40 protein-coding genes and 1 pseudogene (1 of these 41 running past the window's edge) are annotated in these 57,671 nt (G+C 41.9%); 18 read left to right on the forward strand and 23 right to left on the reverse strand.

The window, feature by feature from the left end:
• Nucleotides 1–92: 92 nt before the first annotated feature.
• The 3 genes from B5F91_RS00005 to B5F91_RS00015 form a co-directional block, all read right to left on the reverse strand.
• Nucleotides 93–275, reverse strand: a complete 183-nt coding sequence (locus tag B5F91_RS00005; protein WP_144025028.1) for a hypothetical protein — start codon at nucleotides 273–275, stop codon at nucleotides 93–95.
• Between the two features lie 161 nt (nucleotides 276–436).
• Complete coding sequence (locus B5F91_RS00010) at nucleotides 437–1,006, reverse strand: plasmid pRiA4b ORF-3 family protein (protein WP_087427084.1); 570 nt, start codon at nucleotides 1,004–1,006, stop codon at nucleotides 437–439.
• Between the two features lie 36 nt (nucleotides 1,007–1,042).
• Nucleotides 1,043–1,549, reverse strand: a complete 507-nt coding sequence (locus B5F91_RS00015; protein WP_087427085.1) for a very short patch repair endonuclease — start codon at nucleotides 1,547–1,549, stop codon at nucleotides 1,043–1,045.
• A gap of 192 nt (nucleotides 1,550–1,741) precedes the next feature.
• On the opposite strand from B5F91_RS00015, the gene B5F91_RS00020 reads away from it, so the two are divergent.
• From B5F91_RS00020 to lepA, 12 genes and pseudogenes are all read left to right on the forward strand, one after another.
• Nucleotides 1,742–2,341, forward strand: a complete 600-nt coding sequence (locus B5F91_RS00020; RefSeq protein ID WP_087427086.1) for a HaeIII family restriction endonuclease — start codon at nucleotides 1,742–1,744, stop codon at nucleotides 2,339–2,341.
• A 272-nt stretch (nucleotides 2,342–2,613) separates the two neighbouring features.
• Nucleotides 2,614–2,775: a hypothetical protein gene (locus tag B5F91_RS15075; protein ID WP_158099867.1), complete on the forward strand. Its 162-nt coding sequence runs from the start codon at nucleotides 2,614–2,616 to the stop codon at nucleotides 2,773–2,775.
• 19 nt (nucleotides 2,776–2,794) lie between these two features.
• Nucleotides 2,795–3,541, forward strand: coding sequence for an HNH endonuclease (locus tag B5F91_RS00025; protein ID WP_087427087.1), 747 nt, complete (start codon nucleotides 2,795–2,797; stop codon nucleotides 3,539–3,541).
• Nucleotides 3,542–3,551: 10 nt separating this feature from the next.
• Nucleotides 3,552–3,881 (forward strand): annotated as a pseudogene (locus B5F91_RS00030) (Fic family protein); the annotation flags it as partial.
• Nucleotides 3,882–4,118: 237 nt separating this feature from the next.
• Entirely contained in the window at nucleotides 4,119–4,727 is a 609-nt protein-coding gene (locus tag B5F91_RS00035) for an HU family DNA-binding protein (RefSeq protein WP_087427089.1), read from the forward strand.
• A 127-nt stretch (nucleotides 4,728–4,854) separates the two neighbouring features.
• Nucleotides 4,855–6,597: a glutamine--tRNA ligase/YqeY domain fusion protein gene (locus B5F91_RS00040; RefSeq protein WP_087427090.1), complete on the forward strand. Its 1,743-nt coding sequence runs from the start codon at nucleotides 4,855–4,857 to the stop codon at nucleotides 6,595–6,597.
• A 192-nt stretch (nucleotides 6,598–6,789) separates the two neighbouring features.
• Nucleotides 6,790–8,256 (forward strand): tetratricopeptide repeat protein, encoded by a 1,467-nt coding sequence (locus B5F91_RS00045; protein WP_087427091.1) that lies wholly within the window; start codon nucleotides 6,790–6,792, stop codon nucleotides 8,254–8,256.
• A gap of 247 nt (nucleotides 8,257–8,503) precedes the next feature.
• A complete protein-coding gene (hisG, locus tag B5F91_RS00050) occupies nucleotides 8,504–9,355 on the forward strand; it encodes an ATP phosphoribosyltransferase (protein WP_087427092.1) in 852 nt (283 codons plus the stop codon).
• Between the two features lie 12 nt (nucleotides 9,356–9,367).
• A complete protein-coding gene (gene hisD, locus B5F91_RS00055; protein ID WP_087427093.1) occupies nucleotides 9,368–10,642 on the forward strand; it encodes a histidinol dehydrogenase in 1,275 nt (424 codons plus the stop codon).
• 141 nt (nucleotides 10,643–10,783) lie between these two features.
• On the forward strand, nucleotides 10,784–11,824 hold the full coding sequence (gene hisC, locus B5F91_RS00060; protein WP_087427094.1) for a histidinol-phosphate transaminase: 1,041 nt from the start codon (nucleotides 10,784–10,786) through the stop codon (nucleotides 11,822–11,824).
• Between the two features lie 157 nt (nucleotides 11,825–11,981).
• Entirely contained in the window at nucleotides 11,982–13,106 is a 1,125-nt protein-coding gene (gene hisB / locus B5F91_RS00065) for a bifunctional histidinol-phosphatase/imidazoleglycerol-phosphate dehydratase HisB (protein WP_087427095.1), read from the forward strand.
• Nucleotides 13,107–13,234: 128 nt separating this feature from the next.
• A complete protein-coding gene (gene lepA, locus B5F91_RS00070; protein ID WP_087427096.1) occupies nucleotides 13,235–15,016 on the forward strand; it encodes a translation elongation factor 4 in 1,782 nt (593 codons plus the stop codon).
• A 115-nt stretch (nucleotides 15,017–15,131) separates the two neighbouring features.
• On the opposite strand, the gene B5F91_RS00075 is transcribed toward lepA, so the two are convergent.
• Nucleotides 15,132–17,789, reverse strand: coding sequence for an AAA family ATPase (locus tag B5F91_RS00075; RefSeq protein WP_087427097.1), 2,658 nt, complete (start codon nucleotides 17,787–17,789; stop codon nucleotides 15,132–15,134).
• A gap of 477 nt (nucleotides 17,790–18,266) precedes the next feature.
• Nucleotides 18,267–19,790, reverse strand: a complete 1,524-nt coding sequence (locus tag B5F91_RS00080) for a DUF4301 family protein (RefSeq protein ID WP_087427098.1) — start codon at nucleotides 19,788–19,790, stop codon at nucleotides 18,267–18,269.
• A 121-nt stretch (nucleotides 19,791–19,911) separates the two neighbouring features.
• Between B5F91_RS00080 and B5F91_RS00085 the strand changes: the two genes are divergently transcribed.
• Together B5F91_RS00085 and galE are read left to right on the forward strand one after the other, a co-directional pair.
• The gene (locus B5F91_RS00085) at nucleotides 19,912–22,128 is read left to right on the forward strand and encodes a RelA/SpoT family protein (protein ID WP_087427099.1); all 2,217 of its coding nucleotides are present in this window, start codon (nucleotides 19,912–19,914) and stop codon (nucleotides 22,126–22,128) included.
• Nucleotides 22,129–22,309: 181 nt separating this feature from the next.
• The gene (gene galE, locus B5F91_RS00090; RefSeq protein ID WP_087427100.1) at nucleotides 22,310–23,344 is read left to right on the forward strand and encodes a UDP-glucose 4-epimerase GalE; all 1,035 of its coding nucleotides are present in this window, start codon (nucleotides 22,310–22,312) and stop codon (nucleotides 23,342–23,344) included.
• Between the two features lie 85 nt (nucleotides 23,345–23,429).
• On the opposite strand, the gene B5F91_RS00095 is transcribed toward galE, so the two are convergent.
• The 5 genes from B5F91_RS00095 to B5F91_RS00115 form a co-directional block, all read right to left on the reverse strand.
• Nucleotides 23,430–25,907 carry a TIM-barrel domain-containing protein gene (locus tag B5F91_RS00095; RefSeq protein ID WP_239416090.1) on the reverse strand — a complete coding sequence of 826 codons (2,478 nt, stop codon included), beginning with the start codon at nucleotides 25,905–25,907 and terminating at the stop codon, nucleotides 23,430–23,432.
• Between the two features lie 25 nt (nucleotides 25,908–25,932).
• The gene (locus B5F91_RS00100) at nucleotides 25,933–28,389 is read right to left on the reverse strand and encodes a TIM-barrel domain-containing protein (RefSeq protein ID WP_087427265.1); all 2,457 of its coding nucleotides are present in this window, start codon (nucleotides 28,387–28,389) and stop codon (nucleotides 25,933–25,935) included.
• Between the two features lie 166 nt (nucleotides 28,390–28,555).
• Nucleotides 28,556–30,178: a RagB/SusD family nutrient uptake outer membrane protein gene (locus B5F91_RS00105; protein ID WP_087427102.1), complete on the reverse strand. Its 1,623-nt coding sequence runs from the start codon at nucleotides 30,176–30,178 to the stop codon at nucleotides 28,556–28,558.
• 20 nt (nucleotides 30,179–30,198) lie between these two features.
• On the reverse strand, nucleotides 30,199–33,126 hold the full coding sequence (locus B5F91_RS00110; protein WP_087427266.1) for a TonB-dependent receptor: 2,928 nt from the start codon (nucleotides 33,124–33,126) through the stop codon (nucleotides 30,199–30,201).
• 237 nt (nucleotides 33,127–33,363) lie between these two features.
• Nucleotides 33,364–36,177, reverse strand: a complete 2,814-nt coding sequence (locus tag B5F91_RS00115) for a helix-turn-helix domain-containing protein (protein WP_087427103.1) — start codon at nucleotides 36,175–36,177, stop codon at nucleotides 33,364–33,366.
• 215 nt (nucleotides 36,178–36,392) lie between these two features.
• Here B5F91_RS00115 and B5F91_RS00120 point away from each other — a divergent pair, with 215 nt between their 5' ends.
• The 4 genes from B5F91_RS00120 (at nucleotide 36,393) to B5F91_RS00135 (ending at nucleotide 40,716) form a co-directional block, all read left to right on the forward strand.
• Entirely contained in the window at nucleotides 36,393–37,763 is a 1,371-nt protein-coding gene (locus B5F91_RS00120; RefSeq protein WP_087427104.1) for an MATE family efflux transporter, read from the forward strand.
• Nucleotides 37,764–37,844: 81 nt separating this feature from the next.
• Nucleotides 37,845–38,303, forward strand: coding sequence for a hypothetical protein (locus tag B5F91_RS00125; protein WP_087427105.1), 459 nt, complete (start codon nucleotides 37,845–37,847; stop codon nucleotides 38,301–38,303).
• Between the two features lie 93 nt (nucleotides 38,304–38,396).
• Complete coding sequence (locus B5F91_RS00130) at nucleotides 38,397–39,899, forward strand: family 10 glycosylhydrolase (RefSeq protein ID WP_087427106.1); 1,503 nt, start codon at nucleotides 38,397–38,399, stop codon at nucleotides 39,897–39,899.
• A gap of 235 nt (nucleotides 39,900–40,134) precedes the next feature.
• Nucleotides 40,135–40,716 (forward strand): porin family protein, encoded by a 582-nt coding sequence (locus B5F91_RS00135; RefSeq protein ID WP_087427267.1) that lies wholly within the window; start codon nucleotides 40,135–40,137, stop codon nucleotides 40,714–40,716.
• 186 nt (nucleotides 40,717–40,902) lie between these two features.
• Here the strand turns inward: B5F91_RS00135 and B5F91_RS00140 are convergent, their stop codons facing one another.
• The 13 genes from B5F91_RS00140 to B5F91_RS00200 form a co-directional block, all read right to left on the reverse strand.
• Nucleotides 40,903–41,676, reverse strand: a complete 774-nt coding sequence (locus B5F91_RS00140; RefSeq protein WP_087427107.1) for a prephenate dehydrogenase/arogenate dehydrogenase family protein — start codon at nucleotides 41,674–41,676, stop codon at nucleotides 40,903–40,905.
• A 93-nt stretch (nucleotides 41,677–41,769) separates the two neighbouring features.
• Nucleotides 41,770–42,837 carry a bifunctional 3-deoxy-7-phosphoheptulonate synthase/chorismate mutase type II gene (locus tag B5F91_RS00145; RefSeq protein WP_087427108.1) on the reverse strand — a complete coding sequence of 356 codons (1,068 nt, stop codon included), beginning with the start codon at nucleotides 42,835–42,837 and terminating at the stop codon, nucleotides 41,770–41,772.
• Between the two features lie 162 nt (nucleotides 42,838–42,999).
• On the reverse strand, nucleotides 43,000–44,184 hold the full coding sequence (locus B5F91_RS00150; protein WP_087427109.1) for an aminotransferase class I/II-fold pyridoxal phosphate-dependent enzyme: 1,185 nt from the start codon (nucleotides 44,182–44,184) through the stop codon (nucleotides 43,000–43,002).
• Nucleotides 44,159–45,001, reverse strand: coding sequence for a prephenate dehydratase (locus B5F91_RS00155; protein ID WP_087427110.1), 843 nt, complete (start codon nucleotides 44,999–45,001; stop codon nucleotides 44,159–44,161). The genes B5F91_RS00150 and B5F91_RS00155 overlap by 26 nt, the downstream gene beginning before the upstream one ends.
• A gap of 288 nt (nucleotides 45,002–45,289) precedes the next feature.
• Nucleotides 45,290–46,252: a tetratricopeptide repeat protein gene (locus tag B5F91_RS00160; RefSeq protein ID WP_087427111.1), complete on the reverse strand. Its 963-nt coding sequence runs from the start codon at nucleotides 46,250–46,252 to the stop codon at nucleotides 45,290–45,292.
• Nucleotides 46,253–46,459: 207 nt separating this feature from the next.
• On the reverse strand, nucleotides 46,460–47,353 hold the full coding sequence (locus B5F91_RS00165; RefSeq protein WP_144025029.1) for a fasciclin domain-containing protein: 894 nt from the start codon (nucleotides 47,351–47,353) through the stop codon (nucleotides 46,460–46,462).
• Nucleotides 47,354–47,465: 112 nt separating this feature from the next.
• Nucleotides 47,466–48,233 carry a putative phage abortive infection protein gene (locus tag B5F91_RS00170; protein WP_158099868.1) on the reverse strand — a complete coding sequence of 256 codons (768 nt, stop codon included), beginning with the start codon at nucleotides 48,231–48,233 and terminating at the stop codon, nucleotides 47,466–47,468.
• A gap of 228 nt (nucleotides 48,234–48,461) precedes the next feature.
• On the reverse strand, nucleotides 48,462–49,124 hold the full coding sequence (locus B5F91_RS00175; protein ID WP_144025031.1) for an NRT1/PTR family MFS transporter: 663 nt from the start codon (nucleotides 49,122–49,124) through the stop codon (nucleotides 48,462–48,464).
• Between the two features lie 37 nt (nucleotides 49,125–49,161).
• A complete protein-coding gene (locus tag B5F91_RS00180) occupies nucleotides 49,162–49,908 on the reverse strand; it encodes a protein DA1 (protein WP_144025032.1) in 747 nt (248 codons plus the stop codon).
• The gene (locus B5F91_RS00185) at nucleotides 49,908–50,201 is read right to left on the reverse strand and encodes a hypothetical protein (RefSeq protein ID WP_087427116.1); all 294 of its coding nucleotides are present in this window, start codon (nucleotides 50,199–50,201) and stop codon (nucleotides 49,908–49,910) included. The genes B5F91_RS00180 and B5F91_RS00185 overlap by 1 nt, the downstream gene beginning before the upstream one ends.
• Nucleotides 50,202–50,221: 20 nt before the next feature.
• Nucleotides 50,222–52,810 carry a type IV secretory system conjugative DNA transfer family protein gene (locus B5F91_RS00190; protein ID WP_087427117.1) on the reverse strand — a complete coding sequence of 863 codons (2,589 nt, stop codon included), beginning with the start codon at nucleotides 52,808–52,810 and terminating at the stop codon, nucleotides 50,222–50,224.
• Between the two features lie 2 nt (nucleotides 52,811–52,812).
• On the reverse strand, nucleotides 52,813–57,582 hold the full coding sequence (locus B5F91_RS00195; RefSeq protein WP_087427118.1) for a hypothetical protein: 4,770 nt from the start codon (nucleotides 57,580–57,582) through the stop codon (nucleotides 52,813–52,815).
• A gap of 5 nt (nucleotides 57,583–57,587) precedes the next feature.
• Nucleotides 57,588–57,671 carry the 3' end of a hypothetical protein gene (locus tag B5F91_RS00200; protein ID WP_144025033.1) on the reverse strand. The gene runs 1,113 nt beyond the window's last position, so 84 of the gene's 1,197 nt are visible here — the last part of the coding sequence; the start codon falls outside the window, past its right edge; it ends in the stop codon at nucleotides 57,588–57,590.

Genomic DNA, 57,671 nt, shown 5'->3' on the forward strand with positions numbered 1-57,671 from the left:
ATTGTTTGGTACCTGTAAAGATATAACATTTTTCCAATTGACCGGCTGATTCTGAATTGTATGTAGCCCTATAACATTATTCTTAAATCAATTCAAAACAGTTTCTTATCTTCCAATATTTCTTCTAAATTTTTATCCGTCAATCTTTTCTGTAATTGGAATAGCATATTATCTGAAAAATCATCTAAAGCAGACACATATTGAATTGCATTATCAATATCTTGCAAACTAGAAATCATTTTTGGCAATTCAACAAGCTTATATTTCTCTTTCATACTTATTGATTTCATTTAAATCTATAATTACCACATGCTATCCATGCAAATATAAGAAAAGTTTTCGGATTCCATTCCTAAAACTTTTGTTTTTCCATTAGTTTTAGGAATGAAATCCGAAAACTTCAGCAAATACCTCAAAAAAGTATTCAAGCTTTTACCTACAATTGGGATAAATACCGGTTCGCTTCTTCAAGGTTGAAATAATTGGCATCCCAAGTCTCGTCCTCTTCCAGCCCCAGCCATTCGCGCATCTCTTGAGCCTCCTCCGACTCCGGATCTTCACGAAACAATGCCTTCAGATATTCATAGCCGCCCACGCCCCCGCAATCTTCCGGCGGACAAGTCCCTTTACCTGCCAAGCAACGAGGATGCAAAAGAACCTCATCGGATACAAGTTCCAATTTGATAATATGCATCCAATCATCCCCAAAATCATACCAATAAACCAAACTCTTTGAAGTATCTTTCCCAAAATAAGCACGCAATTTTACTTTACTGGCATCTTTTGTAGGGATAGAATAATCATCCATTTCATTCGGTTCGGATATGCGGAAAGAACCGCCATAAACTTCTTCGGAAAACGAATACAAATGCACGTTTTCCCACCCAAACACTTCTTGAATCAAGAAATGAAATTGTTGGAAAGTAAACGTATCCGGCACCAATACCCGCCGCCACACAGGCGGTTTGGTTATGCCCTTAATCTGAATTTTGAATTGGTAAGTCATGGTTCTGGTATTTATAATTAATATTCTGACATAGCTTTATTTCCTTCCATATTCTGGCTCCGGCTCCGCAGCTATAGCTGAAACTTCTTCAGGCAATTCATAACGGACAATGGAACGGTCTTTCAGATAAATATGATTCAAGGTGTACGCCAAGGACTCCAACGTCTTTTCACGCACAGCCGACTTCAGTTCACATTCCCATACCGTAATGCAATGCCACCCCATCTTCGCCAGTTCACGCTGCTCCCGCTTGTCCCGCTCCTTGTTCCGCTCTATCTTCGCTTGCCAATATGCAACATTCGTCCGAGGCAAATGCGAATACCTGCATCCTTCATGCCCGTGCCAAAAACAACCGTTGACAAAGACAACCGTCCGGTATTTCCGCAACACAATATCAGGATGTCCGGGCAACCGGGGATGATTCAGCCTGTATCTGAATCCGCGTGAAAACAGATACTTCCTGACTATCATCTCCGGCTTGGTATCCTTACCCCGGATAGCAGCCATACACCGATGCCGTTGTTCTTTGGTTAGCTTGTCCATCACATATCATTTCTGTGCCGAAAGTTACATCAAATCCGGCAAGATAACAAAACAATAAACCGAAAAGCGGCATTATTCGAATGTTTTTTATATTTTTGTTGTATCATTACCCTAAGAAACAATAGGTATGCAGGTTTTAAAACCTCAGATTCTCAAAATCTAAAAAAGATATAAATTTATCACAACAAACCCATGACAAAAGAAAATGCCACACAAAAAAAGAATAATAAACACGACTTTTTAGTCATGTGCAAGCCTATTCATTTAAAGATACAATCCGTATTTGATTATCTGAATAACAGCCCGAATAAACTTTTAGATTTTAATGAACTACCTGATAAAGAAAAAGATATTTATAGTCCATTATTAAAAGCGTTCATCAATGAAATTAAACGCCAATATGCAAGACAGAAAAATCTTCCTAAAAAGTTAGTCAAACACCTGTTAGGCAAATATGATTTTTATAAGATTATCTACATTGATAAAGAACAGAATACACAAATCCGATCTTACAATTTACACGCCACATTTGGAACCGTAAACCAAGCGCAAGAGACTGCTATAATCATCCCCACTGCGTCTTTACCAACTCGTTTTATCCATTTAGATTTCGTACCGAACAATCCAAACACTATCGAACTTTATATGAACAAAGGATGGCAATTCATCTTCCGCATTCATAACACAAAAAACAGTATTAAGCCATCACTGGTATTTGATATAGAACTAATAGGCATACCTATAACCCTTACTACTTCAACTTGTTTGGGAAATAAACACTTAGCGTTATAATCTCCTGCGTTTTTCATCCAACGGTTCAGCTCCTTTACACTGTTCCGTCATACATTTTAAAGACATATTCGACAGATATGATTTCACCGGGCTGCATCTTCGTGCGGTAAAGCATTTCTATCAAAAAATTATCATACATCACACTATCATCCCATACATTCCTTAATAAATAGTTTCGAAAAAAGCAATCTAAATTCGACAAATTGATTAATTTTGCAGTACTTCATATTGCCAATAATTACAACAAGTTTTTTACAAAACCATAAAACCAAATGAATACAGAATTAATTAAAAAAGCTTTAATCGAAGCATACCGTTTATTGCAAAATGAAATGGAAAGCCTCTGCTATAATAATTTAGAAAAAGAATACCAAAATGTATTATCCCAATTGGATCAAGCAATAAATGAAATAAACAAAGAAAGCATTCAATAATACTATTAATCAAAATATTATGGGAACAAATTATGAAAAATACTTTTGGAATATCCAATCAGATTTTTATCATTATATGATTACTTATGGTGGAATAACCCCAAAAACAAGTTCTGATTATGTCACAAGATTAAAATACCTTTCCTCTTTCTATCGAATAGACGAAACTCTTACTGAAGAAGATATTGAATATATTTTGCAACAAGAAAACACTCGTAGATTACAACGTACCAAGTATACCACACCAAAGGCTATAACAGATTTCAAATCTGGCTTACGTAAGTTCCTCAACTTTTTAAAATCTGATTATCGAAAACAATATGAAAACAGTATTTTATATGAAATCGAGAATATAAACATCAATAAAAAACTAACAACAACAGAAAAAGAAGCACTAATTCAATCAAGGATAGGACAAGGAATATTTCGCAAAAGCCTAATAAAATTTTGGCAAGGATGCGCTATTAGCCACTGCTCCATGACCGATATCTTAGTAGCTTCTCACATAAAACCTTGGAAAGATGCAACAAACCATGAGCGGTTAGACATCTTCAACGGTTTATTGCTTTTACCCAATTATGACAAACTATTCGATTTAGGATATATGACATTTACTCCCCAAAAAGGCAAGGCTGTCTATTCGAAACTCCTATCTTCCGAAGATCGTCATATATTAGGATTAACAGACTCTTTATCTCTTTCTCAAATAACCAAAGAACATAAGACTTATTTAACTTATCACAATGAATACTGTTTCATGGGATAACTTTTGTCCTCCGGAGCAAGTACACAGACAGATAAAAGAACTCTTGCGAGAATATAACGGAAAGAAACAGAAGACATTGGAGGATATCATCGACTTTCATGTCCGTTTCGAACGCATCCATCCGTTCCAAGACGGAAACGGACGTGTGGGAAGACTTATCCTGTTTAAAGAATGCCTTGCCAATAATGAAGTCCCGTTTATTATCACCGATGAACTAAAGATGTTCTATTACCGGAGATTAAGCCAGTGGGGACATATAAACGGCTATTTGACAGACACTTGCCTAACGGCACAAGACCAATACAAAGCGTTATTGGACTATTTCCGCATCCCATACTAAAGAAGTTGCCCCAATAGCACTCCGCATCCACTTTTCCATTTTCTCCCCCAAACACTTGCTTTCGCCTTGGGATTGTATTATCTTTACGGACGGATTGGTTTTATGTTCCATGGGCTGGAATGTATATTCCACGCCATGGAACGTATATTCCAGCCCATGGAATGTACGTTCCGCGCCGTGGAATATAAAACTAATCCTACCATAAACCGATTATAAACCTTTATTTATTACTTTATCATGGATGCTCTTTATGATTTCTTGCCTGTGCCCTCGGCAAATTCGGAGGAAAAACCTCCACGCCTTTACCCTAAAATTGTATCGAAAGGGACGGTTACGTTTGAAAAGCTGACCGAAAAAATCGCAAACCATTCGGGACTGAGCAAGGGGACTATCCTTGCCGTAATGGACGAGATAGAATACTGGACCGCACATCTTCTTTCGGACGGATACCGGGTGCAGATAGGGAATATCGGCACGGCTTCGGTCTCGCTCAAAGCTAATACCGAGGTGTATGACCCTTCGGACATACATGCCCAGTCCATCCAGTTCGGCAAAATACGGCTCACGGCTTCGAAGAAATTCGCAAAACAATGCTATGGGAACGTGCTCCGTGCACCTGCCGGGCAAAAAATCCAACGGAATCCGAAGGCGTATTCAGAAGAGGAAAGGCTGAACCTCCTCCTATCGTATTTGGAAGACCATGTATATATCACCCTGAAAACATACGGCGAGCTGACCGGACTTCCCAAAACCACCGCCTGGCGTGACCTGAATAAGTGGGTGAAGGCAGATGTAATTGACATCGAAGGGCGCGCGCCTCACCGGGTGTATGTGAAGCATCCGTGAAAAAACGCTTTTAGCCCTACCGTCCGCATGTCGTAGCCGTATCAATGCATTTTATTCTCAACATTTTCTATTTAGAAAAAGAATCACTATTTTTGCAACCTGATAAGTGTAAAAACAAGAAAGCGTTATGACTGAAATGAATACAACGGAAAGTTCAGAAAAGAAAAGCCTGAACTTCATTGAACAGATTGTAGAGAAAGACTTGAAAGAAGGCAAGAACGGGGGACGGATTCAAACCCGTTTCCCGCCCGAACCGAACGGATACTTACATATAGGCCATGCCAAAGCCATCTGCATGGACTTCGGCATCGCCAAGAAATACGGAGGCGTGTGCAACCTGCGCTTCGACGATACGAACCCTACGAAGGAAGACGTGGAATACGTAGAGTCTATCAAGGAGGACATCCAATGGCTGGGCTTCCAATGGGGCAATGAATATTACGCTTCGGATTATTTCCAGCAATTGTGGGACTTCGCTATCCGCCTCATCAAGGAAGGAAAGGCGTATGTGGACGAACAGACTTCGGAAGAGATAGCGGCACAAAAGGGTACGCCTACCCAGCCGGGTACGGAAAGCCCATACCGCAACCGTCCCGTGGAAGAAAGCCTCGAACTTTTCCAAAAGATGAACGCGGGCGAGATAGAGGAAGGCAAAATGGTGCTCCGTGCCAAGATTGACATGGCAAGCCCGAACATGCACTTCCGCGACCCGATTATCTACCGCGTGGTGAAAACTCCGCATCACCGTACGGGCGATACATGGAAAGCCTACCCGATGTATGACTTCGCCCACGGGCAAAGCGATTATTTCGAAGGAGTGACCCACTCGCTCTGCACGCTGGAGTTTGTGCCCCACCGCCCCTTGTACGACCTGTTCGTAGACTGGGTGAAAGAAGGCAAGGACCTGGACGATAACCGCCCGCACCAATACGAGTTTAACAAATTGAACTTGAGCTACATCTTGCTGAGCAAGCGCAACCTGCTGATATTGGTGAAAGAAGGATTGGTAAACGGATGGGACGACCCTCGTATGCCGACCTTGTGCGGATTCCGCCGGAGAGGCTATTCGCCCGAATCTATCCATAAATTCGTAGATAAAATCGGATATACCACCTACGATGCGCTGAACGATTTCGCCCTGCTGGAAAGCGCGGTACGCGAAGACCTCAACGCTCGCTCCACCCGTGTGTCGGCAGTGCTGAATCCGGTGAAGCTCATCCTGACCAACTATCCCGAAGGACAGGTGGAAGAAATGGAAGCCATCAACAATCCCGAAGACCCGAACTCGCCTACCCATACCATCGAGTTCAGCCGCGAACTCTGGATAGAGCGCGAAGACTTTATGGAGAACGCGCCGAAGAAATACTTCCGCATGACGCCGGGACAGGAAGTGCGCCTGAAGAACGCGTACATCGTGAAATGCACCGGATGCAAGAAAGACGAGAACGGAAATGTCACCGAAGTATATGCCGAATACGACCCGCACACCAAGAGCGGAATGCCCGAAGCCAACCGCAAGGTGAAAGGCACCCTGCACTGGGTGAGCTGCAACCATTGCCTGAAGGCGGAAGTGCGCCTGTACGACCGCTTATGGAAGGTGGAGAACCCGCGCGACGCGATGGCGGCTATCCGCGAAGAGAAAAACTGCTCGGCACTGGAAGCCATGAAAGAGATGATTAATCCCGACTCGCTGAAGGTGTTGGACGAATGCTACGTGGAGAAGTACCTTGCCGGTGCCAAACCGCTCGATTACCTCCAGTTCCAACGCATCGGATATTTTACGGTAGATAAAGACTCTACGGCTGGCCACCTTATCTTCAACCGTACCGTATCGTTGAAAGATACATGGAGTAAGATTAGCCAAAAATAAAAGAGGTCATCTCAAAATAAAAATTAGCTTTTATTTTGTCATCCTGAACGTAGTGAAGGATCTCGAATACACAAGCTGACGCATACGAGATCCTTCGCCTTGCTCAGGATGACATTACATTTGATAATCTGATTTTATCTCGAAATACCTCATACTTTTGATTCTATATCTAAAAACAAACCCAAACACAACATGCAAGAAGACCCCTCTTCTGTTTTCAACCAACCGGAATTCAAGGCATCGCTCGCCAAATACGAACAAATGATGCAAGACGGCATCCGTGTCTATTTCGAAGCCGAAGAACTGACATTGATAGCTGAATATTATGCCAGTATAGGCGACCCTACCAGTTCGGAAGAAGCCATCGACTATGCATTAAGCATACATCCGGAAAACCTGGATGTACAAATCTTCAAATGCCACTCCTTATTCAGCCGCAAGAAAATACAAGAAGCCCAGCAATTATTATACTCCTTACCCGACCAGAACGATTACGAAGTCAAGCTATTGTATATTGAGCTGGCACTCATACAAAACGATACCGGAAAAGCAAAACGCTTATTCGAACAATGCTACGAAGATTATCCGCACATCGAAACATCGCTCGATATCGCCCAACTATACATGGACTATCAAATGAAAAGCGAGGCTTATCCGTGGTTGCTGAAAGCATACAAGGAAGACCCTGAGAATCCGGAAACCATCGAACTGATGGCTTCTTTCCAATATGCGTCCGAAAACTTCGATGAAGCCGTCAAGCTCTTCAACCGCATACTGGACGAATTTCCTTATAACGTGGATGCGTGGCTGAACTTAGCCCGGTGCCACATCCGGATGAACCAAATAGAACAGGCTTTCGAAGCGCTCGACTTTGCGCTTGCCATTGACGACACCAATCTGATTGCATGGGAATTGAAAGCCCATTGCTATCTGGAACAAGGCGAAACGGAAGAAGCTTTCAAGTGTTTCGATTATATCGAGTCGCACACCAAAGACAAAGGATATATATGGAACGTGCTGATGTATGTACATTTCGATTTAGGCAATTTCGAGCAAGTGCTGGAATATAGCAAGAAGTTGCTTGAGCAATATCCTATGCCGGAAAATGAATTCGACTGGGCGGAGATATGCTATCGCCGTGCCTTGGCATGTATCTACCTCAACCTGGCCGATGAATGCGCCAAGGCGATTATAATGGGCTTGGCTTTCAACAATCACGACTATCGGCTCTATCTGGTTAAAGGGGAATTGCATCTGATGTATGAAGAAATGGAGAAAGCCCGTAAAAACTTCAAGTATGCCATGCAGTTCAGTCCTACCCCTAAAGAAGCACTTGTCGGCATCGCTTATGCGTTCTTCCGCACGTCTTATTTCGACAAAGCATTGGAAACATATCAAGAATTGGAGCAGGATTATCCCGCTGAAGCCCCTTTCTTCTATTACTTCATTGCTTTTTGCCATTTCCGTCTCAACCAACAGGAAAAGATGTTCAAGTATCTGGTACGCGGGGCAGTTTACATGCCCGAACTCTTAACAAACAACAAGAAAGAATTCCCGACCGGAGAAGACGAAGCATTTTTCAAACTGGCTTTTGAAATCATCAGGCAAATACAACAAGGGAAGTTAGACCCTTCCCCTTATTTAGATGAAAACAAATAAAATCGAAAGCAAACATAAACTTTTTCTGATAAATATTTGGAAAATCCGAATAAATGCTTTACATTTGCGAAGTAATAAAAACGAGAAGACATGAGAAATTGCACTACACATCGCCATCATCATTACCTGACGTAAACATACGGTGGGCTGAAGGGTCGTGTAAATTTCTTTATAAGATAATAAGGCTTGCCGTAAATGCGGTAAGCCTTTTTTATTTCAGGAATCATAAAAAAAACGATATACAATTATGTTAAGAATTGCCGTACAATCAAAGGGCCGCCTGTTCGAGGACACCATGGCCCTGTTAAGCGAAGCAGACATCAAAATCTCTACTTCCAAGCGCACCTTGCTTACCCAAGCAAGCAACTTCCCTGTAGAAGTACTCTTCCTCCGCGACGATGACATTCCGCAAACCATAGCCAGCGGAGTAGCCGACATCGGCATCGTAGGCGAAAACGAGTTTGTAGAACGAAACGAGAAAGCCGACATCATCTACCGCCTCGGATTCAGCAAATGCCGCCTCTCGTTAGCAATACACAAGGAAGAGCCTTACGAAGGACTTTCGTGGTTCGAGGGCAAGAAGATAGCCACGTCTTATCCGGGCATCCTCCGGAGCTTCTTGGATAAAAACAACATCAAGGCGGATATCCATGTCATCACGGGGTCGGTAGAGATTGCGCCGGGCATCGGACTTGCCGACGCTATCTTTGACATCGTAAGCTCCGGCTCTACCCTCATCAGCAACAACCTGAAAGAGGTGGAAGTAGTGATGAAGAGCGAAGCGGTGCTTATCGGCTATCCGGGACTTTCGGAAGAGAAAAAAGAGATTCTCGAACAACTCTTGTTCCGCATCGAAGCCGTAAAAGCCGCCGAAGACAAGAAATATGTATTGATGAACGCACCTACCGATAAGGTGCAGGAAATCATCGAAGTGCTTCCCGGCATCAAGAGCCCGACCATTATGCCCCTTGCCACCGAAGGCTGGAGCAGTGTACACACCGTGCTCGACCAAAAATGTTTCTGGGAAATCATCGGAAAGCTGAAAGCGCTCGGCGCGCAAGGCATCTTGGTATTACCCATCGAAAAAATGATTTTGTAAATACAAACCACCATGAACATCATCCGTTATCCTGAACGTGCCAAATGGAGCGACCTGCTGAAACGCTCGGCACTGCATACCGAAGACATACGCCTTGCCGTAAAGGAAATCATCGGCAAAGTACGCGCGGAAGGCGACCGTGCCATCTACGAATACGAAGAGAAGTTTGATAAGGTAAAGCTAAGCTCGCTGCTCGTGACCCCGGAAGAATTCGATGAAGCCGGAAAAGCCATCGGGAGCGAACTGAAGGAAGCCATCCTGCGTGCGTTGGAAAACATCCGTACGTTCCATGCCGCACAAAAATTCGAAGGCAAGAAAGTGGAAACCGTTCCGGGAGTGACCTGCTGGCAAAAAGCGGTTCCCATCGAAAAGGTAGGCCTTTACATTCCGGGCGGGACGGCTCCCCTGTTCTCTACCGTCCTGATGCTTGCCGTTCCGGCACAAATAGCCGGATGCAAGGAAATCGTGCTCTGCTCGCCCCCCAACCGCGAAGGCAAGATACACCCTGCCATCCTGTTTGCGGCACAGGCGTCGGGCGTAAAGAAAGTATTCAAGACCGGAGGTGTGCAAGCCATCGCCGCCATGGCATACGGAACGGAGAGCGTGCCCAAGGTATATAAGATATTCGGTCCGGGCAACCAATACGTCACCATAGCCAAGCAAGAAGTGTCCTTGCGAGATGTAGCCATCGACATGCCCGCCGGCCCTTCGGAAGTAGCGGTGCTTGCCGACGAAACCGCCAATCCGATATTCGTGGCATCCGACCTCCTTTCGCAAGCCGAACACGGAGTGGACAGCCAAGCCATCCTGATTACCACATCCGAGACCTTGCTACGCGAAACCCAAGCTGAAGTGGAACGCCAACTTGCCGTGCTCCCGCGTAAAACCATTACCGAGCAATCGTTGAAATCGAGCAAGCTAATAGTAGTAAAGAACATCGACGAAGCCCTCGACATGGTGAACGAATACGCTCCCGAACACCTGATTATCGAAACCCGTGACTATCGGGATATAGCCGAGCGGGTCGTCAATGCCGGTTCGGTATTCATGGGTCCGTATGCGCCCGAAAGTGCTGGCGATTATGCTTCGGGCACCAACCATACCCTCCCCACCAACGGATATGCCAAAGCGTATAGCGGAGTAAGCCTGGATAGCTTCATCCGAAAGATTACCTTCCAGGAAATCACCCGTGAAGGCATCCGCACCTTGGGACCGACCATCCAAACAATGGCGGAAAACGAACAACTCGACGCACATAAGAATGCCGTGACGGTACGGCTTTTATAGGAGTTAAAGGAAGTTATTTCAGGTAGTTAAAGGGAGTTAGAAGCCAATGCAACAAGACTATTGGCATTTAACTCCTGCCGAAGGCATAACTCCTTTTAACTTCCCAAAATAACTCCTATTAAATATAATAAAGATACACCCATGAAACCATTAAAAGAATTGACCCGACCGAACATTTGGGCACTGAAGCCCTATTCTTCGGCACGCGATGAATATAGCGGAAAGACGGCATCGGTGTTCCTCGATGCCAACGAGAACCCGTATAATACCCCCAACAACCGCTATCCCGACCCGCTCCAAAAAGAGCTGAAAGCCTTGATAGCACCCGTCAAGAAGGTAAACCCCGAACAAATCTTCTTGGGAAACGGAAGCGATGAAGCCATCGACCTTCTCTTCCGTGCCTTTTGCCGTCCGGAGGTGGACAATGTAGTGGCTATCCATCCCACCTACGGCATGTACGAAGTATGCGCCGACATCAACGACGTGGAATACCGCAAAGTGTTGCTCGACGGGAACTTCCAGTTTAAGGCGGAAGATTTGCTCAAGGCTTCGGACGAGAACACCAAGCTGATGTTCCTCTGCTCGCCCAACAACCCTACGGGAAACAACCTCGATGCCAAGGAAATCATCGCCTTGCTACAAGCGTTTCAAGGCATTGTCGTCATCGACGAAGCCTACATCGACTTCTCCAGCCAGCCTTCGTTTATAGGCATCCTTGACGAATATCCCAACCTCATCATCCTCCAAACATTCTCGAAAGCGTGGGGATGCGCCGCTATCCGCTTAGGCATGGCATTCGCTTCGCCCGACATCATCGGCATATTCACCAAAATCAAATATCCGTACAACATCAACCTCCTCACCCAGCAAGAAGCCCTGCGCATGATGCAACGCCATTACGAAGTGCAACGCTGGGTAAGCACCCTGTTAGAAGAACGCGCGCGCCTGATGGAAGCTTTCGCCCGACTCTCGTGTTGCAAGAAGGTATTCCCCACCGATGCCAATTTCTTCCTGACCCGCGTGACCCATGCGAAAGCCATCTACGATTACTTAGTAGACCAAGGCATCATCGTGCGAAACCGTTCCAACGTCACGCTTTGCGAAGATTGCCTCCGCATCACCGTTGGCACCCGTCCTGAAAACGACACCTTACTGGAAGCATTGAGAAACTATACCGAATAATGATTTATCACCACAGATTACACAGATTTCATTAATTGATAATGAACAATTAATAGTTAATAACGACCGAGAAAACACCTACAGTTATTCATTATTCACTCTTAATTATTAATTAATAAAATCTGTGTAATCTGTGGTGAAAAAACAAAGAAGCAGCATGAAAAAGAAAGTCCTGTTTATCGACCGCGACGGAACACTCGTGATTGAACCTCCCGTCGACTACCAGCTCGATTCGTTCGAGAAACTGGAATTCTATCCGAAAGTGTTCCGCAACCTGCATTTTATCCACACCCGCCTCGACTTCGAACTCGTGATGGTGACCAATCAAGACGGGCTGGGCACGGCTTCGTTCCCCGAAGACACCTTTTGGCCCGTGCACAACCTGATGCTGAAGAGCTTCGCCGGCGAAGGCATCACCTTCGACGACATCTGCATCGACCGCTCCTTCCCCGAAGACAATGCGCCCACACGCAAGCCGCGCACGGGAATGCTCACCCGCTATATCCATAACGAGGAATACGACCTTGCGGGGAGTTTTGTCATCGGAGACCGGGCTACCGACGTGGAACTTGCCAAGAACTTGGGATGCCGGGCTATCCTGTTGCAACCCGACACCTCGATACTAAAAGATACAGAACTGGAAAACGTGTGCGCCCTCGCCACGACCGACTGGGACCGCATTGCGGAATTCCTCTTTGCGGGAGAGCGTATCGCCGAAGTGCGACGCACCACGAAAGAAACCGACATCCATGTCCGCATCAACTTAGACGGAAACGGCACGTGCGACATATCTACGGGATTAGGCTTCTTCGACCACATGTTAGAACAAATAGGCAAACACGGAGGCATCGACCTGACCATCCGCGTGAAAGGGGATTTATACGTAGACGAACATCATACGATAGAAGATACCGCTATCGCCTTGGGCGAGTGCATCTATCAGGCGTTGGGAAGCAAGCGGGGCATCGAACGCTACGGATACTGCCTGCCCATGGACGATTGCCTGTGCCAAGTGGCGCTCGATTTCGGCGGACGCCCCTGGCTGGTATGGGACGCCTCGTTCCGCCGCGAGAAGATAGGCGAAATGCCCACCGAAATGTTCTTGCACTTCTTCAAGTCGCTGAGCGATTCCGCCCGCATGAACCTCAACATCCGTGCCGAAGGCGAAAACGAGCACCACAAGATAGAAGGCATCTTCAAAGCCCTCGCCCGAAGCCTCAAAATGGCTATCCGACGCGACATCTATCACTACGAAGTGCCCTCGAGCAAAGGAAGCCTGTAAGAATGAAAAATTTTTGAGAATGAAGAATCGCTCCACCCGCTTGAAATTCTTCATTGAAGCGTCAAATTTGGTCACTTTTACATTTTTCGCTATCTTTGCACACAAAACGCTGTAATCAAGTAAACTATATGAAGAATATCCGAAATTTCTGCATCATTGCCCATATCGACCATGGGAAATCCACACTTGCCGACCGCTTGTTGGAACATACCCAAACCATTAAAATTACGGAAGGACAGATGCTTGATGACATGGATTTGGAAAGGGAACGAGGTATAACCATCAAAAGCCATGCCATACAAATGGAGTATCTATACAACGGAGAAAAATACATTCTGAACTTAATCGATACTCCGGGTCACGTAGACTTTTCGTACGAAGTGTCCCGCTCCATTGCAGCCTGTGAAGGAGCTTTGTTGGTGGTAGACGCTTCGCAAGGGGTGCAGGCACAGACCATCTCTAATCTCTATATGGCATTGGAACACGATTTGGAAATCATTCCGGTTATGAACAAATGCGACATGGATAGTGCCATGCCCGATGAAGTGGAAGACGAAATCATCGACCTATTAGGATGCAAGCGGGAAGAGATTATCCGTGCATCCGGAAAGACCGGAATGGGGGTAGAAGAAATACTGAAAGCTGTAGTAGAGCGTATTCCTTGCCCTACGGGAGACGAGAATGCACCGCTTCAAGCCTTGATTTTCGACTCGGTATTCAATTCGTTCCGTGGTATCATCGCTTATTTCAAGGTAGAAAACGGTATTATCCGTACAGGAGACAAAGTGAAGTTCTTCAATACCGGAAAAGAATACGATGCCGATGAAGTAGGGGTGTTGAAAATGGATTTAGTACCCCGCAAAGAATTGCGTACCGGAGACGTAGGCTATATCATTTCAGGTATCAAGACCTCCCGTGAAGTGAAGGTCGGTGATACGATTACGCATATCGAACGTCCGTGTGAAAAAGCCATCGAAGGGTTTGAGGAAGTCAAGCCGATGGTCTTTGCCGGTGTATATCCCATCGAAGCGGAAGATTACGAGAATTTGCGTTCTTCATTAGAGAAACTTCAGTTGAATGACGCTTCTCTGACTTTCCAACCCGAATCGTCTTTGGCTTTGGGCTTCGGTTTCCGGTGCGGTTTCTTGGGGTTGCTCCACATGGAAATCATACAAGAACGGCTCGACCGTGAATTTAATATGAATGTTATTACTACTGTGCCCAACGTGTCTTATATGGTATATGATAAGCAGGGCGGGGTGCAGGAAGTTCATAATCCCGGCGGTATGCCCGAACCGACATTGATAGACCACATCGAAGAACCTTATATTGATGCGTCTATCATCACCACTACTGATTACATCGGTCCGATTATGACCCTTTGCTTGGGAAAACGCGGTGAATTGGTACGTCAAGACTATATTTCTGGGAATCGTGTGGAATTGCATTACAAGATGCCCTTGGGTGAAATTGTCATCGATTTCTACGACAAGTTGAAGAGTATTTCGAAAGGGTATGCTTCGTTTGATTATCATACATCGGGGTTCCGTCCTTCGAAATTAGTAAAGCTGGATATCCTATTGAACGGCGAACCGGTTGACGCTCTTTCTACCTTGACACATGTAGACAATGCATACGAATTAGGTCGTCGCATGTGTGAAAAATTGAAAGAACTCATTCCTCGGCAGCAATTCGAGATTGCGATTCAAGCTGCTATCGGTGCCAAGATTATTGCCCGCGAAACCATAAAAGCTGTGCGCAAGGACGTAACGGCAAAATGTTACGGAGGTGACGTAAGTCGTAAGCGTAAATTGCTTGAAAAACAAAAGCGGGGCAAGAAGCGCATGAAGCAAATCGGTACGGTAGAGGTGCCGCAGAAAGCCTTCCTTGCTGTATTGAAGTTAGACTAATTTTTAATAGAATCAATAAAACTTACCAATCAACAAGTAATGTCATTCTTCCTCCTCACGGTCGCTAGAATGACATTACTTTTCAATAACTGGCTTTCATCAAAAAACTCCCTTTTTATATCCGAAAACCAATTCGGGAAACCGGTGATTGGGATATCGATTTAAACCGGACGTATGCCGACTCTACATCTTCTTTTTTAATCAACCGGCAAGTTTCCCAATCAATCGGAAGTTCATGAGAAAGAACCCGATTTGCCATAGCAGGAAAAATCCCATGGCAAACATATTGCTCTATCCAACGGGCATTACTGAAATTTTTTCCTTTCACATTAACCGTTTCACAAATAGTAGAATACAAATATTCCGCAGCTTCCCCTTCCAAAACATAATTCCCTTTCGCCAAAAGCTGCCGGGCTATCTGCATCAGCTCATCCGCCGAATAATCAGCAAACCGGAACACATGTGGGAATCTTCCTTTCAACCCCGGATTGGTATCCAACATTTGCAACATCTCCTGCTCATATCCAGCAAGAATGACAATCATATCTTGTTTAGGCTGAGCCAATACGGTAAGCAAACACTCAATGGCACGATAACCGAAATCTTTCTTTCCGTCACGATCTGCAGTTAATGTATAAGCTTCGTCTATAAACAAGACATTTCCTTGTGCCTGACTCAAGATAGCCTGCATATTCTTTTCTGTTTCCCCAATATACTGTCCGACTATCCGACTACGTTCTGTAACAATTACCTCACCTTTTGAAAGCAGCCCCATAGCATGATAAATTTTCCCCATCATCTTTGCCACGGTTGTCTTTCCGGTTCCCGGACTACCGATAAAAACACAATGGTTTATCCCAGCCTCCTTATTCGGCAATCCTATCTGCTTGCGAAGCTGATTGAAGCGAACATGATTGAACGTTTCAGCCAAATGTCTTTTTATATCAACCAAACCGACCATAGCCTCCAGCTCTTTCATACATTGCCCGTAAGACAAGCCATCTTTTTCTGCCGTTTCATAACGGATATCTTCCGGTTCTATCGTGGCATAAACGGTTTGCCTTTCAGCTTCATCTACATTTGCTAAATTCAACACACGCTGTTGGAAATACGGAAAAACCGATTCTTGCAAAAAACGTTCTGCCTCTTCCTGTCCCCATTGGTTAAGTTCTCCCTTTCGATACAGAGTCATAATCAAGTCCGCCAAATACCGTTCAGCTTTGGGTGAAAAATAGAGCTGTTGATTTTCCAAACTTTTTTGTATGGTATGTGCCACATCAGAAGGAGTATAACAACCCAATTCAATTCGATTGCTTTTTGGAAAACTAGCCCTCAATGCCGGATAAATATCAAACAACTGAACAGCTTCCGCCTCTGTAGCCCGGATAAAAAACGTGCAATAACCCTCATCCAATTTCCGTTTCAAAAACCGGTAAATCGCTCTTCCATTTCCTCCCAACAAAGGGGCTATCCGAGTCAGGCAAACTATACCTTCCTTACATTTATCTAATGCATCTGGCATTTCCCCGCAAAGTTCAGCAGCATTTTTAGGCTCAGCCAAATATTCTATATCCAAATAATGGAAATCTTTCGGTTGGCAAAGCAAATACGCAAAGTGGTCTAAAACCTGTTGTGTCTCTGCCCTTTCCTCTCCAATAAATACATAATTCATATTTCGGGTTATTGGAAACAGTCCGTTATCTTCACGCAGACAATCAAATACTTGGGCTTGAAAACATTCCATAACTTTATGCTTTAGCGAAGCAAAGCCCATGACTCTCCGAAGCATACTCCAAGAAGAAAGATATTCTTTTCTCACTTCCAAGTAATTCATCAAGGCATAATCTGGAAGGTTTTTCTGGATATTTTCCCCATAACAAACAGCCTTCCCGTTACAATCCAATTCAAAAGATACTTTATAAAACGGTTCTCCGTTATGGGCTATCAGACAAAGATACCGGTCAGGCATCCACATAAACGGAGAATCGAAAACAAAGTCAATTTTCCGTTTTGCCGGGGAACCGTTTCTTTTCGTAACCGAAATCTTATCCATCAGGCAATAAGAATTGTCATAGCAATACGCCATAAACTCATCGTGCATATTCAAAGCTCTGGAAATACTCAGCGAAAGCATAAGTTTGCCTGACATGCCAACCGATTCTCCCGCTTCACGTTCCACTTCCATACTCCGGATGCGCGGATGAGAAACTTTTCCTCCGTCAGGCAAAAGCGAAAAACAAAACCGATAATTATTACCGATTTGTTCAAAACGAGTATCTGAAGGAACCGGAGCTAAATTATTCAACAAGATAAAATAATCTCCTGGGCACAAACCTCCTAGCAAATCAGACATATCTAGATAAATTCCGCTTTCATTGGGTTCATAACTTTCCTGAATCAAAGCCTTGCTTCTTCCTTTTTTATAGAGAAACACCTGAGCAAGTTCACCGTTACAAAAAGCCGCTTTTTCTATCTGGTCAAACATCAAATAGAAAAAAGCATCACTCCGGTACTTATGTAAGCTTGTCTTAAAATGAGTTGCCTCATCCAGCACATCCGTACCGTCTAAATTCAATTCGGCAGAACCGAATGTATATGCAGCAGGAAGAATCCCTTCCGGCATTTCATATTCTGTTTCCCCTTCCCGATAACAAATCATCGTTTCAGATGTTTTCACTACATCCGAATCAGAATGAGATGACAAAAATTCTTCTAAAGCTTTATCAAATTCGTGACCCGAAACCAACTCTTCTTTTTCTATATCATCAATCATAATTATAACTATTTTTTAAGTGAATAATAAACAAGAATAAAGCGCATATACAACTTAATTGCATACGCAAAAGAATACAAAAAATACATTTTGCTTAAAGACACAAATTACCCGAATATGTACAATAAATCAAAGAACACAACAAACGCTACTTTGCAACGCTCCTGCCTAAGCAAGAACCTCGTAAAGTGCTTCCACATTGTTTTTCTTTGATTATCGACATCATCTTTCTTGAATATTATGATTGATAGTAAAATCGAAAAGTCTTTAATTCTTTAAGATGTCACAAAGATACAACTCTTTTTAGAATTTTCAAAAAACAGACACAATTTATAGACAAAAAAATAAGAATGTTCGTAAACACTCTTACTAATCAAACAATTAAAGCTAAACCAAGTATAGAATTTACATAGTTGATAATTGATAGTTTAGCCGGCATATCAACTATAAACTATCAATTATCAACTGATAAAACGTTTACTGATGCTGCTCACGCAACAAGTCGTTTACGGTCTTTACCGGATTGAAGGTGCTGAGGGGCACTTCTACGAATACCGTGCTCCAGTCGCTCATCGAGCCGTTCCACAAGCCCGGAAGTTCGAGGGCTTTCAGGTCTTTTCCGTTCTTCGACTTGTAGGAGATGAAGCCTGTCGCCTTGTCTACATACGCCGTCAGGTTGAACTTATTGCCCTTGTAATCGCGTACGGCGCAAACCAAGTCTACCGGATTGAAGTGCGTGCCTTGTTCGAACATCGCTTTCTTTTCGGGGTCTTTCATGTCGATTTGCGAGCTTTCCAAGATTTGGAGCGATACGGTTCCGTCGGGGTTGTATGCCAAGAACGGTCCTCCGCCCGGTTCGCCCACGTTCTTCACCATGCCGCATACACGCATCGGACGGTTCAGCTTCTTGCGCAGGTAGATAACGAGGTCGGCGTCTTCCATATCCTTGATGTCTTCCTTGCGGCACCGCAATTGTTGCTGGACGAAACGGATGATGTTCTCCAGTTGTTCGTGGCTGTAATGCCCGCTATCCAACAATTCCAGGTAATCGAACGCTTGCTTCTGGAGAGTCACCAATACACCGGCGATGAGTTTCTTGTAAGTTACGGTGTCGGCTTTCAAACGGTCGGGGACCACGTTGTCGATGTTCTTGATAAACACGATGTCGGCGTCCAGGTCGTTCAGGTTTTCAATCAACGCTCCGTGTCCGCCCGGACGGAAGAGCAGCTTGCCCTTATCGTCACGGAAGGGCTTGTTTTCCATATCGGCGGCAATCGTGTCGGTGCTGGGTTTCTGCTCGGAGAACGAGATGTTGTATTCCACACCGTATTTTTGGGCATATTCGCTCACCTTGGCGTCAACTAACTTTTCGAAAAGCGCACGGTGTTCGGCAGATACGGTGAAATGCACATTTACCTTGCCTGTCTTTCCTGCGGCATAAAGCGCGCCTTCCACCAAATGTTCTTCTAACGGAGTGCGTACCCCGTCGGCATAGCGGTGAAACTTGAGCAAACCTTTCGGAAGCGAGCCGTAGTTCAGCCCTGCCGCTTCAAGCAAGTTCGAAACCACCGCCTTGTAGTTCTTTTCTTCCAACAAGGCATCAATGTTCTTGCCCGTATTGTCCATACAAGCCGCGTTCAAGTCGTTGTAGAAAGCGAAATTGTGAATATGGTCGAAGAATTTCTTTTCGAAATCAGTGGTAGGCACGTCATAATCCGCTCCTAAAAATTCGAACATATTCTTGAACATACGGCTCGCCGCTCCCGAAGCCGGAACGAACTTCACGATTTTCCGGTCGCCGTCCTTGTAAGCGTCCCATGCAGCCAAATACATTTTCTGCATCGCTTCGTCTGCCACCATAATGCCGTTGTTTTCTACGGATGCGGCTCCCGCCAAGCGCAAGAAAGGAAACCCTTTCTCAAAACAAGCCAACTGTTCTTCAATCTGTTTTTCGGAAATTCCTTTCTTTTCCAACAATTCTTTGTCTTCGCGTGTTAACATATATGATAAATTTAAGTAATGAATAATCCTTAACCGATTACACCCCAAAAATATAAAAAATCCGCAAATTATGCATGGATAATAAAGAAAAAAAGTAATTTTACGGTTAAATTTAAACATTATGGAAGAGCAAGCATTTTTCACACCGCAAGAACATAGCCAACTCCTCTCGCTCTACCGGCGTTTGTTGCGCCAATCGGGCGACACGTTGCAAAAAGAGGATTGCCATCACCTGAAGCAGCACCTCATCGGAGCCATGTCGGGAGGAACAATACCCCGCAACGCATTCGGGATGAACCCTATCATCAAGGACATGCAGACCGCCGTTATCGTGGCGGAAGAAATCGGCATGCGCCGGGCTTCCATCTTGGGCATCATGCTCCACGAATCGGTGAAATACCACTTATGTACATTAGAATCCGTCCAGCAGATGTATGGGGAAGACGTGGCGGGCATCATCCGCGGGCTGGTCAAGATAAACGAGCTTTACGAGAAAAACCCGACCATCGAATCGGAGAACTTCCGCAACCTGCTTCTTTCCTTTGCCGAAGACATGCGCGTCATCCTCATCATGATAGCCGACCGCGTGAACATCATGCGCCAAATCAAGGACAACCCCAACGAAGAGGCACGGCAGGAAGTGTCGAACGAAGCGGCTTACCTCTATGCCCCGTTGGCACACAAATTAGGGCTGTATAAGCTGAAATCGGAGTTGGAGGACTTATCCCTGAAATATACCCAACACGATGTGTATTACCACATCAAGGACAAGCTGAACGCCACCAAGGCGGCACGCGACCGCTACATCGAAGCCTTCATCGAGCCGGTGAAACGGAAGTTAGAGGAAAGCGGGCTGAAATTCCACATCAAGGGGCGTACCAAGTCTATCCATTCCATCTACCAAAAGATGAAAAAGCAGGGATGCCCTTTCGAAGGCGTGTATGACCTGTTTGCCATCCGCATCATCCTCGATTCACCTCTCGACAAGGAAAAGCAAGAATGCTGGCAGGTGTATTCCATCGTGACCGATATGTATCTGCCCAATCCCAAACGCCTCCGCGACTGGCTCTCTGTACCTAAAAGCAACGGATACGAGTCGCTCCATATCACCGTAATGGGTCCCGAAGGCAAATGGGTGGAAGTGCAGATACGCACCGAGCGCATGGACGAAATAGCCGAAAAAGGACTTGCCGCGCACTGGAGGTACAAAGGCATCAAGGGGGAAACCGGACTGGACGAATGGCTGAACTCCATCCGCGAGACCTTGGAGAACGCCGATGGAGACACCGAGACCATCGACCAGTTCAAGCTCGACCTCTACAAAGACGAGGTATTCGTGTTCAGCCCCAAAGGCGACCTCTACAAGTTGCCCCAAGGAGCTACCGTGCTCGATTTTGCCTTCGCCATCCATTCCAATTTGGGATGTCGGTGCGTGGGAGCCAAAGTGAACGGGCGCAACGTCCAACTCCGCCACACCTTGAATAGCGGAGACCAAGTGGAAATCATGACATCCGCCACCCAAACGCCCAAGCGTGACTGGCTGAACTTTGTCACCACTTCGAAGGCACGCACCAAGATACGCCAGGCACTGAAGGAATTAGTGGCACGGCAGACCGAATTTGCCCGCGAAACCTTAGAGCGCAAATTCAAGAACCGCAAGATAGACTATGACGAAGCCATCCTGATGCGCCTCATCAAGAAATCGGGTTTCAAGACCGTGACCGACTTCTACCAAAGCATTGCCAACGAAACCACCGACGTGAACACCCTGATAGACCGCTACGTGGAGATGCAAAAGCGGGAAACCGAACAGCACGAAGACGTGACGTACCGCAGTGCCGAAGGGTTCAACATGCAGCAAGCGCAAGAGGAAAAGAATCCCTACAAGGACGATGTATTGGTCATCGACCAGCACCTGAAAGGCATCGACTTCAAATTAGCACGGTGTTGCAACCCTATCTACGGCGATGAAGTGTTCGGCTTTGTCACCATATCGGGAGGCATCAAGATACACCGCTCGGACTGTCCCAACGCACCCGAACTGAAAGCCCGCTTCCCTTACCGCATCGTGCGTGCCCGCTGGGCAGGCAAGAGCCAGGGCAAACAATATCCGATTACGCTACGCATCGTGGGGCATGACGATATCGGCATCGTGACCAACATCACGTCCATCATCAATAAGGAAGACAACATCCTGCTCCGTTCCATCAGCATTGATTCGAACGACGGCCTTTTTTCGGGCATGCTTACGGTGATGATAGACGATACCGCCAAATTGGAAGCCCTTATCCGCAAGCTGAAGACCGTGAAAGGCGTAAAACAAGTGAGCCGCGGGTAATCAAAACGCAACGCACGACTCTGCTTCCACTAAATTGATTACATCATTGGCAAATTACAAACATTCATATTTTAAAGAGACGAAATGAAATTTACTTCTAAACATATTTATTTTTCAAGATTTCTTTATAACTTTGGCTCACGAAGATAATTAACCTACTAATAAACAACCTTTAAAAAACATGAAAGAAAGAATTTTAGTCACAGGCGGTACGGGCTACATTGGCTCACACACCGTAGTCGAACTCCAGAACAATGGGTATGATGTAATAATCGTAGATAATTTGTCTAATTCACGGGCAGACGTGGTAGACAACATTGAAAAAATAACAGGCATCCGTCCGGCTTTTGAAGAAGTGGACTGCTTGGATTATGCAAAACTAGAAGCTGTATTTGCCAAATATCCTGGAATCAAAGGCATTATCCATTTTGCGGCAAGCAAAGCAGTAGGCGAATCGGTTCAAAAGCCTTTGTTGTACTATCGCAATAACCTTGTTTCACTTATCAACTTGTTGGAACTGATGCCGAAATACAATGTAGAAGGCATTATCTTCTCTTCTTCATGCACCGTTTACGGCCAACCAGACAAACTTCCGGTAACAGAAGAAGCTCCTATCAAGAAAGCTGAATCGCCGTACGGTAATACCAAACAAATCAACGAGGAAATTATCCGCGACACCATTGCTTCGGGTTCTCCTATCCATGCTATCTTATTGCGTTACTTCAATCCGATTGGCGCGCATCCGACAGCCCTTATCGGTGAATTACCTAATGGCGTTCCGCAAAACCTTATCCCTTATCTAACTCAAACCGCTATCGGTATCCGTGAAAAACTGACCGTATTCGGCGATAATTACAATACCCCCGACGGTTCTTGTATCCGCGATTATATTTATGTAGTAGACTTGGCTAAAGCTCACGTAACAGCTATGCACCGCATTTTGGACAACAAGCAAAAAGATACGGTAGAAGTATTCAATATCGGTACAGGAAGAGGCGTTTCAGTATTGGAACTAATTCATGCATTCGAAGCTTCAACAGGTGTAAAATTAAACTATCAAATAGGTGAGCGCCGTGCCGGAGATATCGAGCAAGTATGGGCTGACCCGACTTATGCAAACAATGAATTGGGGTGGAAAGCTGAAACATCATTGGAAGATACCTTGCGTTCGGCATGGGATTGGCAATTGAAATTGCGTGAGAACGGAATCCAATGATAGTTAATAATGAATAGTGAACAGTTAATAGTGAACAGTGATATATGATATCGTTATTCACTATTAACTGTTAATTATTAATTGCTTACAGTTTCACCGAAATCTTTCTTCCTGAGTAGCTTACTTTCTTATCAGCATTCACGATAACGGTTTCTGCTGTTTGCTTGCCCGGTTGCATCAAAGTAATGCGGAAATTACGACGTTTCAGCATATCGGGATATTCTCCTTTACGGTCATCAATAGTTAAGGTACGAGTTGCATCGTCCCAAGAGAAACGGATTGTAGAGAACATTCCTTTTTCATAGTTGTAATTATCTCCTTCATCTTCATACAAGGTAAATTCCCCATTGGCTCCCGGATAAATGCAAAGGTCAAGGTTATCCCATTTCTTTTCATCCGAATATTGTACTTTTGGACCAAGCGGAAGGATACTTCCTGCTTTGATATAAAGCGGAAGAATATCAATAGGACATTCACGGTTAATCTCTTGTCCGCCTTCTACGGTTTCGTTCGTCCAAAAATCAATCCATTTCGTACCCTTAGGCAAATAAACCTTCACCGGAGCAGATGCCTTGGCTACATCGGGGACAATAGCTACGCCTTTATTGTCTTCCACTTTCTTCGTATAAAGCGGATCTGTTACAGGACGCACCAAAATATTTTTTCCGAACAAGTATTCATTATCCAATAAGATAGCCTTACGGTCTTGAGCAAAATCCATGACAAGCGGACGCATTATCATGCCGTCTTCTTGTACTACTGCACCATTCAAACTATATATATAAGGTAAGAGACGGTAACGCAATTCGATGAAACGCTTCTGCACATCATACGCCCACTCACCTTCTTTGCCGAAGAGCCAAATTTCGTTCATCATCGGTGAAGAACAGTGATTACGCATTAAAGGCATGAAACAGCCCCATTGGAACCAACGTGCATGAAGTTCCTGATAAGCAACATTGGTGCAATCATTATTGTATTCCCAACCAAAGAAACCGCCCAAGTCTGTATTCCAGAACGGGATTCCGCAAAGTGTAAAATTCAGTCCGGCTGGAATCTGCTGACGCAATACATTCCAACTGGATACCACATCACCACTCCAACTTAACGCACCATAATGTTGCTGACCTAAATAGCCTGAACGGGTCATTTGGAATACACGTTTTTCATCAGAAACATTACGTTGACGTTCATAAATACCCCGATTATGAACCAAAGGAAAAGCATTATGGTTCGAACGGAAGGAGCCATCTGCAGTCTGTAAATCGAAATCACTGTCCTTCGGATTCAAGTGGTCAGGTTCTGTCGAATCTGTCCACCACGCATCAATACCCATACCATGCAAATGGCTAAGATAACGCCAATACAAGTCACGTGCATCTTTGTTGAACGGGTCATACGGATGTGCGCCCGATTTAGGAGGCCATGTCTCGAATTTCAACAAGGCATTCATCTTATCCAATTCTTTAAATTGGTCGGTCCATGGTCCGAAGCTTGCCCATACCGAAATCATCAAATGCGCATTGTTCTTGTGTACGTATTCCACCATTTCTTCAGGACTCTTGATACGAGGTTTCGGATAATGTGCATTCGGGTCTTCTCCATTAGGCAGATAGCGCATGGCTTCTGCATCGCCCATCTTGTTAATGTAACGAGGATTCATGAACTTCATTGCGTTCCAATTCGAGTCACATCCCCAATATTGCCAATCTTGTACAATACCGTCAAGTGGAATCTCTAATTTACGATATTTATCGAGCACATCACACAATTCATCTGGACTCTTATAACGCTCACGGCATTGCCAATAGCCCATGGTCCACAACGGGAACATGGTAGCTTTGCCCGTCAGATCACGAATACAAGCAATGACGCCGTCCTGCGTACCATCACGGTATAAGAAATAATAGTCCGAGCAATGTCCTACTTGCGAAGAGAATGAAGTTTCGTATGGCGAATCGCTGAAATCCGAAATGCCCGGATTATCCCAATACACGCCATATCCCTTTTCTGAAGTAAAATAAGGAATACAGATATTCGTATTTCCATTCGACAAATGAATCTGCTGATTCCGATGATTCATTGCCCCACTCTGACGTTGTCCTAATCCGTAAATAGCTTCTTCCGGTTGGAGAACAAACGATTGGCTGACAGTATAAGCATCTTTGGTCACATCTTTACGAGCGACAAAGTTTGTTCCCATTTCCTTTTCCTGCAACAAAGTCTTTCCTTTTCCGTCCGCATAAACCACTTTTCCAGTAGTAATGTCAAGCGTAACAGTCATATTGGAAGTGGTCATCTGCACTTCGTTCCCATCCTGCGTATAAGTAATGTCTACTTTTTCGGGAGTCTTGATGATGGGATAACTCTTTTTTTCAGGCATCTCTGCCGACGGATACTTCACTACACGTACAATAGATGGCGCATAGAATACCACTTCTCCATTCAGGACAGGCGAAGCAGTCTGAAACTTCACTCCATTGTCGGTCTTCTCATAGGTCTGTGCCCAAGTTGCCATACACGATGCCAGTGCGGCAAACAGAATCAAATTTCGTCTTTTCATGGTTATGTCATTTAATTGGTTTATATCATAGCTTCACCGATACTTTCTTACCGGTATAGTTCACAATCTCTTCTTTGCCATCAGGCGTACGTACGATAAACTTACGGCTCTCTAACATACCCGGATACGAACCCTTACGGGAACCGATGGTCAGGCGACGGGAAGACTCGTCCCATGTCATTAGAATTTCGGTGTAAGCACCTTTCTCGTAATTGTAGTTGTCAAACTCATCTTCGTAGAGAATGAAACTTCCGTCAGCACCAGGATATACGCAAAGCGTCAAGGCATCCCACCGCTTTTCGGTAGCATACTGCACATCGGGACCCAACGGCACGATACTACCTGCCTTTATATATAAAGGTATAAGGTCGAGCGTGGTCTCACGGGTTATCTCCTGCCCGCCTTCCAGCTTTTCATTAGTCCAGTAATCGTACCAAGAAGCACCTTCAGGCAAATAAACCTTAGCGGATTTCTTCTGTGTGAAATCAACACCAGCCATACTTTCTTCCGCCTTTCCGGCATTGTCACGGTTCCATCCGCTTTGTTCATCGACTTTCACAACCTTTTCGGGCGTATATTGCGCTTCGAGTACCGGAGCTACCAAGAAAGCCTTACCGAACATATATTCGTCATTCATGTCCCATACTTTCTTGTCTTTCGGGAAATCCATCACTAAGGCACGCATGAATGTAGACTGACGATGAGTTACATCCCACGAAGTGGAATAAATATAAGGCAGGAGCAAATAACGCAAACGGATCATTTTCTCAATAGCATCATACACCGGTTCGCCTTTCTTCCCGAACTGATAAATCTCACGAGGTGTATCTGCACCATGCGAACGCATCATCGGTGTAAAGGTGCCAAATTGCAACCAGCGGACATAAAGCTCCTGATAAAGCGGGTTCTTCGGAGCAGTCCCGTCGTTCCAACTCTTGTTGTATTGTCCGGCAAAGAAACCGCCTATATCGTTGTTCCAATGCGGCATACCGCAAAGCGAGTAGTTCAAACCCGCAGGCACTTGATTGCGCAAACTTTCCCATGACGAACCGGTATCACCCGACCATACGTTAGCCCCGTAACGTTGCTGTCCCATAAACCCCGAACGGGTAAGGATAAACACCCGCTTATCGGACGTGACAGCACGCTGGTGATCGTACACACCTCCTACAGCCATCAGCGGATACGCATTGCGTACCTTACGGAACGAACCGAGATAAGTCTTTTGGTCAAGGTCACTGGGCTTAAAGTCAAGATGGTCGGGATCGGTAGAGTCCATCCACCAAGCATCCATTCCATACTTAAAAATTCCATCGTTCAAATATTTCCAATAAATGTCGCGGGCTTCGGGCGAATATGCGTCGTACACCTTCACACCCGACGGATATTCAGGATCAGGCGGCCAACTTTCTAAGCCCGATGCAGGCCATGTCTTGAAATCGTAAAGCAAGCCTTTGGGAGACAACTCACGATAAGGTTTCGTGGCGGGTCCGAAAGAAGACCAAATGGATATGCTCATGTGTGCATTCATGGCGTGTACATCGTCCAGCATCTCCTGCGGATTCGGGAAAAGCGGATTGGTAAAATCCATCGCATTCCACAGATAATTATGTCCCCAATATTGCCAGTCTTGAATGATGCCGTCCAAAGGCACCCCTAATTCACGATACTTGCGCACTACACCTACTACTTCGTCCTGACTTTTATAGCGTTCCTTGCTCTGCCAGTAGCCGTATGTCCATAAAGGGAACATTGGGACTTGTCCTGTCAGTTCGCGTACCTCAGCCACCACTCCATCAGCATTTCCACCATACATGAAATAATAGTTCACACACGTCCCCACCTCAAAATCGAACGAAGTGCCTTCGGCATTATCGGTAAACATAACAGGAGAATAGTTATCCCAATACAAACCGTAACCCTTCACCGACTGGAAGAACGGACTGGAATCTTCCAAATTACTTTGGATAAGATATTTCCTCAGATTCCGTTGATTCATCTTACCCGTCTGATGCTGACCTATACCATAAATAGCCTCATCTTTATCCAAGCGGAAAGCCTGACGGACACGATAGTATCCTTTATCCACTTCGTTTTCGCAAGGCTTGAACGAAGGCATGCCTTGTTCTGCTAACAAAAGCACTCCTTCTTTGTCGGCAAACTTCACCGTTCCGTCTTGTTTATCAAGCGTAACAATGATATCAGTACTTTCCAATGTCACAACATCGCCAGTCTCGTCTACTTTAAACTTGGTTTCTTCGGGAGCAAGCACCACAGCAAGGCTCTTCTCATCCGGCATTTCAGCCTGCGGATATTTCACGATACGCACGATGGAAGGAGTATAAAACTGCACTTCACACCGAAGATTTCCACCCGGCACATTTAGTTTCACGCCATACGCTGTCTGGCTCACTTCTTGAGCCATCAATAACCCTACACTACATAGCATCAGAGCTAACCCTACAAATCGGAATATTTTCATAAGCATCTTTATAATATATGAATAAATGATGCTACAAAGATAACACGTTTCAGTTCACACACAATACACACATGTTGCAAGGAGCAACATAATTGTTGAATCTTACAAATAAAAATCCATTCGCTGCAATATACCACAGCGAATGGATTACAAACATGACTTTATATTACTGAGGATTTTGAGTCAAGTTACTATTGGTTAACATAATCTTATTAGGTATCGGATATAGATTCCGGTTCGGGTTACTCTTGTCATGAGAGAACCATGATTTCGTTGTAAATACACCAAAACGAATCATGTCTTGACGACGGCGTCCCTCTTGACAAAACTCCCATCCTAATTCATCTAAGAAACGACCGTATTTTATATCCTCTCCACCTTCGTGGGTTTCCAGATTTTCATCACGGCGTCCATAATCATAGCAACTGCCTTCTTCCAATTGCTGGTCGGTCACAATAGCGTCATTTATGTCCTCAAATGCACGTTTGCGGACTTCGGTAACCAATTCCCCTGCGCCCGGTTGCCCCGAACGCATCAATGCTTCCGCTTTCATCATCAAGACATCAGCATAACGGAATAAAGGCCAGTCATTACTTAAACGGTTGGTTATTCCTTGAGCATATTCAAACTTACCCCAACGGTAGCCATCATCTACATCCGAAGCATCTATCGAGGGTACTGAATTCGTATAAATCAACGGTCCTTCACCATCACTTCGTTGCAATATCTCACCCGAAGCCGTATATTGCTGACCCTGAATATAATTTTGTGCCAAACGAAGGTCATTCGGATGGAAAGTATCAATAAATTGCGGGATAGCACATACTCCTCCCCAAGGCCGTTCTGTAAATTGATAAGTATCCTGGTTTTCCGGAGCCAATGTATACATGTGGAAATCGAAATCGTTCCAACCCGTTACATAGATTTCATCAAAAGGCAAGGCAAAAATAATTTCTTTTGAGTTTTCATTGTTTGTAACAAATACATTTTTTTGGTTGGCTTCCAAGGCATACTCATTAGATGAATTAGCAAAGTCAATCACTGCATCACATTCATCTATGCACTTTTGCCATTGTGGAGTACCCGACCATATTTCTGCATTCAGATACATTTTAGCGAGCAATGTATGGGCTGCCCATTTATTGAAACGTCCATAATAATACCCACGTGGAGTTTCCGATAATAAATCAATGTTCTCGGTCACTTCTTTTATGATAAAGTCGAATACCTCTTTCCGTGTAGACTGCTTAGGCAAAGAAGAATCTTTAAAATCTGTCACAATAGGCACATTCCCATAGAGGTCTACCAATATATAATAATAAGATGCGCGTAATACCTTCAACTCAGCGATTAAAGGTTCTCTTGTAGCCTCATCTACCGTAATTACCCCCTCTTCTATCTGAGAAAGAATCCGGTTACAAGTATTGATTCCGTTATAAGTGCGTTCCCAGCCTTGCAATACACCGTCATCCTCTGTAGTCCATGTATGCTCATGCCAACGCTTATAAATATATCCGTCTACCCAACCGATTCCCAAGCGGGCAGGAATAACATCTTGGTCAGCCGACAATTCTTGCGAACGAACTACGCCGTTCCATTGCAAAAGCGTTTCACGCCAAGGAATATAAGCAGCATTCACCAAATAACTTACTTCTTCCTCAGTTTTCGGAGCGTAATTTTCAGACACTACTTGTCCATAGCTATCATCCAATAAATTGGTACATGCGCTGCTGCCTGCCAAAAGCAAGCCCAACAAACCAATTGAATATATTTTATTTATATGTTTCATTGTAGTAAATAGTTAAAAGGTTAGAACTTGACATTGACTCCAAAAGTAAATGAACGTGATGTCGGATACCGGTCTCGCGTATCATACCCCGGTGTCAATCCATCGGTAGGAACTTCCGGGTCAATTCCTTTATAACCTGTAATGGTCAAAGTATTCAAAACTGAAGCATACAAACGTAAGGACTTTATATACTTCCCAATCTTACCAAAATTATATCCCAAGGTGATATTATCTATTTTCCAATAATCACCGTCCTCTACATAATAGCTATTAAATTCCGGCTCAACTTCTGGGCTTAATGTATGCTTGCCGAAAACCAAGTCATTGACAGATTTCAAACGGTTTTCTACACGGGAGTTTTTCACATTTTCATAGTTCATACGGGCACCGTTGATAATTTGGAAACCGAATGCACCACGCATGGTAATTGCCAAATCAAAATTCTTATAACGGAAGTTATTGTTCCAACCGGCATAATATTTCGGCAAACCGTTTCCGATAACATGCTTGTCTTCCGGAGCATGAGTAAAATCTTTGTAGTTAACCAAGTTTCCGTTCCGGTCTTCATAAATCCAACGTCCTTCGCTATCCACATCAACCACTTTAAATCCATAGAAATTACCGATACTTTCGCCTACTTGCACCCGGTGTGATGATGCCACTTGTCCGGCATATTCTACTGAACCTGTATCGAAATAATCATACTCGGTCTTAAAGATACTTCCTGAAAGACTCTCTAATTTGTTCGAGTTGAAAGAGAACGTTGCGGTTGTGCTCCATTCAAAATCTTTTGTTTGTACTGGAATCACATTCACTAACACTTCAACACCTTGGTTTCTCATCTTACCACCGTTAGCAGTAGTCGTATTATACAGATTCGGAGGAGTAGGCACTGCATAATCATAAATCAAGCCATCTACCAACCGGTTATAATAATCAATCGTACCAGACAAACGTCCCTTCCAAGAAACCCAGTCAATACCTACGTTTGTTTCTTTCTTTTCTTCCCAACGCAAATCCGGATTCGGATTAGAAGCAGGGACAATCGTTTGTATCCATGCATTATTCACGTATGCATACGAACCATATTTAAGCATAGCTACACCTAAGAATGATTTAGCAGGCTGGGAACCAGTCACACCATAACCTACACGAAGCTTCAAATCATCGAATAGATTCTGATGCTGCATGAATGATTCTTCAGTAATTCTCCAACCGAATGAAACAGACGGGAACAATCCCCATGCATTATCAGTCCCCCACAACTGGCTGGCACCTTCATAACGCAAGGCAGCCATAAACAAATAACGGTTTTTCCATGAATAAGTAGCACGACCAAAGAAACCAATCAGATTTGTACGCGTCTTGCTTGACCCTGCCGATGCTTTTCCTTCTTTCAATGCAGAGCCGATACCAATATTGTGCCATCCACCAAAATAATCGTCTTGGAATCCATAGTTATCAAAATAAAGGTCTTCATAATCAGTTTCGTCATACGTATAACCTCCCATTATAGAGAACGTATGGTCATTGATAGTCTTATTATATTGAGCCGTTAATTCCATCAATTTTTCCATTTCTGTAGAAGAGCCAACCGAAGACCAACCGTCTTTATGGTCACGTAATGCAGAAATATGGTTTTGAGTTTCATTATATCCTCGGTTCATGTTTTTACGAGTATAAGAGAACATGGCAGATAACGTCAAATCCTTAATCGGATTATATGTAATGCTTCCATTATAGCGCAATTCTGTCCGTTTCACGTTTCCACTTGCTTCATACAACAAAGCCAACGGATTTTCATATTCAAATTTATTCACATTCTCATACCACGAGCCGTCTTCATTGCGGATAGGTTCGGTCGGATTACGGCGTGTAGCCTGTGAATAAACACCTCCACGGAAACTTCCTCCATTAGTTGTAGATTCCATTTGGCTTTTTCTTCCGAATACACCGAATTTCAATCTAACCTTATCGTCAAACATGCGATGCGTAATTTCAACACGTCCGCGGAAATTTTCAAAATCAGATTTCTTCATCGTTCCCTGACGGTCTGCATAGTTGATATTGGCTATGTAACTGGTCTTTGAATTACCTCCCATCAAAGAAAGATTGTGCACATGACTGATTGGAGTACGGGTTATTTCATCTACCCAATCTGTATTATATCCATAATCATAATCTGGATACAATGCAGCAAACTCACGTCCGTCCAGCATATCCAATTTGCTTGCCAACATAGAGGTACTGATGTATCCACTATAATCTACCGCACAAATATCACCTCCTTTAGCTTGCTTGGTTGTAATCAAAATTACACCATTCGTACCTCGTGTACCATAGATAGCTGCAGCAGAACCATCTTTCAACACATCCACACTTTCTACGTCTTCCGGCGCTACAGTACTCAAGTCACCCGGGACTCCGTCAATCAATATTAAAGGATTGGTATTTGCTCCACCAATGGTATTCGTTCCTCTTAAACGAATCTGTGTACCTCCAGCCGGGTCACCGCTCGGATTAGTAATAGCCAAACCAGCGACTTTACCTTGAATCAACTGGCCGACATCTTTTACCGCACCTTTTACAAAATCATCAGCTTTTACACTAGCAACCGCACTGGTCACATCTCCTTTACGCTGTGTACCATAACCGATTACCACAACTTCATCCAGCAATTCCGTATCTTCGCGCATGATTATTTGCAAAGTTTTGCCTGACTGAACCAATACACGTTCAGGCTTGAAGCCAATAAAAGAGATTTCAAGCATAGCTTTCTTTGCCACTTCCAATGAAAAGTTTCCATCCAAGTCAGTAATTGTACCGTTTGCAGAACCTTCCTCTTTAATAGAGGCGCCAATAATTGGTTCTCCGTTCTTGTCCACCACTTTTCCTGACACTTTGATTTTTTCTTGCCGTTGTTGCGATAATTCAACAGCTTCTTTCATTTCCTTGCCGGTATCCAAAGGGACTGAATGCGAAAATGCCGGCACATTCAAACAAAATGCGGCTAAACCAGCCAACACCATTCTTTTTAAGTTTCTCATGATTAAGATTAGTTTTTATTAACATAAAGTTTTTGCAATTATGCATAATTATCAATACAAAAATAGCTTATTCAACACCATGTACTAATATATTCATGTTGAAAAGAATAATACAAATGTTGAAAACCGCATTAATTATCAGTGCTTTCCTTTTCTATTTACATATTGGGAAGGGCGTACCCCAAATTCCTCCTGAAAACATTTACTGAGATAGCTCGATGTACTAAAGCCTACCATATCTGCCACCTCGGCTACCGTATACCCCTCCTCCAATAAATGAGCAGCTTGCTTCAAACGAACGGAACGGATGAAATTAGTCGGCGTTTTTCCTACTATAGCGACTAATTTCCGGTATAATCCGGTACGGTCCATGCAAAGGTCACGGCTCCATGCCTCTACCGAATATGCCGGATTCGTGAGGTTCATCTCTACATAATGCAATGCCTTCCGGATAAAAGCCTCATCAGATTCCGACAATAAAGAATTTTCTTCATCAGGCGACACTTTCTCCTGCGATTGCTTTTTCCGTTCCTCCTGCTGTTCCAACAAACGGCGCATATCCATCAATAATGCGTCCAAGTCAAGTGTTTTCTCATCTGCAGGCAAAGGAAGTAATACGCCCTCAGCCAATTGCCCTATCAGATTTTTCAATCCTATGGTCTCCTGCTTTATCCCCTGCAGCCGACGCTTCGTACAACCTTCATTTACTAAAAGGAGTGCCTCATCCAGAGAGGGCAACATTTTTTCTACAGGAGCCTGCAACTCTTGATTGATATTTTGTAGAAATACCCCTTTCATCTCATCCAACTTTTCTTTCTGCTCACGCACCAAACAACGCTTCTTATAACGTAAATAACCCGTTAATGAAGCTACAACCGCCCCTAATGCCATTACTACATAAAGCAAGTAAGCCCACGAAGTCTGCCAAAAAGGAGGTTTTACCGTAATCTGCAATTCCGCATAACATTTTTGCCAATTCTCGCCATTGCGCGTCGCCCGTACCCGAAAGCAATATGTTCCGGGAGGCACATCGGTATAAGTGACATATCCACGTCCGTCTGAAGAACGCATCTGCAATTCTTTTTCATCCAATCCCTCCAAACAATACCGGTAATACGTCTGGGTAGGATTGATATAATTTAAAGCAGAAAACTCCAATGAGAAAAAGTTTTGGTCATAATCCAATATAATCTCTTGCGTTTGCGACAAAGGACGTTCTAAAATCACCCTACCATCGTATGCTATCCCCTGCTCTACCCGTTTGCCAAACAAATTAAAACCAACAAAAAGCGGGACAAAAGGAGGTTGCCCCAATACTAATTTGGAAGAAGAAAGACTATTGAATCCATTGATGCCGCCCCAATAAATCGTACCGTCAGAAGCTTGAAAGACCGAACGGGGACAAAATTCATTCTCGATAACTCCGTCTAATTGATTGAAATTAGCAAATGAATAACGGTCTGTTCCGTCTCTCCTTGAATGAACCGTCAAATAAGAAAGTCCGTTAGCTGTAGCAATCCAAAGCGTTGAATCAGAAGTCGCAATAATTGAACGGATTACATTATTAACCAAACCGTCTGTTGTATAAAATATACGTTTAACACCTGTTCTCGGATTCCAGTACACCAATCCGTCTTCTTGCCCTATCCAAATATTCTTTTTAGCATCAACCAATGCATCATTACACGAGTGCAAAGACGAAATGTGCAATGAATCGCTTATCGAAATATTTTTACGAGATACAGACAAGCCTGTTTTCTTCAATGGAGAAAGTGCATTATCAGGAGTATATTCAAATACGCCTTCCGTAGTCTCCACCAATATCTGATGTTCATCGGTTTCTCTAAAGCCTGTAACCTGTAAATCCTCATCACCTGTAACCGGAAATAAAGTCCGTCCGATGTTACGGAAACGAAAACGGTCAGGGTGATAATAAAGTATACCTCTATTCAGTGTACCGACCCACAATCCGCCTCGGACATCGTAATAAAGTGTACTCACTTCGGTTTCGATTTTACGTCCGTCTACCAATTTCAAGACAGGAATATATTCTTTCTGATTCAAATCTGAAGAAATAAACCACAAGCCGTTTGTACCGCTTAACCAAATATTGCCTTTATGGTCAAGCGAAATGTAATTAGCCCAACCAGAAGGACGTAACACTTCAGTCCATTCGCTTGATGTATAATCGAAATAAAGCAGTACGCCCCCTTGACTCCCGTTACAAAGTTGATAAAAACCGTCTTCAACCGTCACGATATACGATGTTCGTCCATACCGTTCTTTAGAAAGAATATTACCCAACCACTTTCTATATAATTCGGTTTTGGAAACTAAATCATAACAAAACAAGACACCCGACTTATAAAACAGATAGAGTTTGCCTTTGGATACAGCCAAATCATAAATCGAATCATCCTTTTGTCCGGACAAAGAAAACACCTGACGTAAAATACATTTTGCTTGTAAATCCTCATTATCAACGCAAACCAATTTATCACTTTCCGTCACTATCCAAAAGTTTTTCTCTTCATCCATGAAGAAATCGTTCAAAGGCTCGTCTATCCCCCATTGCATTAACAAGCTATCCGGATGAACCACAACCTGTTCTTGGGTTATATCCACCGCCATAAGCATTTCCCAGTTTTTCATCCAGACATGCCCGTGCCCGTCTATATATTCATGATGAAATCCTTCATACGTAGAAAGTTTGCAAATATGTTCTTGCCCATAATGCAGGTAAGTGAATCCCGTACCATCGTACAAGTTAAACTGCCCGACCGTGGTTATTAACATACGTCCATCGGGAAGCTGGGTTATGTTCCGCACCCGATTGCCCGACAATCCTTGCGTAGCATCTATGGGCGTAAAAACCACAAAAGGTGCTTCTGCAAAGCTATAACCTGTTGCCCATACTGCACACATATATATAATAAGGAGCAAACGTCTCATATTCCCGTTTCAGTTATTTGATTTGAAGGTTTCAACAAAGATACATCATTCTTTCTCCAAATCCAAATGTATACTTTAAAAATCATATTTCAAATAATGAGTTTCAATTCTTGATATAGCGCAAGATTTTCAATCAAAATCCGATTATTCTCATCTTAAAGATACACAATCGTCCGCTTTCACCTAATTTTGCACCGATTTTTAGTTGGAGTAGTATGGCACAATCAAAAGAGATGACAGCGGGGCCTTCCTTGCCGTTGATATTCAATTTCACTTTACCCCTTTTATTGGGAAATTTATTACAACAGACCTATTCACTGGTAGATGCTGCAATTGTCGGTAAATTCCTAGGCATCAACGCATTGGCTTCTGTAGGCGCAAGCACCTCTGTGGTATTTTTGATATTAGGCTTTTGTAACGGATGTTGCGGTGGTTTTGCTATTCCCGTAGCACAAAAATTCGGAGCAAGAGATTATGTCACGATGCGCCGTTATGTTTCGGTCAGCCTGAAGATTTCTGGAGTCATGTCGGTTATCATTACGGTTATTACAAGTTTGCTTTGCGCATTCATTTTAAAGAGTATGCAAACGCCCGAAAATATCTTCGAAGGAGCATATTACTACTTGCTTATCACCTTTATCGGAATCCCTTGTACGTTCTTCTACAATCTTTTATCGAGTATTATCCGGGCATTGGGAGATAGCAAAACACCATTTTGGTTCTTGCTTCTTTCTACGGTGCTGAATATTTTCCTCGACTTATTTTGCATTTTAATATTAAATTGGGGAGTAGCCGGAGCTTCCATTGCTACGGTTCTCTCACAAGGAGTATCTGCCGTACTTTGCTATTTCTATATGAACCGCAAATTCGAGATATTGCGCACTACAGCCTCCGACCGGCGTTATCGTCCCGAATTGGCAAAACAACTTTTATCAATCGGAGTGCCGATGGGACTTCAATTTTCGATTACCGCTATCGGCAGCATCATGCTGCAAAGTGCCAATAATGCATTAGGTACAGCATGTGTGGCTGCATTTACGGCAGCTATGCGCATCAAAATGGTTTTCTTATGCGCCCTTGATAGTTTGGGTATGGCAATGGCTACCTATAGCGGTCAGAATTACGGTGCAGGAAAGCCCGACCGGATTTGGCAAGGCATCAAGTCGGCTATCGTTATGATGATGATTTACATCGTAGCGGTAAATATTATCATTTGGGGATGGGCGGACAAAATTGCCCTTTTATTTATTGCCCCAAGCGAAACGGAAATCATTAAAGATACCGCCCTTTTTGTCCACATCAATGTCTCCTTTTTCCCTTTATTGGGATTACTCAGTGTACTCCGTTATAGCATTCAAGGAGCGGGGTATACCAAGCTGGCAATGTTTTCGGGTGTGTCGGAAATGGTTGCCCGAGTCTTGGTTAGTCTTATCATAGTCCCGATATTCGGCTTTATGGGGGTCTGCTTCGGAGACCCTACCGCCTGGCTTTTCGCTTGCCTGTTTCTCATTCCCGCGTTCTCGTACGTCTACCGGCGATTACAGCACATCGTAGTGAAAGAACAAATTTCTACTGTACATAATTAATATAAGTTCAATATATAGAACCTATTTCGGAGAATTAAATTATATTTGTAAAGATGAAGAAATAAAGAAACGATTCGAACTATGAAAAAAGCCGTTGTTTGGTACATATTGATTGCTATTATAGTATTGCTAGTCGCTTTTAATAGAAAAGAAATAACTGCTTATGTAGCGAAAACATGGATGGAATCCGTGAAAGAAGACATACCGGATATGCTTCATTTCCGATATACATCGGTCGATTCATTATACGAAATAAAACCGTACATGTATTTTCTTTTTATCGGGAAAAATGCGGATGAAAATAAAGATTCCTTGTATCTATCGTCTCAAAGAATGGACTCCTTATTAGTACTAACATGTCATTCAATACCTGATGAGTTAAAACAGACTGATACAGACATCTTGTATTTACCCCAATCGGCTTTTGATTTTTTGGTAGATGAAAATAATTCCATACAGCTATATAAAGTAGTAAACGTGAGGAAAAATACGGCTGGAAATCTGTATCAATTGCACAAAATGTTAAATGCGCAAAGATAGCCATTTTGCATATCATAAAGTCCGGACGAAAATGATAGGGCATATCATGAAATTCACTATCTTTGCCCCCGACTGAAAATAATGTAAATGACAATGAAAGCAAAAATGATTTTGGCGGTTTGGTTGCTTTGCTTATTTGTATGGCAAACGATAGGAGCACAAACCGTATATCCGAAACGGGAATTTCGCGGAGCATGGATACAATGTGTAAACGGACAATTTCAAGGAATGCCTCCCCAGCAGATGCAGGCTATGCTTATTAGCCAACTGGATAAGTTGAAAGAAGCAGGTATTAATGCGATTATCTTTCAAGTACGTGCAGAATGTGACGCACTTTATAAATCTTCATACGAGCCATGGAGCCGGTTCTTGACCGGCGCACAAGGACAAGCACCGAATCCTATGTGGGATCCTTTGCAATTCATGATAGACGAATGCCACAAGCGGGGCATGGAACTTCATGCATGGATTAATCCGTACCGGGCACAAACAAAAGGCACAACGGCACTTTCTCCGCTTCATCCTTACAGCAAATACCCGAACCTCTTCGTGCGCTATGGAGGTCAGTTGTATTTCGACCCCGGACAACCTGAATCACGGAAGTACATTTGCCGAATCGTACGTGACATTGTTTCACGTTATGATATAGATGCCATTCACATGGATGATTATTTCTATCCTTATCCGGTAAACGGTATGGATTTTCCCGATGATATCAGCTTTGCGGCATACGGACGGGGCTTTACCAATAAAGCGGACTGGAGACGCGATAATGTAAATGTATTGATAAAGGAAATTCATGAAACGGTGCGTGATTGCAAACCGTGGGTGAAATTTGGAGTTTCACCTTTTGGTATTTACCGGAATAAGAAATCAGACCCGAATGGAAGCGATACCAATGGGCTTCAAAATTACGATGACCTCTATGCCGATGTGCTTTTGTGGGTAAACAACGGTTGGGTGGATTATAACATTCCGCAAGTATATTGGGAAATCGGACATCCAGCGGCTGATTATGATACCTTGATACGTTGGTGGGCAAAACATTCATCGGCTCGTCCTTTGTTTATCGGTCAAGACGTAATGCGCACGGTTTCTAAAGCCGATTTGAAGAATCCTGCCCAGCATCAGATGCCGGCGAAATACCAATTACAACGTTCTTTTCCTACGGTACAAGGAAGTTGCCAATGGTATGCAGGAGCCGTAGTGAATAATCCGGGGAATTATTGTGATATGTTGGAAAAAGTTTATCATCGGTATCCGGCTCTTCAACCTCATTATCCCTTTATGGATGATAAGGCTCCCAAGAAAGTGCGTAAGGTGAAACCTGTATGGACCGAAGATGGATACATCTTGTTTTGGACCGCTCCAAAAGCCAAGGATATAATGGACGAAGCGGTGCAATACGTGGTTTATCGGTTTGGGAATAGGGAAAAAGTAAATCTGAAAGACCCTTCTCGCATTGTTGCCATTACACATAATTGTTTTTATAAACTTCCATACGAGAATGGAAAAACGAAGTATCGCTATGTAGTGACTGCCCTCGACCGTTTGCAAAATGAATCGAAAGCGGTAAAAAAGAAGATAAGATTATAGTTCCGAAAGCGATAAATACTTATGTTTTTTGGACTATAAGATTATTAAAAAGAACTTTTATACTACTTTTTCTTAGGATATAAATTTGCAGATGAAGATTGATTTTCTAACTTTGTATTAACAGAACATGTTGGAAATGGCTCTTTTAAAAAGGCGTCCCTTCATTTCCGGCAAATGTGAGTGTAAATTTGATTGGGTCAGAAAGGGGCTGGCTGTAATTTTAAATAAACGGACTATGAAAAAGTTAGTATTAACAATGTTGTTTGGGCTGATAGCCCTTGCAGGGTACTCACAAGTACGTTGGGATGTTCAGCTTGGTATGAACTTTAGTAACATGACAAAAGCTGATGATGCGAAAATGTTGCCAGGCTTTAAGGTAGGGTTAGGCATGGATTATGCCTTTACTGATGTTTGGTCTCTGAAATCGGGATTGATGTTCGAGTCAAAAGGTTATAAACTTGACGAAGAAAAGGCTCGTCCAATTTATATGCAAATTCCGGTAATGGCTGCTTGGAAAGCAAATATTACAGACGATATTAAGTTTGTTGTGAATGCAGGTCCTTATTTTGCAGTAGGACTTGGTGGTAAATATAAGGAGGGCAATTCGGATATTAAGTTATTCAGTTCTGATGGAATGAATATGAAACGTTTCGATTTAGGTATCCAATGGGGAATTGGCGTAGAATTATCAGAACGTTATATTGTTAATTTCACGGGAGAAAATGGCTTTATTTCTCCGTTTGATTTCCCGAGTGGATATAATGGCGATAAGCCCAAGAATATGACCTTCACTATCGGTGTTGGCTATATTTTCTAATAAATACTAACTCGGGAAAGAGGCTGTTTCAAAATAGAAATTAGCTTTCATTTTGTCATCCTGAACGTAGTGAAGGATCTCGAAAACACAAGCTGATGCACACGAGATTCTTCACTTCGCTCAGAATGACATTACTTTTTGATACTCAATTACCATTTTGAGACAACCTCTTGTTCATTAGCACATTCACTTTATATGTCCTCGAATCTTCTCCAGATAGGCACGCATCCGAGTAGCGTCTTTTTGGTTGATGATATCCAATAGCTCGTTCAGTTCGGTGCGGATGCCTTCCACATGGGCAGGTGTGCGCGGGTTGAACAGAATTTCCTGTAAAAGATAATCGTCTTCGCTCAATACACCTTTGGCTATTGCCATGTGGCGCTTGAAGGTCGTGCCCGGTGCGTCCTGATGCTTCATCACTGCCGCAAAGGCGAAAGTAGATACAAACGGAATGGAAAGCGAGTAAGCCATGGTCTCATCGTGTTCATCGAAAGTATATTCGAAGATGTTCAAGCCCAAACGTTGGTACAGGTCTTTGAAGAATATCTTTCCCAAATGGTCGCCTTCCTTGATGATGATGGCATTCTCCGAACTCAGTTGGTCTAAGTTGGCGAAAGTCGGTCCGAACATGGGGTGAGTGGATACATAGCGGAATCCGCATTGTTCGTAAAACGCCAATAAGTCGGTCTTTACCGAAGCGATATCGCTGATGATGCAATCCTTAGGCAAGAACGGCATGACTTGGTTGAACGCCTGAAGCGTGTATTTCACCGTCACGGCATTGATGACCAATTCGGGACGGAACGCTTCGATTTCCTCTTCTTTTGTAAACCGGTAGCAATTATACATGAAACGCAACCGCTTAGGGTCTGTTTCAAATACAGCCACTTCGTGTTCAAAACTCAATACATCAGTAAAGAAGGAGCCCATTTTGCCGGCTCCTAATATCAGAATCTTCATCTTTTTTCAGTTAATAATTAAAAGTGAATAATTAATAGTGGCTAACGACATCTTTGTTGTTCATTATTCGCTATTCATTATTCACTAAATACATCATTTATTAATGATTTCCAATTGTTGGCGCACGCTTTCTTCGTGTATGGCTTCGAATACGGTTTTTACAAATTCGGGATCCATGCCACAGAGACTTCCTTGTGCTCCGCGCTTGTCGAGGATTTCGTTGTAACGTCCAGTTTGGAGGACAGTCATGTTGTGCTCTTTCTTGAACGTACCGATTTCGCGGCATACGCGCATACGTTTGGCGAGGATTTCCATCAGGTTATTGTCGCATTCGTCTATTTGCTGACGCAATTCGTGCAGGCTTTCGGTAGTCTGGTGCTCTTTGCGGATGACTAATAGATTCAGGATGTAGTCGAGTACATCCGGGGTTACTTGTTGCGAAGCGTCACTCCAAGCACTATCCGGATTGCAATGCGATTCTACGATTAATCCGTCGAAACCTAAGTCCATCGCCTGTTGGCAAAGCGGGGCAATGAGTTCGCGTTTGCCTCCGATATGGCTTGGATCGCAAAGGATAGGCAGGTTCGGGATACGGCGGCGCAATTCGATAGGGATGTGCCATTGGGGCAGGTTGCGGTAGATTTTCTTGTCGTAAGAAGAAAATCCACGATGAATAGCAGCCAATCGTTTCAATCCGGCTGCATTGATGCGTTCCAAGGCGCCTATCCACAATTCCAAGTCAGGATTAACCGGATTCTTGACCAACACGGGGACATCCACACCTTTCAGTGCATCAGCAATTTCCTGTACGGCAAAGGGATTGGCAGAAGTGCGTGCGCCTATCCAAAGGATATCGATTCCGGCTTTCAGGCATTCGTACACGTGTTTAGCCGTAGCCACTTCGGTCGCTACATACATGCCGGTTTCTTTCTTCACGTTTTTCATCCATGCTAATCCTTCTACACCGATACCTTCGAAGCCTCCGGGTTTGGTGCGCGGTTTCCAAATGCCTGCGCGGAAGATTTTGATTCCTTTGTTGGCAAGTTGGGTAGCGGTTGACATCACTTGTTCTTCGGTCTCTGCACTGCAAGGTCCTGCAATGACAACTGGGCGTTCCTTTGATACGCCTTCCAGTTCGATGGGTTGTAATTCGAGTTCCATATCTTTAAGTTTTTAAGTTCATAAGTTTTTAAGTGTTTTTGAAACGCAGATTTTCGCAGATTAACGCTGATATTTTTATTCACCACAGAGGACACAGGGTATCACGGAGGATTTTAGATTGTTATCCGCGAAAATCTGCGTTAATCTGCGTTTTTAAAAGAATCACATAATCGCTTTGATTCGTTTCAAGGCTTCCGCTAATTTCTCGTCTTTGGCGCAGAGCGAGATACGGATGTACCGCTTTCCGTTGCTTCCAAAGATAAAACCGGGTGTGATGAAGACACGGGCTTCATGCAATACCTTTTCGGTCAGGTCTTCTACATCGGCATACGTGTCGGGTATCTTGCCCCACAAGAACATGCCCACTTGTTCAGGGTCGAACGTACATCCTAAGGTGCGCATGATTTCCTCAGCTAATTTCCGGCGTCGGCTATATACATTAAAGTTGGCTTCTTCATGCCATTCCGCGCTATTCTGATAGGCTTGTGCGGCGGCAAGTTGCAGAGGACGGAATGTGCCAGAGTCGATGTTGCTCTTTATCTTCAATATCCATTGGATAAAGGTGGCATTCGTGGCAATCATGCCCACACGCCAGCCCGGCATGTTGTGGCTCTTGCTCATCGAATTGAATTCGATGCAGCACTCTTTCGCTCCTTCGATATTTAGGATGCTGATGGGCTTGCGGTTCAGGATGAAGCTGTACGGGTTATCGTTTACTATCACGATGTTGTGACGGCGGGCAAAGTCCACCAGCTTTTGATACAATTCCAGCGTGGCATTGGCTCCGGTAGGCATATTCGGATAGTTGGTCCACATGATTTTCACGCGGCTCAGGTCCATTTGTTCCAGTTCATCGAAGTCGGGTTGCCAATGATTGTCCTCGCGCAAAGTGTAGTTGACGATTTCGCTTCCCAATATCTTATTGAGCGATGTATATGTGGGATAGCCCGGATTGGGTACCAATACCTGGTCGCCCGGATTCACTAAAGCCAATGTAACGTGCAGGATGCCTTCTTTCGAGCCGATAAGTGGTTGGATTTCCGTATCGGGATTCAGGTCTACGTTATACCAGCGTTTGTACCAGTCTGCCATGGCGCGGCGTAATTCAGGAATACCCACAGTGGGCTGGTAACCATGCGCATCGGGTTTCTTAGCATTCTCGCACAATACATTAATGGTTTCTTCCGAGGGTGGCATATCAGGGCTTCCGATACCTAAACTGATAACGTCTTTTCCTTCGGCATTCATGCGTGCCACTTCTTTCAGCTTTCGGCTGAAGTAATATTCGCTTACATTCGCCAACCGGTCGGCGGGCTGGATGTTATAAAGTTGATTCTCCTTCTGCATATTCTCCTAATATTTTAAGTGCTTTGGTAAGCGGGGTTACGGCATCTATGGATTGTTTGTATCTCAGGTAATCGGTGAACATCACGTCGACGTAGAACATGTATTCCCATTCACGTCCGATGATGGGCAACGATTGTATCTTGGTCAGATTAATTTTATAGAACGAAAAGATAGACAATACTTGCGAAAGACTTCCCTCGTTATGAGGAAGGGAGAAGACGATGCTCGACTTATTCAGCTTCGAACGCTCGCGTAGGTCATCGGCTATCCATGGGTCGCATACCACGAGAAAGCGGGTGAAATTGTGTTTATTTGTCTCGATTCCCTCTTGCAGGATTTTCATGCCATAGAGTTCGGCTGCATATTTCGAGCAGATGGCGGCATGCCCTTTCAATCCTTTCTCTTTGATGTCGCGCGCGCTTCCGGCAGTATCTTCGGTTTCCACCACTTTCAGGTGCGGATGGTGTTGCAGGAAGTCTCGGCATTGTGCCAAAGCTACAGGATGCGAATTGATTTCGGTCAAGGTACTCCAATCTTCGCCGGGCAAGCACATGATGCTATGGCTGATGCGCAATTTGTGTTCGCCGATAATAGTGGCTCCGCTATCGCGCAATAATTCGTAATTATGGAGCAAGCTGCCTGCAATCGTATTTTCAATGGCTATCACTCCCAAAACATTATCATCGCGTTTCATTTCGCCGAACACGTCTTCGAACGTATTGCAACAAATCAATTCGATGTCTTCGTCCTTAAAGTATTTGTGGGCTGCGATGTCGTGATACGAGCCCGGTACTCCTTGTATGGCTATTCTTTTCATTTTCCAAATGCTTTTAAAATAAAAAATCCCGTCTTCGTTTGGAAGCGGGATTTCGTATCATATTAGTTTCGTTTTTTCTTGTTTGTTTTGGTTTAACGTACACATACAAACTCCCGCTTCACTTCATTGCTAAAGTAAAAGTAATAAAAGAAAAAGAAGAAGTATGTAGCAAATGTTTTCATACGTTTATTTGTTATTTTGTTAGTTTCTTGGGTGCAAATGTAATACTTTTCTTTAAAAAACAAACATTTTACGAACTTTTTCTTCTAAATTTTGCAGAAATTCTTTTTAGTAAATACTTGCCGGATTGTCCGCACCGCCAATATTCCCTTGATTATCAAATTTCCCGTTGATTTGTTGTTCACTTTCGGGATTTAGTTCAATAACTTTTTTCATATCTTCTATCGAGCCTTCTTTATCCCCGTTCAGGAGCCGGATGCGTCCACGTTCTTGGTAAAGAGCGGCATTCTCAGGCATCAGTTCCAAAGCTTCTGTATATAGTTCTATGGCTTTATCAAACTCTTTTTGTCCGGCAAGCAATTCACCTTTCAATATGTAGGCTTTCTCGTTGAACGGATTATTTTCCATTACCTTGTCAAAGCACAGACAAGCATCTTCCGTTTTTCCCTGTGCGGCAAAAATCGTACCTTTCAGCAAAAGTGCATCTTCGTCCTCAGGATTAATCGATAATACTTGTTCTATATCTTCTAGTGCTTCTTTGGCTTGTTTCATGCCCCATAATGTCTCGGCACGGAATCGGTAGGCTGCAACAAAACTTTCATCTAAGGCAATGGCTTTGGTCACCATAACAATGGCTTGCAAGTCGTTACCTTGTCCGTGAGCGGCTTTAGAGGCTAGATAATAGGCAGAAGCATTTTTTTCATCAATTTTGATAGCTTGTTGGCAAGCGCGGTCCATGCTTTCATAGTCTTCTTGCATATAGCAGGTATGTGCCAAAGTAATCAAGGCAGAAACGTCATCGGGAGCCGCTTCTGTCAGTTTGTTTAGCGTATTGCGTGCCTCATCCAAACGCTGTGTCTTAATATATGCGTCTGCCAGATAATGTAAAGTTTCGGGGTCATTGCGTAACGTAACGGCTTGTTCAAAACACCGTATGGCATAATCAAGACGGTTTATGTTGCGTGCACGTATGCCGTCGTATTTCAGAATCTCAAAGTTTTTTTGTTCTTGTTTTTCCTGTTGGTTATCTTCCGGCTTGTTCCCGCCGAAAAGTGCTGATAATAAACCCATGTTTTCTTATGTTTTTAATGTTATTGCAAATATATTGTATTCCTTTTAAATGACAATGGATTCAAGGCAAGCATTCGAACGTTATTCTTCGTTTTACTCAAGATTATCAATAAAAAAGGTGTGCCCCAATGAAACACTCATCCAGACACACCCAATACAACTATTACTAAAAATCTGTTTCACCAACAGACAGGGAATCCAAAACTTTTATTCTACCGGAACCATATAGCAAGGGCTGGGCGCACTTTCCACTTCCGTATCTCCGTGATACCAAGAATATTTTTCAGTGATAACATCATTATTATCCAATACACCGTCTCCATTGTAATCAACATACATATACTCACCGTTTTCATCCACTCCGGAAACTCTCCATCCATTTACTGTATCCGAATACCCTTCCTTACTTACAGTATAATAAATAGTAGGCTGTACATGCTCTATCACAGCAGCTCCGTCTGCATCGGTCTGCCAAGTACCTATCACGACATAATTTTCATCATTCTCATCATACACCGTAATAGTAACCCCTTCCAATGGAGCCGGTTCAGGGTTTCCTTTTGTAAGCAAATTTACCTGCATCTTCGTCACATAATAAGCGGCAGCCCGTTCTTCCAACGGCTCAGTCACGGTAAACACACGCCCTTGACCGGCAGAAATTCCATCGCCTTCGATAACAATGCCATTCACTCGCACATTATCCCCGTCGCGTGTCACATACACATTTTCTCCGTTCACGCTTTTCAGCACCAATCCTTCAATCAGTTGGTCTTTGGTATAATTCCCTACAACCACGTGCCGTCCGATAGTTTCTTCCGTCAACGTTTCCGCCCGGCTGAATTCCGTACCGTTGCCTGTTCCGTTCTTCGGTGCAAAAGCCGTAAATTGCGCTCCGTCTACCCCGCTCATATCCACTACCGAAAGCCAATTCTTAAAATCGCTCAAGTCCGGCTGAGTTTCCAAAGCCTCCACCATATCATCAATAGCCTGTTGCTCCTCCGAAACCGGAGTTTCACTCGTTTGTTCTGAATCGTCATCACTACATGCCGGAAATGCTGTCAGAAGCATAAAACCAGCCACATACATAAAAAACTTTTTCATACGAATACATTCATTTTTAACATTCAACGCCTATATTTCATTTGGATTGCAAAAATAAAGACTTTCTCCAGATTTGTCTATCACCCAAAACAGTGATTTTTCAGATAAATCCTTATAACGGAGCCTTATCACCCAAATCAGCGGCTTTTAAGAGAATTTCTACCTCTCTGACAAAACTCCGGCTATCATTCAGGTCTTTAAAGAAATCATTCCGTTTCAGGTATTTGTAATATTTCTCCTGATGTTCCTGATCAACTTTTCCTTTTTTACCAAAGTAATAATACTCTAACTGATTCAGTAAGTAACACAACAACTCGTAATTATTCATTTGAGCCTGAATGAGTTGTACATATTTCTTTGCCATTCCCCTTGTCAATATCCCCTCTTTCTCATATTCCCGAATGATATCTACTTCATGATAAATAAACTTGAAATAGTTTTTCAGATTCTCGTACTTGACTTTATTTCCTTTAGAGTATTCATCCACATACGACCTCCACAACGCATTCAATCCGTTTTTATCGATGATCGATTCTTTTATCTCGCGGCAATAATACAAAAAGATATTTTCTTCTTCACTTACATGCGCATCTTGAATCTTCTCATACAATTTAATGTGATGAGCAAAAAGTTGCGAAAAAAGTGTGTCAAATGAATTCCGCTTCAAAGCAAGCACCTGCCCCTTAAATGCTTCAAACGCCAATAAAACTGAAATAAAAGCAAAGACCCCAGTCATACAAGTGGCAAAATCACCCCAATCCCCCATATCGGTAGAGAACGTGCCAAAAGGAAACTCCACCTCACGGAACCAAGTCGTTCCGAATGTCAATCCGAACAAACAGGCAGATACGGCTATCATCACGAAAAAAAACAGATACAATCGCCTTCCCAACCGTTTCAGATCACGCCTTTTTCGAATGGATATAATATACAGATATAAAATAGCGAACAGTACGATGAGTAAAAACAGTAATACAAAGCGATAGCTGTCGTGTTTTAAGGGATGTAAAGTCAAAAGAGTTAAAATAAAAGTATCCATAAAAATTAACAACCTAATTTATTTGCGTACCAACTTAAATATATCTATATGATTCCATTTATCTTATTATCACTTTAAAACATCATTCAAAACTGATTGAATCTTATTTATCAACTTATTAATTTTAGTAAGAAGTTCCTGTTTTACATCAGAAGCAGGAGTATTTTGAACCTTTGCATATTCACTATTAATATATTCCTGAAGTTCCAAAACACACGATTGAACATTTTTTATTTTTTCTCCAAACTTCTGCTTTCTATCCAAAACTTGTATTTCTAAAATTCTTTTCAATATTTCAGAAGCAGATTGTCTTATACTCCAAAGTTGATTTTTACATGATTGAGAGAATTTATTATTTGCTTTAATCTGCATATCAAAAACTAAATTCTGAATTTCAAAAAGCTTTTGTCGAATTTCATCCATTTGCTGATTTTCAAATTTTGTGATAGTAACTGTACACTCTGAATTACAAAAAGAAGAGTATCCATTCTTAATCTTACGTTTTTGTAACTGACCGTCTTCTTTTTGATATTCAATAGTTTTATTATAATAATAACCTGTACCCATTATACACACTACAATAGATAATAACACCACATAAGAAATAACCGTTATCCACCAATCCCAGCTATATTCAGCTCCTACAGATAGTATAATCACAAAAATTCCCATCGCAAAAATAACAAAGAGAACCATATCAAATTTACGGCTGAGTTTCGATGTTCTTCCCATATATTCAGATTTTAATCATTAAGAGATACAGCTTTATTTACAAATTCCCTTTAATTGCCAAGTTGAGAATTCCTTCTGTACCCAATTCTTGATAACGGTTATAAACATATCTAAAACCATCCCCGTATATTGGGTCAGGATTCTCCATCAATGATTTAAGCAAATAAGGAGTATTAGCCGAGGTTATTTTATTGTATATAAGCCATGACCCTAAATTACACAGCCCTTCACATTTTTTAGGTTCTAACTTCACGCCATTTTCATTTTGCCAAATATGCATAAATTCATGTGCCAAAGTCGCAGCAAATTCAATCTTTATCAAATGATCCAAGATATAAACAGAATGCGTCATCTTTGACTTTTGCCCCAATGCCATACCAATTAAAGATGACATAGATTTCGTTATCGTAACCCCTTTATTAGCCAAAGATATAGATGAATTACGCATTCGTGCGATTTCTGTGACTCCTACGATATTAATACTAACATCATCTAACGTCCTATTATGAAAAAAGATATCTTCATTTGCAAAAAAATAAAGAATTTGTTTTTTTATTCTCTGTATTTGCTCCACAGAGTTTACTCCCTGAGCCATACATACCGGACACAAATGACGTCCATCTAACAATGTAAATTCAGGTGAATTATATGTAAACGCTCCACAAGAGAAGCATTGTACCGCTTCTTTTTGCTCATAATGTGAAGCACAAATACAATTACCATGTCCATCACGATAATAACGCCCGGAAATTATTGCATTACATAAATAACACTTCATAATCATCAATACTCATTTTCTTCTTCCTGCTCCGCAGACTGCATTTCATTCTCATAATACGAATAAACCTGTTCACGATCAGCTTTATAATCATCAAAATTACGATCTTGTTGAGCATTATATTCCTTATACTGATCTACTTCTGCTGAAACATCTTCCCCTTTAGCCTGCTTTTCTGCTGCTTGAGCTTTAACTTTTTCTTTCTCATTCTCTACTTCATACTGACGTTGTTGATAACTATGATCCATTTCACTAAGACGTGCATCTCTTTCTTTTGCTAAATCTTCTCTTCTTCCCATAATTTTTATAATTTAAAAGTTTAACATAAACGAGTCAAATTCTCAGACGCTTCTCCATAAAATTCCAAATCTTCATAATATTTAATTTTTCCACTCAATATAGGGAACGGGCATCTATTTTTATAAAATACAAACTGAACCCCAAATGAACTGCCTGTTGTTACCTCATACGGAGTAATTAACGGTACAACCTCTTTCGCAAGAGAAGTTCCTTCACTATGCGAAGTGCTTATTTGAATCGAACGAGAAAAAGAATAACTATCACTGTATCCCATTGACTCGCTTTTTGACATTGAATCACCCGATGTACTTGAAAAATTAAAACCTTGATACGTATAACTATTACTTGTTCCTTTAGAATAACTAGAACCGACATTTCTTGAATTACCGAATGTTTTAGCTATTGTTTCTCCACGAGATTCTCCTTGAGTTGTTGTATAAGTCTCCTTAAATACAGTTGTATTACCTGCTGCTTTACTTACAACTTCTGCCGTAGATTGGTCATTTACTCCAAAATATTGCTGTACGTCACAATTACCAATCATACTTTCCCAATCCTTCTCATAATTAGAACGAATTTGTTCCAAATTTTGCCATATAGTCCATACAACTACTCCTTTCGAGCGATATATGCTCATTAAATTAGGCAAATACTGAAGATTGCCCAATTGAGCGATTTCATCCAACATAAATAATAATTTATGTTTTGCATTTGTTTTAACCGATGCCCCAAGCATACAAGTAGTAATAATAAGACGTACAAGAGGTTTATAATTTTCACCTACAAACAATATCTTATCCATGTCAAGAACCAAATAAAGTGACATTGGGGAAATTTTTAACTCACAAATATTTATATTCGATCTAGCTAAAGATTCACCAACTCGAGGACTCGATAAGAACTCTGTTGCCTGCAAAGCAAAAGAATAAATATCATTGAAAGAACGTGCTTTACTCGCAATATTAGTGTGAAGCCAATCAATAAGATCACAAAACATCGGATGTGGGGTTTGTCTTTTCGTCTTCAAATCATTATAACTTGGCATAAGAATTTTCTCCAACAAATATTTGGGAGGTAGATTAAGCAAATCCCGAAGATATAACATATTACGGTCTTCATCGCCAACCGGTATCACCGTACATATATATATGATTAATCTGGCTATAAGATTTTCTGCACCATTATAAAAGAATGCACCATTCTGATCTGTCCGTAAAATCAACGAAGAAGCCAACATTCTTGCATGATCTTCTAAATCTGGACTATTAGGTAACAAGAAATCAAGAGGGTTAATTTGAGCCTTTATCGCTTCAGGAACAACTCTGCGTGAAAACTTCTTATCATAAAAACCTATCACATCCCACGGGTCATAATAAAAGACTTGATTTCCCATTTGTGAACGTTTACGAGCTGTTGTTATAAGATTTTCACCTTTAGGATCAAGCACTACTGTAGAACCTTGATGACGCAACAAATTAGGAATAACAACTCCTACCCCTTTACCACTTCCTACAGAAGCCACAGTAAGTATATGACTGTCATAATTAGGCTTTGTATAAACAAAAGCACCGTACCCCATCTTACCAATCAAAAAACCACCTGGCTCAAGCATTCCAGCTCGTCTAAGATCTTCAAGTTGTGCCCAACGTTGCTTACCACCATGCATTTTCTGATCATCAGGTAAATATTCAACAGGAGGAGGTGCTGTTTGTACAAACGACTTTAATTCAGGAAACACATTTTCTTCCAACTCTTCCACTTCACGCAACGATAAACTCGTTTTATGTGCATAAAAATTAAATTCACGTTTATGCATGATACGCTGCATATAATCAAATATTTCTGACACATCATAATGATCTATTTCAGAAATATCACGCATTATCTTATACTCCAACTTCCTTTGATTATTAAAATAAACCAATGTATTGGGTTCTACATATTGCCATGGATGTTTCGGATTATCAATAAAAGTAACCGATTCGTGAGGTGATGCCGTTATTGATACTTTTTGATGCCGTTCATCATATTCCAATAAATAATTCGCATTAGGAGTAGAATAAGTCCAACTATCTTTTGTCTTTTTCTTAACATCTGCAACTTTAGCATACTTTATAAGAGTTTCTATAAACCGATTCTTTGACATGTTATTCCTTGAAATCTCACGTAAACGGTTTTCATCCATAGGATAATGAATAGATGCAATACGCTTACTTATAGCCTTACTTTTATTTACAATCAACAAAAAATTCTCCGGTGAAACAGACTTCAAATCATTAGAAAGCACTTCATAATCATTTTTTAAATTATCATCAAGTTCATTGCAATAATTTATCAACTGACTCAATTCAAGGTATTCGTGTGAACTAACTTCAACAATATTCATCAATTTAAAAGCTTCATCTTTCAATTGAGTATTTTTCTTTTGGCACAATACAATATCATCCAATAACTGCTGTAACTTTTTCATTTTATTTCGGTTCGACACATTATTCATATTACCGAACAACCATGAAAAGACTGTACCGAAAATCTTAAACAATCCAGACACAAGTGCCATTAGCAAATTCAACATAACGCCTAAAATAGCTGCTATCAAATTTCCCATATTTATTTTACATTTAAATTATGAAGCACTCTTTCTGTTAGGGCATCCATACGTATCTTAAACTCAGAATTCACGCTAACCAAATCATATTCTACCTTATGAAAAGCCCCACGTGCTGCATTGATAATATTAGTCAAACCAAGTTCTGATTGCATGAATGTTTTTATAACTTCATCCTTTGCATCAATATCATACCCACAATATTCCATATATCCAGTATCTGCTTTTACTAATACAAACATAAAATCAATATCTTTAGGATGACGTCCTACACTTTCTAATATAGACTTCAGTGTAGAAAATGTCCCATCAATAGAATATTTTTCTAAAGACGGATGCTCTTGAAGCCATCCGCTCATCTTTTCACTACAAGCACTAAACGTATAATCTATCATAGAAGGATCTATTATAAATATAATCTGATTTACGTTACGATAAAAATCCATAGCAGTTTTCGATGCAGTAGAAGTCTGATTAAATTTTTCTCCCGCCACATCATAAAAAAACAAATGATAAGGTACCGGACGTAATTTTGGTGCTATAATTATCTGAATCGCACGATATGAGTCACGGACTACAGTTTGTATTTTATCTCTAATTTGTATACGTTTAAAATTTGATTCTATATTAGTAGTATTATCTGTATCTATTTGACGGGCTAACTGACCATACTGTTCCAATATCTGATTTAAAATAGAATAAATTAAATAAGTCTTTCCAGAACTACGATGCCCAACAATGCCAATATGCCTTTCCGTTCCATAAGAAGTCGTATCACCTGCATGTATAAAACTACCACATTGCGGACATTTACGCAATAATTTATCTTTGCCCGCAATCAATAAGGTTGGCATTTTTACTTTTGTTGCAGGGTCTATGTGGGAAAATACACCATAAATACCAGGTTGCAATTTAACAGGATGTTTATGCATTTCATCCGCCCAATACTCTTTTTCTTTTTTACTTCCACATACAGGACATGGCCTTCTGATTCCGTAAATTTTCATTATGCCCCCTTCTACCCCCATTAAAAAGAATATTAATGCCATCACACTTAAAGCGATTAATATAAAAACGAACAATGGCATTGCAAAAGCCGTTAATATAACATCCCAAAAATTGCGGAACAAACTTACTCCCCAATCAAAAAGATTAAGCTTGTTCATAAAATTAAAGCCCCAATTAACAATAGCATTTCCAAAATTACGCAATGTGTCCTCAAAATAGACAATGACACCTCCCAATATTATCGGAAGACACCCCATACCTTCTTTTGCCAAAAATAAGACAATCAGTCCCAATATCAATGAAATCCAACCGACCCAAATCAAAATAACTATTAAAATTTTAACCACCCATAAAACGCCATACGTTATTCCCCCAACAGCAAGTAAGACCAACACCGCTGAAACAAATGAAGCTAAAAGAATCCCTACATACAATGCTACATTTATGTAAGGTCCCCCATTAAACATCCATAATCGTCTCATTCCAGTACTAGTCGGTACTCCGATAAAAGACTGAAACCAATTAGCGTTTTCCACTAATTTATAATAAAAGAAAGCCCCTATACTTGTCAAAACAAAAACTACAACCAATAACCACATTCCTGGTGAAGCTGTCTTCACTCGATTTACAGCAATGCGATACTTTATATTAGAGTAATAATTTGAAAAAAAACTACCAGATTTTGAAGGTTTTTCTATTGCTGCTATTTCTTTCTTTATCTCAAATTCTTTTTTTAAATTTTCCTTATTATCTACTTCCGCTGTATAAAGTGCCAAAGCCTCTGATGTATAAATTTTATATACGTTATCATAACGTCCTTGATTATACCCTTTACTATTAGTCAACTTAATAGATTGCGCATATTGAGATTCTTTTTCTTGTTTTACATCATCATATTTATAATTTCGAACAAAACGAAGTTGTTTTTGTGGATAACTATATGTATAAACAGAGAGTATTTCCCCATTCGATGAACTAAAGTTAATTTCTTTCATTTGCTTCCCTTCATACTCTCTAATGCATCGCAATTTACCTGAAGCATAAATATACTCTGTTTGAACCGTTGAATTTCCACCATTCTTTGAAACTGATATCGATTGAAGAAGGTTGTCGGAATTGTAGGAAAAACTTACAAGCTCATTTGTTGTGCTTCCATCTTCGTCCTTTATTACTTTTTCTATACTACAAAGCTGGTTGTTGTCGTTATACTGAATATTGTTAACGAACATATTTGCGGCTTTAATGCCAAGTAACTTTTCATTTTTGTCATAACTGTAAAGAACAGAATCAATGCTGCCTTTCGAATTATAAGCTGTACTATATAGCAAATTTCCATTAGGCGTAAAACCTCTACTATATATATTTAATAAGACTCCGTTTTTATTATATTCAGAAATTTGTATTTCTGAAGTACCCTTAGGATCACCGTAATACTCTATTCGAAAAGGATTATGATAAGCTGTTTGTCCTCCATCCAAATTTCCGCAAGACGTCATACACAAAACTGTAACAATAGACAAAATCATAAACATCTTGCCTCCCAATAACTTGCGCATCATTTTTTTTACAAATCCTGACTCTTTTTCAAGAATACTTTTTGCTTCACTTGCACTCATTTTATTAATAACGTCTTTTATTGAATAGCGGTGTAAACGAACATGATCTACAATCCAAAGAAATATTTTTTCTTTTTTTGCCACTTTCGCATACTTCCAGTACAAATCAAGAAGTTGTGCTGTTATAGCAGCTGATTTTGAGAAATTTGAAATAAATTCTACAATCTCAGCTTTATCTGCATTATTCCTTATCCATCCTGTATACAACCGCAACATATATTCTTGGTCTACATCTATCACTTGGGCTAATTTCATATCGTCATAAACCGGAGAACTCAGAAGCGCTCCATTATGAAGAATCAATAGTTTATTTATAGCTTCAGATTGTATGCCTTTGTCCTTCAAATTTAGGCCAATGCGTTCCAATGCATTATAATCAATACTTTGAGGAGATTGCAACAAAGCATCTGCATAAGCATTTGACAAACCTTTTAAATCTAATTGACAAAGTACCGCTTTATCAAGCGCAAATATTTTATCCATAACTTGTTGTGGGAATTGACCTATTTTACGTATCAACAAATTGTCAATATCAACTTTCACTAAAGAAATGTATTCTGGATTATGATTTATCAAATTCAACCAACGTTCTGCATTCGAATCCATTGGAAACAATGCATTAACCAATTCATACTTATTATTAAGTGCTGATTCCATAATACATCCTACCGCCACATTCATCGAATCAGCAATCAATTCGTCATCTTTATAATAATATGTCATTAAAGCCCTCCATTCATCAACATAAGGCGATGTCATCAATGACTTAAACAAACTATCCTCTGATGGAAGTTCAATACCCGTCTTAGAAAACAACAATAATGCTGCTTCAAGACGTTCTGGATTATGTTCAATAATCTTTTGAAAATACTTATCCGTTGCGAAAAACAAATCTTTCAGCACTTCTGCTTCTTCTATATCCAATTGCAATTTATCAGGTACAATACGGTTTATTCGACAAATTATTTCCAATGTGATTTTTACCTCACTCAATTTACAAGGATAAGCAAAAGCATCTTTTATAATTGCATTGATTTTTTGCCAAACGGAAGTTTTTTCCCGTTCATTAAGAGGAGAAACAGAAACCATTTCCATATTCAATTTACCCACTTCCTGTAAGGTCAACATTTCTGGTGTAGAAGCAAGAACTAACAAACGATAGGCTTGTTCATAATTTACCTCTGACTTTGTACATAATTGCATATAAAGTTCTGCAATTTGATTTATCCTCTCGGCATTTCCCGTTAATGCCATCTCTTGTATTCGGTCAAATAAATAATTATCCTCTACGTTATGGCAAATGGGGACTTCTCCCCGCAAATCCACCGTAATGTGATAAGCATCAAGTGTTTCGGTTGTGTCTTTCTCATTCATAATCATCATACGCATATCTAAAGGTACACTTGATCGTCCTATTACATTCGTTTTAAAGAAAAACTGTTCTGTAAGAGAAGCCGGCATATCTCCCAATGCCATAAGAAGCGGTTCTACATCATTTTGCTTTAATTTAAGAATCACATTACGTATGTCCTTATTCTCTACATTATTTTTATAAGCCTGCAACAAAACTTTCATAACATTGGCAACAACCGGTGTTATAATCAACGAACCACCCCGATCTACAGATATTTGTCCTTCGGGCAATTCATAAGGCTCGCCTATAAGGATGTCTAAAAATTCACGATTGGCTGAAGAACACTCTGTGTTAACAGGAATAAACAACTTTTGTCTAAGCACTTCAGATACCACTTTCATTGGCGGGACTTCGTCAAAAACCAAAATATGTGCAATATAATTAGAACCGACACGATTGGCATTACCTGAACCAGTAAAAAAGCCATAATCACCTCCCACGTACATGACCCGGGCTATCAAATATTTTATGGAGCCATCGGGCAATTGCATACTGCGAAATACATAAATATGAGGATAAATGCGATCCAATTGCGGGTTATTCTGCAAAATGTCAGCTGTAACCATCATATCCGTAGGAATATCATAATAAAGCGATGACTTCAAAAAAATATTATCAGCCAAATTCAAATCAATATTTGCACTCTTTGCCCTTACTCCAAACCCAGAAAAACCAGAAGTAAGTGATTTTTCTGAAGAACAACAAATAATTTGTCCGTATTTAAATGTATCCATAGTTATTATTGTTTTTTTATCGGTAATGAATAACCTAATTCATGTAATATCCACACTAACGGGTCTAAAACACGATAAGGTCTAATTTC

Source organism: Bacteroides sp. An322, from assembly GCF_002161765.1.
Lineage (GTDB): Bacteria > Bacteroidota > Bacteroidia > Bacteroidales > Bacteroidaceae > Phocaeicola > Phocaeicola merdavium.

Excerpts from the sequence above, each read along its gene's own strand:
- B5F91_RS00175 (WP_144025031.1), bottom strand. The coding sequence starts at position 49,124 with ATGGGAAGAACATCGAAACTCAGCCGTAAATTTGATATGGTTCTCTTT.
- B5F91_RS00010 (WP_087427084.1), bottom strand. The coding sequence starts at position 1,006 with ATGACTTACCAATTCAAAATTCAGATTAAGGGCATAACCAAACCGCCT.
- B5F91_RS00115 (WP_087427103.1), bottom strand. The coding sequence starts at position 36,177 with ATGAGACGTTTGCTCCTTATTATATATATGTGTGCAGTATGGGCAACA.
- galE (WP_087427100.1), top strand. The coding sequence starts at position 22,310 with ATGAAAGAAAGAATTTTAGTCACAGGCGGTACGGGCTACATTGGCTCA.
- B5F91_RS00035 (WP_087427089.1), top strand. The coding sequence starts at position 4,119 with ATGGATGCTCTTTATGATTTCTTGCCTGTGCCCTCGGCAAATTCGGAG.
- B5F91_RS00080 (WP_087427098.1), bottom strand. The coding sequence starts at position 19,790 with ATGTTAACACGCGAAGACAAAGAATTGTTGGAAAAGAAAGGAATTTCC.
- B5F91_RS00005 (WP_144025028.1), bottom strand. The coding sequence starts at position 275 with ATGAAAGAGAAATATAAGCTTGTTGAATTGCCAAAAATGATTTCTAGT.
- B5F91_RS00145 (WP_087427108.1), bottom strand. The coding sequence starts at position 42,837 with ATGGAACTCGAATTACAACCCATCGAACTGGAAGGCGTATCAAAGGAA.
- hisD (WP_087427093.1), top strand. The coding sequence starts at position 9,368 with ATGAACATCATCCGTTATCCTGAACGTGCCAAATGGAGCGACCTGCTG.
- B5F91_RS00190 (WP_087427117.1), bottom strand. The coding sequence starts at position 52,810 with ATGGGAAATTTGATAGCAGCTATTTTAGGCGTTATGTTGAATTTGCTA.
- B5F91_RS00185 (WP_087427116.1), bottom strand. The coding sequence starts at position 50,201 with ATGGGAAGAAGAGAAGATTTAGCAAAAGAAAGAGATGCACGTCTTAGT.
- B5F91_RS00140 (WP_087427107.1), bottom strand. The coding sequence starts at position 41,676 with ATGAAGATTCTGATATTAGGAGCCGGCAAAATGGGCTCCTTCTTTACT.
- B5F91_RS00045 (WP_087427091.1), top strand. The coding sequence starts at position 6,790 with ATGCAAGAAGACCCCTCTTCTGTTTTCAACCAACCGGAATTCAAGGCA.
- B5F91_RS00195 (WP_087427118.1), bottom strand. The coding sequence starts at position 57,582 with ATGGATACATTTAAATACGGACAAATTATTTGTTGTTCTTCAGAAAAA.
- B5F91_RS00095 (WP_239416090.1), bottom strand. The coding sequence starts at position 25,907 with ATGAAAAGACGAAATTTGATTCTGTTTGCCGCACTGGCATCGTGTATG.
- B5F91_RS00130 (WP_087427106.1), top strand. The coding sequence starts at position 38,397 with ATGAAAGCAAAAATGATTTTGGCGGTTTGGTTGCTTTGCTTATTTGTA.
- B5F91_RS00075 (WP_087427097.1), bottom strand. The coding sequence starts at position 17,789 with ATGATTGATGATATAGAAAAAGAAGAGTTGGTTTCGGGTCACGAATTT.
- B5F91_RS00120 (WP_087427104.1), top strand. The coding sequence starts at position 36,393 with ATGGCACAATCAAAAGAGATGACAGCGGGGCCTTCCTTGCCGTTGATA.
- B5F91_RS00155 (WP_087427110.1), bottom strand. The coding sequence starts at position 45,001 with ATGAAAAGAATAGCCATACAAGGAGTACCGGGCTCGTATCACGACATC.
- B5F91_RS00125 (WP_087427105.1), top strand. The coding sequence starts at position 37,845 with ATGAAAAAAGCCGTTGTTTGGTACATATTGATTGCTATTATAGTATTG.
- B5F91_RS00165 (WP_144025029.1), bottom strand. The coding sequence starts at position 47,353 with ATGAAAAAGTTTTTTATGTATGTGGCTGGTTTTATGCTTCTGACAGCA.
- B5F91_RS00040 (WP_087427090.1), top strand. The coding sequence starts at position 4,855 with ATGACTGAAATGAATACAACGGAAAGTTCAGAAAAGAAAAGCCTGAAC.
- B5F91_RS00180 (WP_144025032.1), bottom strand. The coding sequence starts at position 49,908 with ATGATTATGAAGTGTTATTTATGTAATGCAATAATTTCCGGGCGTTAT.
- B5F91_RS00160 (WP_087427111.1), bottom strand. The coding sequence starts at position 46,252 with ATGGGTTTATTATCAGCACTTTTCGGCGGGAACAAGCCGGAAGATAAC.
- B5F91_RS00110 (WP_087427266.1), bottom strand. The coding sequence starts at position 33,126 with ATGAAAGAAGCTGTTGAATTATCGCAACAACGGCAAGAAAAAATCAAA.
- B5F91_RS00020 (WP_087427086.1), top strand. The coding sequence starts at position 1,742 with ATGACAAAAGAAAATGCCACACAAAAAAAGAATAATAAACACGACTTT.
- B5F91_RS00100 (WP_087427265.1), bottom strand. The coding sequence starts at position 28,389 with ATGAAAATATTCCGATTTGTAGGGTTAGCTCTGATGCTATGTAGTGTA.
- B5F91_RS00085 (WP_087427099.1), top strand. The coding sequence starts at position 19,912 with ATGGAAGAGCAAGCATTTTTCACACCGCAAGAACATAGCCAACTCCTC.
- lepA (WP_087427096.1), top strand. The coding sequence starts at position 13,235 with ATGAAGAATATCCGAAATTTCTGCATCATTGCCCATATCGACCATGGG.
- hisG (WP_087427092.1), top strand. The coding sequence starts at position 8,504 with ATGTTAAGAATTGCCGTACAATCAAAGGGCCGCCTGTTCGAGGACACC.
- hisB (WP_087427095.1), top strand. The coding sequence starts at position 11,982 with ATGAAAAAGAAAGTCCTGTTTATCGACCGCGACGGAACACTCGTGATT.
- hisC (WP_087427094.1), top strand. The coding sequence starts at position 10,784 with ATGAAACCATTAAAAGAATTGACCCGACCGAACATTTGGGCACTGAAG.
- B5F91_RS00015 (WP_087427085.1), bottom strand. The coding sequence starts at position 1,549 with ATGGACAAGCTAACCAAAGAACAACGGCATCGGTGTATGGCTGCTATC.
- B5F91_RS00025 (WP_087427087.1), top strand. The coding sequence starts at position 2,795 with ATGGGAACAAATTATGAAAAATACTTTTGGAATATCCAATCAGATTTT.
- B5F91_RS00105 (WP_087427102.1), bottom strand. The coding sequence starts at position 30,178 with ATGAAACATATAAATAAAATATATTCAATTGGTTTGTTGGGCTTGCTT.
- B5F91_RS00135 (WP_087427267.1), top strand. The coding sequence starts at position 40,135 with ATGAAAAAGTTAGTATTAACAATGTTGTTTGGGCTGATAGCCCTTGCA.
- B5F91_RS15075 (WP_158099867.1), top strand. The coding sequence starts at position 2,614 with ATGAATACAGAATTAATTAAAAAAGCTTTAATCGAAGCATACCGTTTA.
- B5F91_RS00150 (WP_087427109.1), bottom strand. The coding sequence starts at position 44,184 with ATGCAGAAGGAGAATCAACTTTATAACATCCAGCCCGCCGACCGGTTG.